Genomic DNA, 56,182 nt, shown 5'->3' on the forward strand with positions numbered 1-56,182 from the left:
CGACTTAGAACGGTCCCGATTAACAATTGTTAGCGTTATCAATGGGCTAACGGTAAAGCTGCCACGTCGAGCGCCCAAAGTACTTTATTGATCCGCCCGCCCCATTTGCCTAGGGTTTACCAGGGGATATCCGGTGTGTTTAGCGAATTACGCAACACCCTGCGAACGTCTCCATGCTGGAATGCTGACTCGCTCCTCCCGGCGCGCCAGCACGGCGCCCGCGAAGAAATGATAGCGATCCCAATATTTCTCGCTCACGCTTGATGCAGTATCTCAGCGCTCAATAGACAACGCTGTCAACGATAGTTGAATCGCGTTGCGCTTGCAATCAAGGGTCTACCCGGCCCAAGGCCGGCAATTGGTGGAAACGCAACGATGGACGCCTTCGAAAGTGGCGATGTCGGCAAGCTGCAACCGCAGGGACGCCCCGTGTCCGCACCGTGAAAGAAACTGCTAGAGTGACATTTAGGTAACTTGGTTACCTCCCCTGCAGCAAAACACATCCGGACGACCCGCCATGCCCCCACGAGCCGCCCCTGCCCGCCTTGATGGCGACAAGAACGAACCGCTGGTCGCCGACATTCGGCTCCTCGGTCGCATCCTCGGCGACGTGATTCGCGAGCAGGAGGGTCGCGAGGCATTCGAACTGGTGGAACGCATCCGGCAGCTCTCGGTGGCCTACCGCCACAAGCATGACAAGGAAGCCGGCAAGCGCTTCGACAAGCTGCTCAAGAGCCTGTCCGGTGACCAGGCTGTCAGCGTCATCCGCGCGTTCAGCTATTTCTCGCACCTGGCCAACATCGCCGAGGACCGCCACCATGTGCGGCGCCGCGACGTGCATGAGCGCGCTGGCAGCCTGCAGCCGGGATCGCTGGCGTACTGCCTCGAACACCTGCATGAGGCCGGCGTGCGCCCCGCCGAGATCGGCGAAGTCCTGCAGCGCGGCTTCATCTCGCCCGTGTTGACGGCGCACCCGACCGAGGTGCAGCGCAAGAGCATCCTGGACGCCGAGCGCTCCGTCGCCGGCCTGCTGGAAGCGCGCGACCGCGCCGGCACCGAGCGCGAGCTGCGAGAGGTCGAGGCGCTGCTGCGCGCGCGCATCACACAGCTGTGGCAGACGCGCATGCTGCGCTACTCCAAGCTGACGGTGGCCGACGAGATCGAGAACGCGCTGTCCTACTATCACGCGACCTTCCTGCGCCAGATTCCCAAGCTCTACGCCGAGCTGGAAGAGCATCTGCCCGGCCAGAACCTGCCGAGCTTCCTGCGCATGGGGCACTGGATTGGGGGCGACCGCGATGGCAACCCCAACGTGGGCGCCGCCACACTGCGCCGCGCGATGCAGCGCCAGAGCGAAGTGGCGCTGCGGCACTACCTGACTGAGCTGCATGAGCTCGGCGCGGAGCTGTCCATCTCGCTGCGCCTGACCGGCGTGACGCCGGACATGCAGGCGCTCGCCGAGCGCAGCCCCGATCAGAACGTGCACCGGCTCGACGAGCCCTACCGCCGCGCGCTGACCGGTATGTACGCGCGCCTGGCGGCCACGCTGCAGCAGCTGACCGGCACAGAGGCGCTGCGCCATGCCGTCGCGCCGCAGAACCCCTACTTCTCGCCCGACGAACTGCTGGCCGACCTTCGCGTCATCGAGGCCTCGCTGAAGAGCCATCACGCCGAGGCGCTGATCGCGCCGCGGCTGAGCCCGCTGATCCGTGCCATCCAGGTCTTTGGCTTCCACCTTGCCACGCTGGACCTGCGCCAGAGCAGCGACCAGCATGAACTCGTCCTCGCGGAGCTGCTCGCTGCGGCGCGCATCGAGGCCGACTACTCGGCGCTGGACGAAGCCGCCAAGCGCGAGCTTCTGCTGAAGCTGCTGAACGACGCCCGGCCGCTGCGCGTCATCGGCGCCGCCTACAGCGACAAGACGCAAGGCGAGATCGCCACCTTCGAGGCCGCCCGCGAGGCGCTGGCCCGCTTCGGCCGCGAGGCGCTGCGCCACTACATCATCTCGCACACCGAGTCGGTATCCGACCTGCTGGAAGTGGCCCTGCTGCTGAAGGAAACGGGCCTGCTGCGCGGCGTGCTGAACGAACAGGCAGTCAGCGACCTCATCATCGTCCCGCTGTTCGAGACCATCGGCGACCTGCGCGTCGCGCCGACCATCATGCGCGAGTTCTACGCGCTGCCGGGCGTGCGCGGCCTGGTGGACCGCAGCGGCGCCGAGCAGGACATCATGCTCGGCTACTCGGACAGCAACAAGGACGGCGGCATGTTCACGTCGTCCTGGGAGCTCTACCGCGCGGAAATCGCCCTCGTCGAACTGTTCGACGAACTGCGCCAGACTGGCCCGCTGACGCTGCGGCTGTTCCACGGCCGCGGCGGAACAGTCGGCCGCGGCGGCGGCCCGAGCTACCAGGCCATCCTCGCGCAGCCGCCCGGCACCGTGAACGGGCAGATCCGCCTCACCGAACAAGGCGAGGTCATCGCGTCCAAGTACGCCCACCCCGAGATCGGCCGGCGCAACCTGGAGACGCTGGTCGCGGCCACACTGGAGGCCACGCTGCTGCATCCCACGCAGAGCGCGCCCAAGAGCTTCCTCCAGGCCGCCCAGGCGCTGTCCGACGCCAGCTTCGCGGCCTACCGTCAGCTCGTCTACGGCACGCCCGGCTTTGCCGACTACTTCTTCGCGTCGACGCCCATCCGCGAGATCGCCGAGCTCAACATCGGCTCGCGCCCGGCCTCGCGAAAGGCCACGCGCGCCATCGAGGATCTGCGCGCCATCCCGTGGAGTTTCTCCTGGGGCCAGGCCCGCATCGCCCTGCCCGGCTGGTGCGGCTTCGGCTCGGGCGTGGAGGCCTTCCTGGGCGAGGAGCCCACACAGCGTGCCAAGAACCTGGCCTTGCTCAAGCGCATGCTCAAGGGCTGGCCGTTCTTCCGCGCGCTGCTGTCCAACCTGGACATGGTGCTGGCCAAGAGCGACCTGGCGCTGGCCGAGCGCTATGTCGAGCTCGTCGAGGACAAGAAGCTCGGCAAGCGCATCTTCGCGGCCATCAAGGCCGAGTTCGAGCGCACGCAGACAGCCCTCAACCTGATCACCGGCGACAACAAGCGCCTGGCGGCCAACCCGTCGCTGGCGCGCTCCATCGAGCACCGCTTCCCGTACATCGACCCGCTCAACCACCTGCAGGTCGAGCTGATGCGGCGCTACCGCCACATCGCCAAGGACGACCCTGCGATGGAACGTGTGCAACGCGGCATCCACCTGTCGATCAACGGCATCGCCGCCGGCCTGCGCAACACCGGCTGAGCCGGCTGCGCAGCGCCGGCCGTAGCACCGGGTTGCCCACGGTGCCCCGCGGCCGGTCCTCAGGCTAGAGTCGTCGCATGGGCTTCAAGTGGCGCTTCGAATACAGCCTGCTGTTGCTCCTGTTGCTCAGCGCGGCCGCCATCCGCTTCTCCGACGACCTGCTGCAGCGGGTGCGCGTCATCGAGCCCGAGGGGGCCTTCGTCACCGAGTCCACGTCGGATCGCGTGCACAACAGCGGCAACACCGAGACGCGGCGCGCGCCCGGCCGCGGCTACGACCTGAGGTGCCGGCTGCGCGAGGGTTTCGGCTATCCCTACTGCGGCATCGTCGTCCGCTTCGACCCCCAGCGCGTGCACGGCATCGACCTCAGCGGCATGCGCCGCCTGCGACTGTGGCTGGACTACGAGGGCCCAGCGCAGACGGTCAAGATCCACCTGCGCAACGCCAGCCCGCACTACGGGCTGCCGCAGCAGGAGCAGGAGTCGGCCAAGTACAACCATGTCGAGATCACGACCGACTCGCTGCGCCACGGCATGGTCGAGCTGGACCTGCGTGACTTCGTCGTCGCCAACTGGTGGATGCAGCAGTTCCGCATGCCGCCCCAGTTCAGCCGGCCGGAGTTCGACAACATCATCTCGCTGGAAGTCATCACCGGCACCGATGCGCCAATCGGTGACTACCGGCTGGTGCTGCACCGAGTTGAATACGACGTGCAATACCTGTCCACGGAGCGCTGGTACCTCGCCATCATGAGCATGTGGCTCGTGCTAGCGCTGCTGTACCTGCTGCAGCGCATGGTCCGGCTGAAGGCCGACGTGAGCCAGCAGCGCCAGCGTTCGCAGGAGTTGTACGAGATCAACCGAGTGCTCGACGCCCGCAGTAAGCAGCTCGTGCAGATGGCCACCACCGATGCGCTGACAGGCGCATTCAATCGCAAGGGCCTGGAGGACCTGCTGCAGCAAGCCCTCGCCGATTGGCACGGCCATCGGCATCCACTGGGCCTGGTGCTCATCGACCTAGACCATTTCAAGGCCGTCAACGACATCCACGGCCATCAGGCGGGCGACCACGTGCTCGCGGGCCTGGCCGAGCTCGTGCGGCAGCACGTACGCGGGCAGGACGCACTGGGCCGCTGGGGCGGCGAGGAATTCCTGCTCGTCTGCCGCGACACCGGCCTTGTGCAGGCGACGGCGATCGCCGAGAAACTGCGCGCCCTCATCGCGGGGCACGAGTTCCACGGCGGCCTGCATATCACGGCCAGCTTCGGCGTCGCGGCGCTGGACAGCGAGCGCCCGTTGGACCAGGTCTTCGCGGCGGCCGATGGGGCGCTCTACCGCGCCAAGGCGGAGGGACGCAATAGCGTCGTCGCCGAGAGCGTCGCGGCATCCCCAACAAGCCGGTGAATCTTCCCGGCATTGCCGGGCTCCCCAGGCATGCAGTGCGGCCATCATTCGCGCCGCCCCCCAAGCACCGCCCGAAGCGCAATCCGCCGGCCGGTGCCCTTCGCCCCCTGGAGACCCGATGCCCCACGCACGCCCCGCCACGCCCGTCGTCTGCCTGCACTCCAGCGCCGCCAGCAGCAGGCAATGGCGCCGCCTCGCAGCCGAAAGCGACCCGGCCTGGCAGTGGCACATGCCGGACTTCTTCGGCCACGGCAGCCGCCCCGGCTGGCCGGAGCTGATGCCCAGCCGGCTCAGCGTCGAGGCCAACGGCGTGCTGGCCGGCCTGCCCTTCAACGACACGCAACCCTTCCACCTCGTGGGCCACAGCTACGGCGGCGCCGTGGCCATGCAGATCGCGCTGCAGCAGCCGCGCCGTGTGCTGTCGCTGACGCTGTACGAGCCCGTAGCCTTCGGCACGCTGCCGACGCTCGGGCCGGGCGAGCCGGCCTGGGAAGAGATCTGCGACGTGGCCAAGGCACTGGGCACGGTGCTGGACGCCGGCGACGCCGCAGGTGCGGCGCGCGGCTTCTGTGCCTACTGGCACGGCCACGATGTCTGGCCACAGCTTGACGAGCCGCAGCGCCAGCGCATCACCGCCGCGATGCCCACCGTGCGCCGGCATTTCGATGCGCTGTTCGTCGCCCGCTGGAGCGACAGCCTGCTGGCCCTGCTGAACATGCCCGTGCAGCTGCTGTGCGGCACGGCCACGCGGGCCAGCGCGCGCCGCGTGGTCCAGGCCCTTGCCGCCCGGCTGCCCAACGGCCGTCTGCACTGGGTGGACGGCGCGGCGCACCTGGCACCGATGACGGAACCGGAGCGCATCAACCGCCTCATCCTGGCCCACCTGCAGCAAGCCCAGCCGGCGCCGGTGGCCTGAGCGTTCTCGTACTTTCAGCGCGTCACAGCGGAGGCCTCCGGTGCCGCAGCGTCCAGCACCGGACGGCCACCCTGAGCCCGCCAGGCGGACGATAAAGCCTGGTCGTCCGCCCGCTGCGCGGCCATCTCGGCCCGTGCGGCGCCCCACTCGCCCAGCCTGGCCCGGTCACGCACCAGCGCGCGCCACGCCATGCTCGCGGCACAGGGTGATACACGCTCGAGGCGCTCCGCCTCACGCAGGAAGGCAGCCTGTGTCCAGCCCAGGGTCGCCTCGTAGACGCGGGCCCGCGCCTGCCACCGAGCCAGGACTGCGGTGTCCGCGGCGGACAGGCGGCGTGCGAGGCTCAGCGCCAGGCCGTGCTCGATGACGGTGTCACCCAGCCACAGCAGCTCGGCCACGGCCTCGCACCGCCGCCTCGTCGCTGCATCGGTCAACCCGTCCGCACAGGCTTGGGTCAGCGGCGCATAGCCTGCGATGGGCCAGACGGACGCGACCCCGATCAACAGCGTCACTTCGGCGTCATGCGCCAGCCCCGGCGTCTCGGTTTGCGGCAGCTCCAGCAGCAGCTGCGTGAACTCGCGTTCGTACATGCGGCTGAACCGGCCTTCGGCGGCCATGCGCTCCAGCGCGTAGGGCACCAGCGAGCGGCGCTCCGGGCCCTTCGACTCGCGCAACAGCATCAGCCAGGCCTGCAGATTGGCGGGCTCCAGCCGCGACCATTGCGACACCTGGATGTTGGTGCACTGCCCAGGCGGGCAGGGCCGCAGCAGCGCTAGCACCGTCACCATCGGATCGCTGCTGGAGCGCGCCAGCGCCTGCAGACGGGCACTGGCCCCCGTGGCGTCCGCGTCGTCCATGCCGCCCAGATAGTCCGCCACGGCAAGCGAGCGCGGGTCGCCGCGCCGCCGCAGCGCCGCCACCCAGCGGCGCCGTGCGCCGTCCTCGGCTTCCCTCTGCACCTGCGCACCAACCGTCTCGTTCGCCGCTTCGATGGCCTCGATGCCGATGCCCCCGGTGCGGGCCTCGAAGCCCGCCATCACCGCATCCCTTTGACGCTGCTGCTCGGCCAGGCCGAAGCCGCACCAGTCGGCTTTCATGCGCTGCTTCAGCGCTTCGCGCGCCCGGGCTTCTTCCGCGTCGGCCGAGGCGGCCGGCTGCGGTGCGTCCGGTGCGGAACGCACCGCGACCAGCGCCGCTGAAGCCGATGCCGCTGACGCCGCCGATGCCGCCACACCAGCCAGCGGTACCGCCGGCGCAGCCGGCCGATTCAGCCGCCCGACGCCGAAGCCCACAGCCGCCACCAGCACGAGCAGCGGCAGCACGAAGAGCCAGCGGCGCTGCACGCCCCGACCCTCAGCGGTTCTGGCCAGCGAGCGCCTCCCGCACGGCCGCCACCTGCCGCCGCGACACGGCCAGCCATTCGTCCACATGCACGATGCGCACGGCCCAGCCATCCCCAGCCTCCGCGATGTCGGTCGCATCGGCATCGCCGAAGATCGTCGGCGCATGCCGCTCCAGCTCACGCACGGCCCAACGGGCCACGAGGGCATTGCGGTGGATGCGCAGGAAGCGCTCGCCCAGCCGCTGCTCAAGCTCGGACAGCGCCCCGTCCATGACATGGCTCTCGCTGGCCGTTCGCAGCGTCACGTATTTCAGCTCAGCGCGGAAGTACAGCACCTCCGACACCGGCACGCGCCGGAGCCGCCCGCGGTCGGTCAGCGTGATGAAGTCGGCATCCGGCGCCACCGGCGCGTCGGGGGGCAGCAGCGCAGTGGCCGCGGCGCGATGCGTGAGCCGCTGGGCCACGCGGGCCAGCGCCGCTTGCAGCCGCTCGCGACGGACCGGCTTGGTCAGGTAGTCGACGGCGTCCAGCTCGAAGGCGCGCAAGGCATGCATCGCGTGCGCCGTCACGAAGACGATTAGCGGCACGCCGTGGCCCGCGGCAGCGCGGCCGGCGAGGCTCTCGGCGAGCTGCAGGCCGTCGGCGCCAGGCATCTGCACATCCAGCAGCACGAGGTCACAGCCATGCTCGCGCAGCCAGGCGGCGGCCTGCGACCCGGTCGCCGCCTCGGCAACCACCTCGCACCTCGGCTCGTGGATGGCATCGACCAGCCCGCGCAGGCGCAGCCGGGCCAGGGGTTCGTCGTCAACGATGAAGACGCGGAGAGCGGTCATAGCGGCAGGATGATGCGCAGGTTGAATCGGGTGTCCGTGGCGTCGATGTCGAAGCGTGCCGCCACGTCGTGCATCAGGTGCAGGCGCTGGCGAACATTGCGCAGCGCCAGCCCGTGACCCGGTGTGCAAGCCGGCGCACCGACGCTGTTGCTGATGCGGATCTCCACCTCGGCTCCGCGGCGCTGCGTCGTCACGCTGAGATCGCCGCCGTCGTCGTTGGGTTCCACGCCATGACGCACGGCGTTCTCCACCAGCGGCTGCAACAGCAGCGGCGGCAGCCGCGCCCGGCCGGCCGCCGGGTCGAGCTGCCAGGTGACCCGCAACCGCGGCCCGAAGCGGATCTCCTCGATGGCGAGATAGCGCTTCGCCAGCTCCACCTCCTCGGCCAGCGTCACCGACGCGCTGGAGTCGGCCAGTGCGACGCGGAACAGCTCGGCCAGGTCCTCCAGCACACCCTCGGCGCGGGCCGGGTCGATCTGCACCAGCGCGATGGCACTGTTGAGTGTGTTGAACAGGAAGTGCGGGCGGATGCGCGACTGCAGTTCGACGAGCTGGGCCAGCGCGTCGGCCGGCTGGCGGATGCGCGCGCGGTGCTTGAGCCAGGCCAGCAGCACGGCCGCGCCGCTGGCGCCGCTGGCCGCCACGCTGGCGCGTCGCCACCAGGCGGCGGGCTCGTCACTCGTCAGGTTGAGCAACGCGAAGCCCAGCAGCGCCGCGACCGCACCCAGGCCCATCAACGCGGCCCACTGGGCCGGCTCGGGCAAGCGCGGCCACAGCCGCTTGCCGGCGCACACCGCCAGCAGCCATGACAGCGCCGAGCACATCGTCACCACCGTGCCATTGGCCATAAGCAGGCCCCATTGCATGGCATCCCGGGCCACCAGCGCCGTGCCCAGCGCTAGCAAGCCCTGCACGCCCAGCACGGTGCGCAGCACCAGGCCCACGTGGCAGACATCGAAGGCGCTGGTCGGCTCCAGCGGGCCCGGCGACACCCCCGGCAGCTCCGACGGAGCGGCCTCTCGCGCGCTCGCGGCGGCGGGCGACGTGGCCGACCACTCGCCGGGATGCTGGGAGACGGACTGGGGCATGGCGTGAGGCTCGTTCAGACGATGGCGCTGGCCGTTGCCGCGAGGCAGACGACCGCGTTCGATAATGGCGGGCTGCGCGCGATTGTGCGCGCCGATTTCCGCCGCGCCCGCCATCGCCATGTCAGACAACCAACTCGCCAACAAGTCCCAAGCCTGGTCCGCCCTGTTCTCCGAGCCGATGAGCGACCTCGTCAAGCGCTACACGGCCAGCGTGGGCTTCGACCAGCGCCTGTGGCGGGCCGACATTACCGGCAGCCTGGCGCATGCCGAGATGCTGGCCGCGCAAGGCATCCTGAGCGCGGAAGATCACGCCGCCATCCAGCGCGGCCTGAACGAGATCGCCGCCGAAATCGAGGCCGGCCAGTTCGAGTGGAAGCTGGACCTGGAGGACGTGCACCTCAACATCGAGGCCCGGCTGACGGAGCGCGTGGGCATCGCCGGCAAGCGCTTGCACACGGGCCGCAGCCGTAACGACCAGGTAGCCACCGACGTGAGGCTGTGGCTGCGCGGCGAGATCGACGAGATCGGCGGGCTCCTGAAGGCGCTGCAGTCGGTGCTCGTCGAAAAAGCCGCCGAGCATGCCGACGTCATCCTGCCGGGCTTCACGCACCTGCAGGTCGCGCAGCCGGTCAGCTTCGGCCACCACCTGCTGGCCTACGTCGAGATGTTTGCCCGCGATGCCGAGCGGCTGCTGGACGCGCGCAAGCGTGTCAACCGCCTGCCGCTGGGCGCCGCCGCGCTGGCCGGCACCAGCTACCCGCTGGACCGCGAGCGCGTCGCGAAGACGCTAGGCATGGAGGGCGTGTGCCAGAACAGCCTGGACGCGGTCAGCGACCGCGACTTCGCGATCGAGTTCAGTGCCGCCGCGTCGCTAGTCATGCTGCACATCTCGCGGCTGTCCGAAGAACTGATCCTGTGGATGAGCCAGAACTTCGGCTTCATCGCGCTGCCCGATGCGTTCTGCACCGGCTCGTCGATCATGCCGCAGAAGAAGAACCCCGACGTGCCCGAGCTGGCTCGCGGCAAGACGGGCCGTGTCGTGGGGCATCTCGTCGGCCTCGTCACGCTGATGAAGGGCCAGCCGCTGGCCTACAACAAGGACAACCAGGAAGACAAGGAACCGCTGTTCGACACGGTCGACACGCTGAAGGACACGCTGCGCATCTTTGCCGACATGCTGGCCGGCCTGACCGTCAAGCCCGAGGCCATGCGCGCCGCCGCGCTGAAGGGTCATGCGACGGCCACCGACCTGGCCGACTACCTCGTCAAGAAGGGCCTGCCCTTCCGCGACGCGCACGAAGTCGTCGCCCATGCGGTGAAGACCGCGACGCAGCAGGGTGTGGACCTGGCCGCGCTGACGCTGGACCAGCTGAAGGCCTTCGACGCCCGCGTCGAGGCGGACGTGTTCGACGTGCTGTCTCTGGAAGGCTCGCTGAACGCCCGCAACGTGCTGGGCGGCACGGCGCCGGCGCAGGTGCGCGCCCAGGTGGCCCGCCACCGCGCACGGCTGGCTTGAGCTGGCTCAACGACATCTACCCACCGGCTGCCTAGCATTCGTCAGATGAACACCCTTGCCTGGACCGACAACCTCGTCCTGAACCTGCCGCAGCTGGACACGACGCACCAGGAGTTCGTCGAGCTGCTGAACGCCTTCGGCGACGCGCTGGACACCGGCGCCGACGCCCTGCCCACCTACCAAGCGCTGCTGACGCACACCGAGGCACACTTCGCGATGGAAGAGGACTGGATGGCGCGCTGCGGTTTCGAGCCGCAGAACTGCCACGCCAGCCAGCATGCGATGGTGCTCAACGTCATGCGTGAAGCCCTGCGATATGCCAACGAGCTGAACGACCGCGAGCCGCTGCGCATCCTGCGCACGGAGCTGGCCGGCTGGTTTCCGCAGCATGCCGAGATGATGGACGCGGCGCTGGTCTGGACGATGGAGCAGCGCGGCTTCGACCCGGTGACTGGGGAGTGTGGAGAGGTCGTCGCCGCCGAGTCGGCCGGCGCGGGCTGCGGCTCCAGCAGCTGCGGCCACTGAGCGCGCACGCGTCGCGCCGATAAAACAGGGGCCGCCTTCAGCGGCCCTTTTTGCTGGCTACTTCTTCAGGTACTCGAAGAACGCCTCAGAGTTGGACTCGCGGCCGAGGAAGTCCTTGACCAGCTCAGGCGCGGGCTTCTGCGCGCCCTGCCCCAGCACGGTGTCGCGATAGCGCTTGCCGACGACCGGGTCGAGCTTGTCAGCCGCAAAGGCCGTGCGCAGGTCCATGGCCACGACGAGGCTCCACAGATAGCCGTAGTAGCCGGCCGCGTAGCCGTCTCCAGCAATGTGCGCGAAGCCGGCCGGGAACATCGTGCCCGGCACATAGCCCAGCGGCGTGGCGCCTTCCATCTTTGCCCACAGTGCCAGCGGGTCGGGTCGGGCCTGCTGGTAGAGCGCCAGGTCGAAGCTCGCGTACAGGTGCTGGCGGCCGAACTGCATGCCCTTGCCGTAATGCTTGGCCGCGGTGGCCTGGGCCACCATGTCGTCGGGCACCGGCTTGCACGTCGGGCAGACATCCTGCATCAGCTTCAGCACGTTCTTGTCGTAGACCCAGTCCTCCAGCATCTGGGACGGCGCCTCGACGAAGTCATGCACGACCGTCGTGCCCGCCACGCTGACATAACGCGTTCTGGAGAGGTCGGCATGCACCGAATGGCCCAGCTCGTGCAGCAGCGTCTCCACCTCGTCCAACGTCAGGCCGTTGCGGTCGAAGTTGACGACCAGCGCAGCCGCCGGCGTGCGGTTGATACGCGTCGCGCTGCCCCGCAGCGGCCAGACCGCCGCATGGTTGTACTTGCCCTCGCGCGGGTAGAGGTCGACATAGAGCTGCGCGATGGGCTTGCCGGTGGCGACGTCGCTGACGACGTAGGTCTGGGCCTCGGGGTGCCACAGCTTGTTCTCGACGCGCTGGTACTTCACGCCCATCATCTTCTCGATGACGTGCAGCGCGAACTCCAGGCTCGCCTGCGGCGGGAAGTAAGGCCGGAAGGCGTTCTGGTCGACGGCGTACTTCTGCAGCTTGACGCGCTCGGCGTAGAAGCTGGTGTCCCAACGCTGCACGGTCGTCTGTTCCAGCGGCGTACCCACATGGCGGGCCTTGTCGGCGCGCAGCTCCCGCAGCTCGGCCTTCTCGCGCTCGTTGACGGCGCCCGTCACGGAGTCGAGGAAGCGCGTAGCCGTCGCCGCGTTCTTCGCCATACGGCGGCGCAGGTTGAAGTCGGCGAAGCTGTCGAAGCCGAACAGCTGCGCGTAGTCGCGGCGCAGCGTGGCCATCTCGCGCAGGATGTCGATGTTGGCCATGCCGCCCTGGTCGGTCTTGGCGCGCCACATGCGCTCGCGCGCCGACTCGCTCTCGGCCAGACGCATGACGGGCACATAGGTCGGGTAATCGACCCCCAGCAGCCGTCGACCCTGGTCGTCGAGCGGAGCCTTCTCCCAGATGGCCGCGGGCACGCCCTTCAGCTCGGCCTCGGCGAACGGCACGCGGATGTTCGCGTCGCGGATGTTCTTGCTGAACTGCTGGCCCAGCTCGGTCAGCTTGTCGAGGATCTGCTTGGCGCGCTCGCGCTTGTCCTTGGGCAGCGCCACGCCGCTGTCCTCGAACTGGCCCGAGGCCAGGCGCACGAACTCGGCGTCGATGCCGTCCTGCCGGGGCGCCTTCTGCAGCGCGCGGTACAGCGTCTCGTTCTGGCCCAGCGTGGAGCCGAAGTCGGCCCAGCGCAGCGAGCAGGCCTGCGCCGCGTCGCGGATGGCCTTGTCCGGGTGGACCTGCAGAACGAAGTCGTTGGGGTTCTGGTGGTCTTCGAGGTAGACGGCCAAGTCGTCCAACGCCGCCAGCCAGCCGGCGTCGACCTTGCGCTTTTCCAGCGTCTGCACCAGGCGCTTGGCGCCCTTGAGGCCCGCGTCGCACCGCGTCTTGACGTCGGCGACCGATGCATAGGTCGGGAAGTTCGGGGCCGGCAGCTGGGGTTGGGGCTGCGCGGCAGCGGCAGCGGTCACGGCCAGCGCCGCCAGGGTCATGAGCAGGGGCTTCATCGGGTCTCCTTGTGGGAACCCGGCATTCTGGCGCGGGCGCCGCATCCAGCCATTCGGCATGGGCCGCCCCGCGATCAGCCGCGCAGCAGCGTCGTCACCTGGGCCAGCGCGCCGGGGTCGTCCAGCGTCGTGAGGTCGCCCGGATCGCGGCCCTCGGCCACCGCCTGCAGCGCGCGGCGCAGCAGCTTGCCCGAGCGCGTCTTGGGCAGCACGCTGACGAACAGCACGCGCGACGGCCGTGCGACTGCGCCCAGCTGTTCGTCCACCCGCTTCATGACCTGTGCTTCCAGCGCACGGGCCGCCTCCGGCGTGGCCGGCATCTCGCGCGGCACGGCGAATGCCAGTGCCACCTGGCCCTTGAGCTGGTCGGCCACGCCAACCACGGCCACCTCGGCCACCGCCGCATGGCCGGAGATGCACTCCTCGATCTCGCGCGTGCCCAGCCGGTGGCCAGCCACGTTGATGACGTCGTCGGTGCGGCCGAGGATGAAGGTGTAGCCGTCGGCGTCGCGCATCCCCCAGTCGAAGGTTGAATAGACCTGCCGGCCCGGCACGCTGCTCCAGTAGGTGCTGACGAACCGCGCATCGTCGCCCCACACGGTCTGCAGCGCGCCCGGCGGCAGCGGATGCTCGATGACCAGCACGCCCTTCTGGTTCGGCGCGGTCAGCTCCTCGCCGGTGCTCTCGTCCAGAAGCTTGACGCCGTAGCCGTACATCGGCATGCCGGGCGAGCCGAAGCGCGTCGAGACCGGCGCGACGCCGGGGATGTGGTTGGCCACCGTCAGCAGCGGCCAGCCGGTCTCGGTCTGCCAGTAGTTGTCGACGATGGGCACGCCCAGGGCCTCGGCGATCCAGCGCGCGGTCGGCTCGTCCAGTGGCTCGCCGGCCAGGAACAGCGCACGCAGCGACGACAGATCATGGCGCTTGAGCAGCGAGGCGTCGTGCTTCTTCAGCACGCGCACTGCCGTCGGCGCGCTGAACATGACGGTGACCCCGTACTTCTCGACCAGGCTCCACCAGATTCCGGCGTCCGGGTTGATCGGCAGACCCTCGTACATCAGCGTGGCCATGCCGGCGATCAGCGGGCCGTAGATGATGTAGCTGTGGCCCACGACCCAGCCGATGTCGCTGGTGGAGAAGTACGTCTCGCCGGGCTTGCCGCCGAAGATGTAGTCCATGCTCGTGGCCAGCGCCACCGCGTATCCGCCCACGTCGCGCTGCACGCCCTTGGGTTTGCCGGTGGTGCCACTGGTGTAGAGCGTGTAGCTGATGCTGTTGGACTCCAGCCAGGCCACCGGCACGCGCTGGCCGTGGTGGGCCGTGCGCAGCGCGCCATAGTCCAGGTCGCGCCCCGCGACCGGCGTGAAGGCCGCCAGCCCGCGGTCCACCATCAGCACGCGGGCCGGCTTGTGGGCAGCCAGCGTGATCGCCTCGTCCAGCAACGGCTTGTAAGCCACCACCTTGCCGCCCCGGCTGCCAGCGTCCGCGCTGATGATGAGCTTGGGCGCCGCGTCGTCGATGCGGCTGGCCAGGCTCACCGACGCGAAACCACCGAAGACGACCGAATGGATGGCCCCGATGCGTGCACAGGCCAGCATCGCAAACGCGGCCTCGGGGATCATCGGCATGTAGATCAGCACGCGGTCGCCCTGCCCCACGCCCTGCGCGACGAGGATGGCCGCCAACGTCTCGACCTCGGCCTGCAGCTCGGCAAAGCTGTAGACGCGCTCTTGCCCCACCTCGGTCGACACCCAGATCAGCGCCGGGTCATCCGGCCGTTTCGCCGCATGGCGGTCCACCGCGTTGTGGCACAGATTGGTCGTGCCGCCGACGAACCAGCGCGCGAACGGCGGACGGCTCACGTCGCAGACCTGCTGCGGCGGCGTCTGCCAATCGATGCGCCGGGCCTGCTCGGCCCAGAAGGCGTCACGTTCGGCCAGCGAGCGGGCATGGAAGTCGGCGTAAGAAATGAGCGTCATGCGATCAGTTTGAGCCGCACGCACTGACGACAATCTGACCTGCCGCAAGGCTGTTGCGTGAGTAATTTCAGGGTTTCCACCGATCTTCCCCTTGGCGGCGCCGGGGTTTGCCCTGAAAATTACAAGCTTTACGTCCTTGCGAATTGACGGTATCGGGGTGCCCCCCTAACCTCCGCGCCGCTGTCCCACCTCTGCTACTTCGCCTCACGGCCTCTCTGCTCCGCTCCCTTGTTCCTGCTGATGTCTCTGGTCTCCGTCTCCTTGCTGAATCGCCTCGCCGCCGCCGGCCTCCTGGCCCTCGGGTGCGCTGCGCATGCGCAAGGCGTGGCGCAGGCGGCCACCACGCCGCCGCCCGGCACGATGACCGGCGCCTACGGTCAGAGCCTTCAACAGCAGCAACAACAGCAGCAAGCCCAGGCCGACAACAGGGCAGCACCTGCCGCCAAGCCGGCCAATGCCGGAGATGCGGTCAGCCGCTTCCTCAGCGACCGCGGGCTGATCGCCACTGCGGAAACGGGCGGGTCATCTCGCCTGCTCGACAGCGTGCGCGATACCGCATCGGACCTCGTGCTGTCGGCGATGAATTTCCTTGGCGTCCGCTACACGCGCGGCGGCAATTCGGTGGAAAACGGCTTCGACTGCAGCGGCTTCACGCGCCACATCTTCGAGATGAGCGTGGGACTGATCCTGCCGCGCCGTGCCGACGAGCAGGCCCGGATGGGCAGCCTGCTGCCAATCCGCAAGGATGACCTCAAGCCCGGCGACCTCGTGTTCTTCAACACGATGCGCGCCACCTTCAGCCACGTGGGCATCTACGTCGGTGAGGGCAAGTTCATCCACGCCCCCCGCACCGGCAGCGCCGTGCGCGTGGAGGACATGCGCGACGCCTACTGGGCCAAGCGCTTCACCGGTGCCCGCCGGGCCGACCTGAAGGCCGCGGCCGACGCGCCGGTCACGCGCTGACCTCCCACGCAGGGAAGCTCCACTAAGTCGGCTGCCCCGACGGCGTTCGCGACTCCCCGCTCGCCTTCAATCACTGGCCCGCTTCGCCACCAGCGTCAGGATCTCGTAGCTCGCGCACAGCTCGCCGCGCTGATTGGTCACTGCCACATCCCAGCCGATGACGCCCTGCAGCGGCTGGCCGTCGCGCGGCGGCCGGTCGATCTTGCGCTTGGCAGTCAGGCGCGCCTGGATCGTGTCGCCGATCGCAACCGGCGTGACGAAACGCAAGTTCTCCAGACCGTAATTGGCCAGCACCGGCCCCGGCGCCGGGCTCACGAACAGGCCCGCCGCTGCCGACAGCACAAAGTAGCCATGCGCGATGCGCTGGCCGAATGCCGACTCGCGCGCCGCAACCTCGTCGAAGTGCATGTAGAAGTAGTCGCCCGACAGCCCGCCGAACGCGACGATGTCGGCCTCCCCCACCGTGCGCCGGTGCGTCAGCAGGCTCATGCCGACCTCGACATCCTCGAAATGCCGTCGGAAGGGATGGACCTCGCTCTCCGTCACGGCGCCGCCGCGCTGGTACTCGCCGGTCACGGCGGATAGCATCGTCGGAGAACCCTGCACCGCGCAACGCTGGAGATAGTGCTTAACGGCGCGCAGGCCGCCCAACTCCTCGCCGCCGCCCGCGCGACCGGGGCCGCCATGCTTGAGCCGCGGCAGCGGCGAGCCGTGGCCCGTGCTCTCCAGCGCCGCCTCGCGGTCCAGCACCAGCATGCGCCCATGCCACGCAGCAAACGTCGGCACGGCGCGGGCCGCGAGTGCCGGCGTTTTTGTGCACAGCGTGCCCACGAGGCTGCCGCGGCCGAGCGTCGCCAGGTGCAACGCCTCGTCGAAGTCGTCGTAAGGCATCAGCGTCGTGACGGGGCCGAAGGCCTCGACGTGATGCGCATCGCTGGTCGCCGGTTCGCGCGCCAGCAGCAGCGTCGGCGCGAAGAACGCGCCATCGGCAACGCCTTCACCGCGCGGCGCAAAGCCATCGCGCTCGCCGAGCAGCACTTCGCAGCGCTCGGCCAGTTGCGCCACGCGCTGGGCCACGTCGGCCTGCTGCGCCTTGCTGGCCAGCGCGCCCATGCGCACGCCGTCCACCGCGGGGTCGCCGACGACGACCTTGGCCAGCCGTGCCTTCAGTGCCCCAGCCACCGCATCGGTCAGGTGGCGCGGCACCAGCGTGCGGCGGATGGCGGTGCACTTCTGGCCCGCCTTGGCCGTCATCTCGCGCGCCACTTCCTTGATGAAGAGCTCGAACTCCGGGTCTTCCGGCGTCACGTCGGGCGCCAGGATGGCGCAGTTGAGGCTGTCCGCCTCGGCATTGAACGGGATGCTCCGGCGCAGCAGGTTGGTGTGAGCCTTCAGCGTGAGCGCCGTGTCGGCGCTGCCGGTGAAGGTCACGACGTCGGGCTCTTGCAGCCGGTCCAGCAGGTCGCCCGTGCCGCCGATGACGAGCTGCAGCGCACCGTCCGGCACCAGGCCCGATTCGACGATGAGCCGCACGCAAGCCTCGGCGACATAGCTCGTCGCCGTGGCCGGCTTGACCAAGCAGGGCATGCCGGCCAGGAAGCTGGGCGCGAACTTCTCCAGCATGCCCCAGATCGGAAAGTTGAACGCGTTGATGTGCACCGCCACGCCGCGCCGTGGTACCAGCACGTGGCTGCCGATGAAATGGTTGTCGGCGCCGAGCCGCATCGGCGGCCCTTCGTGCAGCACGTTGCTGCTGGGCAGGTCCTTGCCACCGATGGAGGCATAGGCGAACAGCGTGCCGATGCCACCCTCCACGTCGATCCACGAGTCCGCCCGCGTCGCGCCACTGTGGGCGCTGACGGCATACAGCCGCTCTTTGTGTTCGAGCAGATACGCGGCCAGTGCCTTCAGCGCGCGGGCGCGATCCTGGAAGTGCGTGCGCAGCAGCGCCGGCAACGCGGTGCCCCGAGCATGGGCCAGGCTCTCGCCGAAGTCGATGGTCTCCTCGTGCGTGTGCGCGACGACGCGACCGTTGATCGCGCTGGCCAGCGGCCGGGCCGCTCGTGCGCCGACCCAGCGGCCGGCGATGTAGCTCTGCAGAATGTTCACGCGCGCGCCTCCCGGGGCGTGACGGCGCCGAGGCCGCCGAAGAAGAGATCGCTGACCAGGGCCGCCAGCTCGTCGTGCGACAGCTCGCCGTCCGGCCGCAGCCAGGTGAAGGTCCAGTTGATCATGCCGAACAGCAGCATGGTCAGCGGCTTGTCCAGGCGGGCATCGCGCAGCTCGGGGCGCACCGCCGCCAGCGCCGCGGCGAAGGCCGCGACGACGCGACGCTCGACATCCAGCACACGCTCGCGCTCGGCCTCGTCGAGGAAGCGGATCTCGCTGGTCAGCACACGGTGCTGGTCCTGCGCATCGGCATAGGCGCGGGTGAAGCGCTCGATGAGGGCCCGCAGCTGCGGCTCGGGCGGCAGCTGCTCGGCCTTGACGGCCTCGACCAGCGCCAGCAGCGCATGCACATGGCCGTCGCAGATGCGCGCCAACAGCGCCTGCTTGTCCTGGAAGTAGTGGTACAGCGTCGGCTTGGCGACGCCGCAGGCCTCGGCGACCTGGTTCATCGATGTGGCGGGGAAGCCTTGCTGCGCAAACAGGCGCGCGGCGGCGGACAGGATGTCGTCGCGCTGAGCATCAAAAGTGGGAGCGCGGGGGCGGGCCATCGGCGGTCAACGCTCGTCGAAGGAAATGACCACCCGCTCGGTCAGCGGATGGGCCTGGCAGCTGAGGACGAAGCCGGCGGCGACTTCATCGGCATCCAGCGCGAAGTTTCTATCCATGCGCACGCGCCCCTCCACCAGCTTGCAGCGACAGGTGGAACACACGCCGCTCGTGCAGGAGAACGGCAGTTCCAATCCCTGGCGGGTGGCTGCATGCAGCAGGCTGGGGTCGCTGGCGTGAACCTCGATGTCGCGCGCAATACCGTCGCGCAGCACGGTCACGCGCGCAGCCGCTGCATCGCCCGGCTGCACGTCATGGGGTGCCGGCTGGCCCGACAGCATCGACGGCGTGCCGAAGCGCTCGATGTGGATTCGATCAGCCGACAGGCCATGGCCCCGCAATGCGGCCTCGGCCTGGTCGTTCATCTCGAAAGGGCCGCAGACGAAGGCCTCATCCACACCCGCCGCCGGCACTGGCCCGGCCAGGAAGGCGCTGAGCTTGCCGGCGTCCAGCCGCCCGCTGTGCAGCGGCGCGTCGACCGCCTCGCGGCTGAACACCAGGTGCAGCGACAGCCGGGCCATGAAGCGGTTCTTCAGGTCTTCCAGCGCCTCCTTGAACATCGTCGTGGCGATGCGGCGGTTGGCGTAGATCAGCGTGGCGCGTGACTCCGGCTCGCGCGCCAGCAGCGCCGTCAGCAGCGCCACGATGGGCGTGATGCCCGACCCGCCGGCGATGAACAGCACATGGCGCCCGCCGCCGCGCGGCGGAGGCAGCACGAAGCGGCCCTGCGGTGGATAGGACTCGACGACATCGCCCACGCGCAGCCGCTCGTGCACCCAGGTCGAGAACGCACCGCCCTCGACGCGACGCACGCCGATGCGCATCTCGCGGTCCGAGCAGATCGAGTAGCTGCGGCGCAGCTCCCGCTCGGCCACTGTCGCGCGCAAGGTCAGGTACTGGCCCGGCTCGAAGCCGAAGCCTTCGGGCGGCGCCGCGAAGCCGACGACGACGGCGTCCTCGGTGTCGCGCTCGATGGAGGTCACGCGCAGGGGATGGAAGTGCAGGGCCACGTCAGAAAGGCTTGAAATATTCGAAAGGTTCGCCGCAGTCGATGCAGCGCCAGGTGGACTTGCAGGCCGTCGAGCCGAAGCGGGACAGCTGTTGCGTCGCACCGCTGTCGCAGCGCGGGCAGCGCAGCCGGGGCACAACGCGAATCGACTGCTCGGCGCGGCATTGCGGCGGCACGATGCCGTAGTGCTGCAGCTTGACCCGGCCTGCCGCGCTGATCCAGTCGGTGCTCCAGGCCGGCACGCGTTGCAATGTGATGGTCACGGCGCCAAACCCGGCCAGCGCGGCACGCACATCGTCCGCGATCAGCTCGGTGGCCGGGCAGCCCGAGTAGGTCGGCGTCAGCACGACCTCCAGGCCCGCGTCGGTGGCACGCAAGTCGCGCACGATGCCCAGGTCCATCAGCGTCACGGCCGGGATCTCTGGGTCGGGCACCTGGGACAGGCGCTCGCGGGCGGCGACCAGATCCATCACCAGACGCCGCCCGGATACGCACGCTGCAGATGCTGCATGGTCGCCAGCAGGTGGCCCATGTGCTCGCTGTGCACGCCGTCGATGCCGCCCGGCTGCATCGCGCTGTCGCGAGGCAGCGCCAGCGTGGACTCGGCCATCAGCGTGGCCCAGCGGGCGCGCCAGTCCGCTTCCAGCTCGCTCCATGCTGGGCCGAAGCCCTCCACGCCTTGTGCGGCGAACAGTTCGTTGAAGTACGGCCACAGCACGGCCAGCGCGGCCCGCATGCGCGCCCGGGATGCGTCCGTGCCGTCGCCCAGCCGCACGACCCAGTCGCTGCTGTGCTGACGGTGGTAGCGCACCTCCTTCAGCGACTTGGCGGCAATGCCGGCCAGCTCCGCGTCGCCGCTCGTCTGGAGTCGCTCGTACAGCAGTTCCAGCCAGATCGCGACGGCCGCGTTGCGCAGCGTCGTCAGCGCGAAGTCACGCCCGCCGCCGCCACCACCATCGTCGCTGGAGCTGGCTGCGGCGTTGGGCAGTTCGACGAGGATGATGTTGCGGTAGTCGCGCTCCTCGCGCAGGAAGGCGAGCTGGTCTTCATCGCGGCCGGCACCTTCGAGCTGGCCGGCATAGGTCAGCAGCGCACGGGCCTGGCCCAGCAGGTCCAGCGCGATGTTGGACAGAGCGAGGTCTTCCTCCAGCACTGGCGCGTGGCCGCACCACTCCGACAGCCGCTGGCTGTGGATGAGGCAGGTGTCCGCCAGGCGCAGCAAGTATTGGGTCTTGACGTCCATGGCCATCACATGTGGTTCAGTTCGTCAGGCAGTTCGTAGAACGTCGGATGGCGGTAGACCTTGTCGTCGGCCGGCTCGAACAGGCTGCCCTTGTCGCTCGGGTCGCTCGCGACGATCTGCGCAGAAAGCACGACCCAGATGCTGGTGCCCTCCTGACGCCTTGTATAGACATCCCGCGCCATCTGGATGGCCATCGCCGCATCGACCGCGTGCAGGCTGCCGCAGTGCTTGTGGTCGAGGCCCGCCCTGCTGCGGACGAATACCTCCCACAGCGGCCATTCGTTCTTGGTGTCGCTCATCATGCTGCATCCTGCTTGCTGGCCTGCTTGCGTGCGTGGGCCAGTGCCGCGTCGCGCACCCAGGCGCCGTCATCCCAGGCCTTGTTCCGTGCGGCCAGGCGCTCGCGGTTACAGGGCCCCTCGCCGCCCACGACGCGCCAGAACTCCGCCCAGTCGATGACGCCGAAGTCGTAGCTCTGTCGCACCTCGTTCCACTTCAGGTCGGGGTCGGGCACGGTCACGCCGAGGATCTCGGCCTGCGGGATCGTCGCGTCGACGAACTTCTGGCGCAGCTGGTCGTTGGTGACGCGCTTGATGCCCCAGCGGATGCTCTGTTCGGAGTTGGGCGAGTCCTTGTCGGCCGGGCCGAACATCATCAGCGACGGCCACCACCAGCGGTTCACGGCGTCCTGGACCATGGCCTTCTGCTGGGCGGTGCCCTTGGTCATCATCGTCAGCAGGCTCTCGTAGCCCTGGCGCTGGTGGAAGCTCTCCTCGCGGCAGACGCGGATCATGGCCCGCGCATACGGTGCGTACGAGCAGCGGCACAACGGCACCTGGTTCATGATGGCCGCGCCGTCCACCAGCCAGCCGATGACGCCGATGTCGGCCCAGGTCAGCGCGGGGTAGTTGAAGATGGAGCTGTACTTGGCCTTGCCGGACAGCAGCGCGGCGGTCATCTCGTCGCGGCTGGTGCCCAGCGTCTCGGCGGCAGCGTAGAGATAGAGGCCGTGGCCGCCCTCGTCCTGCACCTTGGCGAGCAGGATGGCCTTGCGCTTGAGGGTCGGGGCTCGGGTGATCCAGTTGCCCTCGGGCAACATGCCGACGATCTCGCTGTGCGCATGCTGGCTGATCTGCCGCACCAGCGTCTTGCGGTAATGATCGGGCATCCAGTCCTTGGCCTCGATGAAGTCACCCGCATCGATGCGGGCCTCGAAGGCGGCCTCGCGCGCCAGCGTCTCGGCGCTCTTGACGGGCTGGGGTTTCCCGCCAGCCTCGCGTGCCATCACGTCCATCGCCTGCGTGTACATCGGGGCTCCTTGTGGGCTGTGCGGTCAGCGGTCGGTGAATGTCGGCGCACGCCGCCCGAGGAAGGCAGCGGTGCCTTCCAGGTAGTCGTGCGCAAAGCCGAGCTGGCGCTGCAACGCCACCTCGCGCCGCAGTGCCGGCTCCAAATCCAGCCCCATCGCCTCGTCCATGGCGCGGCGGGTCTGAGCCAGCGCCCGCGTGGGCAGCGCGGCCAGCCGCTGCGCCAGCGCCAGCGCGGCGTCAGGCAGCTCGGCATCCGGCACGACGCGGGCGATCAGGCCCAGCCGCTGGGCCTCCGGTGCGGGCAGCTTGTCGCCCAGCAGCGCCAGCTCCAGCGCCTTCGCGCGACCGACGAGACGCGGCAACAGCCAGGTGCCGCCACAGTCCGGCACGAGGCCGATGCGCGAGAACGCCTGCAGGAAGATCGCGCCCTCGGCGGCGATGACCAGGTCGCACCCAATCGCCAGGTTGGCGCCCGCACCGGCCGCAACGCCCTGCACTGCCGCCACGACGGGCACGGGCATGGCCCGCAGACACAGCACCAACGGAACATAGTGCTGCTCCAGCATGCGGCCCAGGTCCTTCGGCGCATCGCCGCCCGGCGCGACGAGCGGGTCGGCCAGATCCTGGCCGACGCTGAAGGCGCGCCCGGCGGCGGCGAGCACCACGCAGCATACCGAGGCGTCCTCCGCGGCCCGCTCCAGCGAATAGCGGAGTTCGTCCAACATCGCCGCAGTGAAGGCATTCAGCGCGTCAGGGCGGTTCAGCCTCAGTACACGCACGCTGGCGTGCTGCTCGATGGCAATCAAGGTTGGGGGCATGAATTTCTCTACCGACCGGTCGGTAAATAGTAAGAGCCCTGGCGTCCACGTTCAAGCTTCCCCCACGTAAACCCTAGCGAGCTCTCGCGGCGGCAACAGGCCTCAAATGACGACCTCTTCCGCCAACGCGGCCACTTGGGCAGGGCTTGGCGGCGCAAAGCCCGCCGCCGTGCAGGCGGCGGCGCCGGCGGCGAGTGCGCAGCGCAGATGCTGCGAGGCCGGCGCCGCGGGCTGGCGCATCAGGCTGTCGAGCAGCCCCGCCAGTGCCGCGTCACCCGCGCCGATGGTGTCGACCACCGCCACGGCGGGCGGCTTGCCGCTGCATTCCTCGGCGCCATGGAACAGCGTGGCCCCCTCGGCGCCGCGGGTCAGTAGCAGCCAGGCATTCGGGTTCCAGGCGGCGATCTGCGCGAGGCCCGAGCGGTGGTCGGTCACGCGGAACAGGCCGCGCAGGTCTTCGTCCGACACCTTGATGACGTCGGCAAGCCGGCACATCTGCTCCAGCGTGTCGTCATAGCTGGAGTCCATCGACGGCGCGCGGAAGTTGGGGTCGTAGCTGATCAGGCGGCCCTCGTCCTTCAGCGCCTGCGCCAGCGCGCGCAGCCGGCCCGCCAGAGGCTCGCGAACGAGACTGAGGCTGCCGAAATGCGCCCAGCGCAGCGACCGCGTCCAGCCCATCGGCAGGCCCTCGGGGCGGAAATGCAGGTCGGCGCTGTCCTGGCCGATAAAGAAGTACTGCGGCGGGTCGAGCTCATGCACGATGGCCAGCAGCGGCGGGCGCGGCAGCTGCTGGATGAAGCGCATGTCCAGGTTGTGGTCCTGGCTGCGCTGCCAGATGTCGGCGCCGAACGGGTCGCGGCTGACCGCCCCGCCAAAGGCGCTCAGCTGACCGAGCGTGGACATGGCGACGGCCACGTTCCACGGCGAGCCGCCGCAGCTGCTGCGCCACTCATGCGGCCCGGTACGCACGAGGTCGGTCAGCGCTTCGCCGAACGCAATGAAATGCGGCAGATCGGGGTGAAGGATTCGCGTCATCCCCACCGATTCAAGCGCGACGCCGCCATCGCCGCAAGTGCCGGGGGGCCATTCGCGCACTGACACAATGGCACCATGCACGCCCGCGTGATCCCCCTGCACGACGCCCGAGACGCGGGCCCGGCCGCACGGCCAATGGCCGTCGAGCCTGGCATGCCGCTGGCCGACGCACTGAGCCGACCGCTGCGCGACCTGCGCATCTCGGTGACGGACCGTTGCAATTTCCGCTGCGGCTACTGCATGCCCAAGCAGGTCTTCGACCAGCACCACGAGTTCCTGCCCCACGCCGAGCTGCTGAGCTTCGAGGAGATCACACGGCTGGCTCGCGTCTTCGTGAGCCTGGGCGTCGAGAAGTTACGTATCACCGGCGGCGAGCCCACGCTGCGCCGCGGGCTCGAATCGCTGATCGCGATGCTCGCTGTCCTGCGCACGCCTGAGGGCCGCCCGCTGGACCTCACGCTGACGACCAACGGCTCTACGCTCGTCAAGAAGGCCGCAGCACTCAAGGCGGCAGGCCTGAACCGCCTGACAGTCAGCCTCGACGGGCTCGACGATGCGGTGTTCCAGCGCATGAACGATGTGGGCTTTCCAGTGGCCAGCGTGCTGGACGGCATCCGCGCCGCGCAGGCTGCCGGCCTGGGTCCGATCAAGGTCAACATGGTCGTGCAGCGCGGCGTCAACGACAGTCAGATCCTGCCGATGGCGCAGCACTTCCGTGGCTCCGGCGTTGTACTGCGCTTCATCGAGTACATGGACGTGGGCGCCACCAATGGCTGGCGCATGGACCAGGTGCTGCCCAGCGCCGACGTGCAGCGCCGCATTGCGCAGGCGTTCCCGCTGGTGCCGCTGTCACCCAGCGCACCGGGCGAGACAGCCGAGCGCTGGGCCTATGCGGACGGCGGCGGTGAGGTGGGGTTCATCTCCAGCGTCACGCAGGCCTTCTGCGGCGAATGCAACCGCGCGCGGCTGTCGACCGAAGGGCGGCTCTACACCTGCCTGTTCGCGCACCGCGGGCACGACCTGCGCGCGTTGCTGCGGGGCGCCTCGCCGTCGAGCGATGAGCAGCTGGCCGACGCCGTCGCGGGCGTGTGGGCGGGCCGCAGCGACCGCTACTCGCAGCTGCGAGGCCAGCGGCAGGCAACGCCCGACGGTGAACGCCGCGTCGAGATGCACTACATCGGCGGCTGATGAACGGCTGGTTCACGCGGTCCCTGCAGAAGCGCGCCGCGCTGGCCGTGGCCGCATCGCTGGCCCTGCCCTGGCTGGCAGGCGAGTTCGCCAAGGGCTTCTACCAGCCCGGTCTCGCCGATGACGCCGTCCGCCGCCAGATGCTCATCGACTTCATCGTCATCGGCGCCAGCCTGTTCGCGCTGACGATGGTGGCGACCTGGCTCATCGGCTGCTGGATCACCGCCGTGATGAAGGGGCCGCGCCGCGACGCCGACGCCTTCCCGGGTGCTCCCGGCGAGCCGCCGCCGTGAGCACTGCCGCGACCGAGATCACCGGCCTCGTGCTGGCTGGCGGCCTGGCGCGCCGCATGGGCGGCGTCGACAAGGGCCTGCAGCCCTGGCGGGGCCGGCCACTGGCGGCCCAGGTGCTCGACGCACTGCGCCCGCAGGTCGAGCGTCTGTTGATCAGCGCCAACCGACATCTGGAGGCGTACGCCGCCTTCGGCGCGCCGGTACTGACCGACCCGCCGGACCTCGAGTTCGCCGGGCCGCTGGCCGGCATGCTGGCCGGGCTGAACGCGTTGCCGCCCGACGCCTGGCTGCTCACCGCGCCCTGCGACAGTCCTCACCTGCCCGCCGACCTCGGCCTTCGCCTGCTGGACGCGGCCCGCCCCCACGGCCTGGCTTTCGCGCAGGCCGACCGCGAGCATCCGACGCACGCGCTGCTTCACGCCCGCCTGCGCGAGCCGCTGGCCGCCTACCTGCGGGGCGGCGGCCGCGCGGTGCTGGGCTGGATGCGCACGCAGGCGCACGGCGTCGCCCGATTCGCCGACGAAGCCGCCTTCGCGAACTTCAACCATCTGGAGGACCTGCGTGGCTGAACTCATCATCCGCTCCATGCAGGAGCCCGACCTGATGGGCTACAAGGCGCTGCGTGACGCCATGCTGGCGGGCCATCCCGAGGCCTTCACATCCGACGCCGAGACCGAGTGCCAGCGCGACCTCGCCAGCTACCGCAGCCGGCTGGCGGGCGGCTCCCAGGGCGGCACGCTATTCACGCTGCTGGCGCTGGACGACGGTCGAATCGTCGGCGCACTGACCTGCGAGCGCGAGGCGCGCAGCAAGGTCCAGCACATCGCGCATCTGGTGGGCATGATGGTGGCCGACACGCACCGCGGCCGCGGCATCGGCCGCGCGCTGCTGCAGGCCGCTGTGCGCCAGTTGCGCGCCACGCACGGGCTGGCCCAGCTGACGCTCAGCGTGACGGCCAGCAACCGCGCCGCGGTGGGTCTGTACGAAAGCGCCGGCTTCGTCCGCTACGGCCGGCTCGCCGACGCGATCCGGCTGCCTGACGGCCGGCGCCTCGACAAAGACTTGATGGCCTTAAGGCTGGACTAGCTCGAACTGCACGACCAGCTCGTCCTGCACCGCCAGCAGGCCGCCCAGCACGGTGAACGGCTGGATGCCGAAGTCGCTCTGGCGGATGACGACCTGGCCGCGCGCGCGGCGCCCGTCCACATCGGCCACGAAGCTCTGCCGGCGGGTCACGCCATGCAGCGTGATCTCGGCCTCCACCGCCCGCCGTGCGCCCTCGCCCACCTGGTGCACGGTGCGGACGACGACCTCCGGATGCGAGGCCGACTCCAGGGCCTTCAACAGGTTGGCGCGCGTGCCAGCGCGGGCCTCGTCATCCACCGCACTGGTGAACCCCTCCCCCAGCGCGGCCCGCAGCGCCGGCGGATCGACGGCCAGCGCATCCAGCCGGAAGCGCAGCACCGGGCCGGCGGCGGGCCAGTCCACGTGGAGATCGCCAGCGCGCAGCACATGGTTGTGACCCAGCCGCGCTGCAGTGCCCCCGCGGAACACCAGCACGCGCAATTCGCTGGCCAGCGCCTCGGCCGAGGCGGCGGGAGGGATCGCCTCGGGCGCAGTTCCGCAACCTCCGAGGGCGGCTGCGGCAATGTAAAGGGCCGGCAACAGCAGGCGGCGGCGTAGGGGTTGCGTGCTCAACTGGCGTTTTCGCGAGGATCTTGTGACACGAAGCGCGACGTTGCCGCGCCAGGCTGGTCTAGCATAGCCCCCATCTCCGCCAGGGAGCCCCGCATGACCAGCTTGTTCCGCCCCGCCCTCGACCTGATGGCGCAATACGCCGCCTACCACCGCGACCGCCGCAACATCACGACGCATTTCATCGGCATTCCGCTGATCGTCTTTGCGATCAGCGTGCTGCTGGCGCGCGCCGAGTTCTCGGTCGGCGAGACGCCGATGAACGCCGCCATCATCGCCTGGGCCCTGTCGGCGCTGTGGTACGTCACGCGGGGCAACCTCGTGCTGGGCGTCGCGACGGCGCTGACCAACGGCCTGCTGACCGCGCTGGCGATGACCGCCGCGCAGGGCACGACCGCCGGCTGGCTCACCGTGGGCCTCGTCAGCTTCATCATCGGCTGGATGTTCCAGTTCGTCGGACACTACTACGAGGGTCGCAAGCCGGCCTTCGTGGACGATCTCGTCGGCCTGCTGGTGGGTCCGATGTTTGTCGTTGGCGAGGCGATGTTCACGCTGGGCTGGGGCCGGCCGCTGCTGGCCGAGATCGAACGCCGCGTCGGCCCGACGCACCTGCGTGACCTGGCCCATCCGTAAGCGGGGCCACACCCCTCGAAAAACCGAAGCGACCTTCAGCCTGGAACTGCCTCCGGGCGGCCGGGCCGCCCCGGGAGAATGTGCGGTTCACCAAGGACCGCCATGCTCGACCTGCTGACCAACCCGCAGACCTGGATCGCCCTCGCCACGCTGACCGCGTTGGAACTGGTGCTGGGCATCGACAACATCATCTTCATCAGCATCCTGGTGGACAAGCTGCCCAAGGCGCGCCAGGAGCTGGCACGGCGACTAGGCCTGTTCATGGCGATGTTCATGCGCATCGGGCTGCTGCTGATGCTGGCCTGGATCGTCGGCATGGTCGAACCGCTGTTCACCGTGTTCGGCAAGGACATCTCCGGCCGCGACCTTATCCTCATCGGCGGCGGCCTCTTCCTGATCTGGAAGAGTACCGGCGAGATCCACGGCTCGCTCGAAGGCGAGGACGAGACGCAAGAAGGCTCGGGAAGCAAGGCTAAGGCGGCGCTGGCCGCGGTCATCCTGCAGATCATGGTCGTGGACCTGGTCTTCTCGCTGGACTCCATCATCACGGCCGTCGGCATGGTGGACGACGTGCGCATCATGATTGCAGCGGTCGTCTGCTCGGTGGGGCTGATGATGCTGTTCGCCGGCCCCATCGGCCGCTTCGTCTCCGAGCATCCGACGATCAAGATGCTGGCGCTGAGTTTCCTCGTCGTCGTGGGCGTCGTTCTGGTGGCCGAGGGCTTCGGCCACCATGTGCCCAAGGGCTACATCTACTTCGCAATGGCGTTCTCGCTGGTCGTGGAGATGATGAACATCAAGATGCGGCGCAAGTCGAGCAGCGCCGTCAGGTTGCGTCACCAAATCCCCGGGCAGGAGTGAGGGCCGCTCGCCACAATCGTGACGCCGGCCCCTGCCGGCGCATTGTTGAGGCTCACCCAATGGCACGTCCGCTCGCCGTCATGATCTCCGCGCTGATGCTCGGCGCCGCCTTCTCCGCCAACGCCGGCCCGCTGAAGGAACGCCTTCTCGAGCGCATGCAGCAGCGGGCTGCCAGCGCGCCGGAGGGTGGTACCGACGAGGACGGCGAGCTGGCCGACATGGGCGGCACGGCGCGCAGCGATGCGATGAGCTGCGCAGACTGGTCGCAGCGCGTGAATCGGCTGCAGCAGCGCCTGGCCGGCCGCCACAGCGGGCCGACGCCCGATCTGAAGGATGTCGCCTACGGCCCGCGCCCGCTGCAGACGCTGGACATCTACCGCGCGCAGGGCGGCGGCGGCCGGGCGCCGGTGGTGCTGATGGTGCACGGCGGCGGCTGGTGCGTCGGCGACAAGGCAGCCGGCGGCGTGGTGCAGAACAAGGTGGAACGCTGGACGCCGCGCGGCCTCATCGTCGTGTCAGCCAACTACCCAATGGTGTCCGACGGTGACAACGCGCTCGCGCAAGCCCACCACATTGCGCGGGCGCTGGCCTTCGTGCAAGCTCACGCGGTCGAGTGGGGCGGCGATGGCAGCCGCGTCGTGCTGATGGGGCATTCCGCCGGTGCCCACCTGGTGTCGCTCGTCAACGCTAGCTCGGCGATCCGTGCGGCCGAAGGGGCGCGGCCAGCGCTCGGCACGGTGTCCCTGGATGCCGGTGCGGTGGATGTGGTGACGCAGATGCCCCAGGTCTATCCCTTCCTCAAGACGCGCTACCGCGAAGCATTCGGCACGACCGAGGCCGAATGGATCCCGGCATCGCCCTTCCATCAGCTAACCGCAGGCGCTTCGCCGTGGCTCGGCGTGTGCTCGACGCAGCGCAAGGACGACCCCTGCGCGCAGGCTCGCGCCTATGTCGACAAGAGCCGCAGCCTGGGCATTCCTGCCGACGTGCTGCCGCAGCCGAAGAACCACGGCGCCATCAACAAGACGCTGGGCGAACCTGGTGCCTACACCGACGCGGTCGAACGCTTCATGGCCGGCCTGGACGGACAGCTGGCCGGGCTGCTGCGCGCGCCCCGATGAGCGAGGAGGTGCAGGCGACGTGATCACGCGGCCCCTGACACCGTTCGTCGCGTTCGACGGCATCCCGTTCACGCTCGGCGTCGAGGCGCTGATCGCGGAGCACGGCCTGCCCCACCGCTGCGCGCGCAATGACGTGGCACTCAACGAATACGACTACGGCCACAGCGTGTTCCGCTTCCAGGACGGCGGGCGGCTGGAGGAGATCACCAAGCGGACACCGGTGCTGCTGCTGGATTCGGTCGCCGTTCCCTTCGCGACGCTCGGCGCTTTCGTGAGGGCACAGGATGCAGACGCCTTCGAGCGCGCGGGCTTCATCGTCAGCCCACGCTATGGCGTGGCCTTCGTGCCGGACGAGCCCGACTGGGTCACGGCGCTGGCGCAGCATTGCATCCCGACATGGCGGGCGCTGTGATCCGCCTGGCCTGTGCGTTGCTGCTCGCGGCGGCAGGCCCGGCCATGGGCCAGCTCCTGCGGCTGGACCACATCCCGACCGCCGTCCTCGACCTCGACCAGGCAGTCGCCGACTTCCGCGGGCTGGGCTTCTCGATCAAGCCGGGGCGGGTCCATGGCAACGGCCTGCGCAATGCGCACATCAAGTTCGACAACGGTGCCGGCCTCGAATTGATCCACGTCGCGGAAGCCCGTGATGCGCTGACCGCGCACTACGCCGAATTCCAGCGCCAGGGCGAAGGGCCCGCTTACCTGGCGCTGCACGCCGACGACGAGTCGCGCGTGGCGGCCGCGCTGCAGGCGGCCGGCATCGCGCACCGGCGCGACGCCGACGGCCTGACGCTCGGCGACCCACGGCTGGCCTGGATCTTTTTCACCGCCGACAACCGCTCGCCGACGGACCGCCCAGAGCATTTCGCCCACGCCAACGGCACGTTCGCGACGCGCGAGGTCTGGGTGGCGCTGGATGGAGCGGAGGCCGCTCTGCTCGCGCAATTGCTGACGGCAGTCGGCGCCACGTCGCATGTCGAGCAACGCCGCACGCCGTTCGAGACCTCGGCGCACGTGTTCGAACTCGCGAACCGCGGCCGTATCGTCATCGTGCCTGGCCGTCACCGGCGGGTGGCAGGCCACGCCATCGTTGCGGTGCTGCTGGCCAGCCGTGCCGGGCCGGCCCGCTGGGTGCCGCCCAGCCTGGCCCACGGCGCCTGGCTGGGCTGGCAACCCTGATCAGGTGGCCCAGATGCGCGGGTCGCTGCCAGGCAGCGCCCACAGCCGCTCTCGCCACAGCGCCCGCACCCGCCGCAGCGCCAGCGTGACAGCCTCCACCTCGTCGCCGATGACGCGCGCCAGCAGTACGGCGCCGCCCAGCCGGGCCAGGTGCGTGATGCCGGCGTGCGGCACACCGTCCAGCAGCGCACGGCCATCCGTCAACAGCGCCTCGGCATCAGCGAGCGGCGCGGTCTGCGCGTAGGCCAGCGTCCCCATCACGCGATGGCCGGCGAGGCCGCAAGGGCCGTCGAGCAGCGCCGCATCGGCCGCGTCCAGCCAGCCCCGGTCCAGCCATTGGCCGGTGATCTCCAGATGCTGCAGCAGCCGGCCGCTATCGAAGGGCTGGCCGGCGGCGGGCAGGCCCAGACCCAGCACCTCGGTGGCGAACAGGCTGGCGCCGTGCGCGAGGCTGAGCCTGACCTCGTTGCGCGCAAGACAGGCCGGATAGGCCAGCGTCTCCTGCGGCAGCCATTCGAGCCGCGCGCCTTCGCCGACCGTCCCCTGCACGACCTGGGCGGCTTCGCCAAGAAATCGAGGCTCCCGGGGCTGCTCAACGCCCTGCCCTTCCCCCGGGGGGAGTCCACCAGCTTGGGCCGGCCCGGCGCTGGTGGTGCAGCGGTAGAAGCGCGTCGCCGCGGGTGTGGTCACGAGCAGGTGGGCACCAGCCTGCACGTCGAGATGGATGTCGAGCCGGTCGCCGCCCACCAGGCCACCAGGCGGATGGACGAGCACCGCATGCGCGATGCGCTCACCCTCTGGGTAGAGTGTCTTCAGCAGCCGCAGCGGGCCGTCATGCCGCGCGTGGACACGGGTCGCACCACCGCCGTCCCGCACCGCCGTCAGCGCCAGCCGGGCCGGCCAGCCCTTAGCCAACGAGCAGGCCCTTCTTCTCGATGAAGCTCACCACCTCGACCAGGCCCTCGCGAGTTTTGAGGTTGGTCATGACCCACGGCTTGGTCGGTCGCATGCGGGCCGTGTCGCTGCGCATGATGTCGAGGTCGGCGCCCACGTGCGGCGCGAGGTCGGTCTTGTTGATGACGAACAGGTCGCTCTTCGTGATGCCGGGGCCGCCCTTGCGCGGGATCTTCTCCCCCGCGGCCACGTCGATGACGTAGATGGTCAGGTCGCTCAGCTCGGGGCTGAAGGTGGCGGCCAGGTTGTCGCCACCGCTTTCGACGAAGATGATGTCGGCATCCGGGAACTTCTCCAGCATGCGGTCCACCGCCTCGAGGTTGATGGAGCAGTCCTCGCGGATGGCCGTGTGCGGGCAGCCGCCGGTCTCCACTCCCATGATGCGCTCGGGTTCCAGCGCGCCGGCCACCGTCAGCAGCCGTTGGTCTTCCTTCGTGTAGATGTCGTTGGTGACAACGACGAGATCCCATTTGTCGCGCATCGTTTTGCAGAGCATCTCGACGAGCGTCGTCTTGCCCGAGCCCACCGGGCCACCGACGCCCACACGCAGGGGCGGAAGTTTCTTCGTGCGGTTGGGGATGGCGTGCAGCGGAGCGTTCATGAACGGAAGAGTCGTGAGTATTGGGTTTCGTGGCGGGCGCCATGGACGCCCAGCAACGGCGCAAAGGCCATCGGCTCCGGCGCCGCCAGCGCGATGGCCACGGCCTGCGGAATGGCGTGCACGAGGCGTGCCAGCAGCCGCTGGCCGGCGCTCTGGCCCAGCGGCACGCAGCGCACGGCCGCCTGCATAAGGTTCTCGGCCCAGCCGAAGGCGATGGCCTGTAGGGCAGACTCCAGCGCCGCGCCGCGCGATGCGGCAGCCGCGCCCATGACGACCGACCAGGTCGGCGCAGGCTTGAGCTGCTGCAGCAACGGCAGCACAGCTGCGTCGGGCATCAGCCCCTGCATCCACACGAGCAGGCTGCGGCCCATCTGCTGGGCCTGCTGCAGGCTTTCGCTGGTCTCGCGGGTCTGCAGCGTCCAGGCGTTCAGGTCGGCGAGGCGCTGGCCGTCCAGCGCCAGCGTGGCGGCGTGCGCCGCGGCGGCGACGGGCAGCTCGGCGCGGGCCTGCACCAGCTGTAGCTGGTTCAGCAGCCAGTCGCCGGCACTGCTCTCGTCGTGCACGAGGCCGGCGTCAACGGCCGCTTCCAATCCCTCGGAGTAGCTGAAGCCGCCCACCGGCAACGCCGGCGAGGCGAGCCAGAGCAACTGCAGCAGCGCGGGCTCAGTGCTTGTGGTCATGCCCGTGCTGCGAGTGGCCATGGCCGTGTCCATGGTCGTCGTGCGCGTGGTCATGGCCGCAACCGGGGCCGTGCACATGCGGCAGCTCCGCCGCCTTCACGGGGATGGCCAGCGGCTTGCGCGTCGGCGCTGGCTCATGGGAATGGCCGTGGTCATGCGCATGGTTGTGGTCGTCATGCGCATGTGCCCCATGCCCGTGGTGATGATGCCCATGCCCGGCGCCCTCGCCATAGGCCCCGCCCTCCGGCTCAAAGGCGGCCCGCGCCTCGGTCACGATCAGATGCTGGCGTCGCAGCATGTCGGCCAGCACGGCGTCGGGCTCGAATTGCAGCAGCATGGGCTGCAGTTCCAGCGGCACATGGCGGTTGCCGAGGTGGTAGGCCGCGCGTAACAGGTCGAACGGCGAGCCATGCTCGGTGCAGTGGCGCACCTGCAGCACCGGCTGGGCGGCGGCGATGACGCGCAGCAGCGTGCCGTCCTCGGCCACCAGCACATCGCCGCCGCGCAGCGTGGTGCCGCGCGGCAGCACGACGCCGATCTCACGGCCGGCGGAATCGGTGGCTGAGAAGCGGCTCTTGCTGCGGGTGTCCCAGTCCAGTTCCAGGACGGAAGCGCGCTTGACGAGCACAGCGGCCAGGCCGGCGCCGCCGGCAATGCGTTTGGTGGCGTGAATCATGCCCGCCAGTGTGCCCGAGGTCGCCACGCCGGCTTGAGGCGCGGCGGGCGAACGCTTAGTATTACGTTAGTTATAACAAGGCGATCCACCATGAGCGCACTCAAACTCACCCAGATCGGCAATTCCGTCGGCGTCATCCTGCCCAAGGAGGTGCTGGCGCGGCTCAAGGTGGAGAAGGGGGATGTGCTCTACCTCTCCGAAGCCGTCAACGGAGTGCTGCTGACGCCTTACAGCCCCGAGTTCGAAGAGCAGATGGACGCGGCGCGCGACATCATGAAGAAGCGCCGCGCCGTGCTGCACGAGCTGGCCAAATGAGCCGCCCGCCGCGCCACTGGCGCTGGCTGAACTGCGAGGTGCTGCAGGCCGTGCATCTGGAGCAGTTGGCCGAACACGGCGGCGCTGCGGGCACCCGCGACCCGGGGCTCTTCGAGTCGGCGCTGGCGCGCCCGCAGAACCTCGCCGTCTATGAAGACCCGGACGTGTTCGACCTTGCCGCGGCCTATGCCGTGGGTTTGGCCAAGAACCATCCTTTCATCGACGGCAACAAGCGCACCGCCTACGTCGCGATGGAATTGTTCCTCGTGCTGAACGGCACCGAACTGACGGCCGACGACGCCAGCGCCACGCTGACCATGCTCGCCGTCGCCGCCGGCGACGTCGACGAACCCACGCTCGCGCAGTGGCTGCGCGAGCACACCGCGCCTCGCTGAGCGCCTGCCTCGCTCAGCTGGCCTGCGCCGCACGCAGCGTCGCCAGCTCCTCGCGCAGCGCGGCGTTCTCCGCCTCCAGCACGGCCACACGCTGCTGCAGCGACGCCACGCTGACCTCGGCCTGCGGCGCACCATCAGCCGCCGCAGGTGCCTCCACCGCCGCCTCGGGTGGCGGCGCCCGGCGGCGCGACTCGCGCACGCGCTTGGCAGCCTGCTTGAGCTGCTCGGCGCCGGCCACCGCCGCGGCGGCCTGTTCCTCGGCTGGCAAGGTCGCGACGGCCGCTGCCGCATTGATCGACACGACACCCGCCTTCACGGCCGCCACCAGCTCCGGCGCGCCCTGCTTCTGGATCTTCTCGATCAGCACCACCTGGCTGCTGCTCAGCCGAGCCGCCCTGGCCAGCGCCTCGCGGGTCTCCAGCGCCTCCTGCGGCGGCACGAACGCCGCAGCCGGCTCGACGGCCTCGGCCGGGCTCGCCACAGGGGCGGACTCCGCCGCCCCCGATTCCACCGCCACGCGCCGCGTGCGGCGCTCGGCGACGATCTCGCGCTTGCGCAGCGCCAGCACGCCACGCTGGAAGTCCGACAGGCTGCGCCGGCCCAGGTGCTGGTCGATCATCCACAAGTGCACGTCCTCCAGCGACTGGAAGCGCGGGTTCTGCACCGTCTGGAACGGCAGCCCATGCTTGCGACAGATGCCGTAGCGGTTGTGGCCGTCCACCAGCACATTGCCCCAAAGCACCAGCGCGTCGCGACAGCCCTCGGCGAGGATGCTGCGCTCCAGGGCGTCATGCTCCTCGGGCGTCAACGGTTCGATATAGGCCTTGAGTTCTTCGTTGACGACGATGTCCATGGGAGCCAGGTGGGGCACAAGCGCAAAAGGGGGCGGATTCTAGAGATGCGTCGGCTACCGCCGGCCTGACGCCAAGTGTTGATGGAGGTCAGAGCGGACCACCGCACCGCTGCCTAGAGTGAGCTCAACCCCACTCAACGCGGCCTGCGCCGCGACCTCCCATGCTCGACCCCAAGAATGCCGACGTCTGGCTCGTCGGCGGCGGCATCGCCTCCATGGCTGCGGCCAGTTTCCTGATCCGCGACGCCGGCATGCCCGGCGCACGCATCCACATCCTCGAAGAGCTGGGCATCGCCGGCGGCTGCCTGGACGGCAGCGCATCGCCCACCCAGCCCGGCTACGTCACGCGCGGCGGGCGCATGTTGTGCGAGGAGGTCTACCAGTGCCTGTGGAATTTGCTGGAGACCGTCCCGTCACTGGAGAAGCCCGGGCTGTCGGTGCGGCAGGAGATCGTCGCCTTCAACGAGCAGGTCAGCACCGAGGCGCATGCGCGGCTCATCGGCGCCGGCGCGCGCATCCTCGATGCCAAGCACTACGGCCTGAACGGCCGTGACCGCGCCGAGCTCACACGACTGCTGGCCACGCCGGAGCACCTGCTGGGCGCGCGGCGCATCGACGAGCTGTTCTCCGATCACTTCTTCCAGAGCAACTTCTGGCAGATGTGGCGCACGACCTTCGCGTTCCAGAACTGGCACAGCGCCATCGAGTTGCGGCGCTACTTCCTGCGCTTCCTGCAGGAGTTCCCGCGCATGCACACGCTGGCCGGCGTGCGCCGAACACCCTACAACCAGTACGACTCCATCGCCGTGCCGCTGCAGCGCTGGCTGATGGCGCAAGGCGTGGACGTGCGCTTCGGCCATCGCGTGACGGACATCGACTTCGACCAACGCGACCCGGAACGCCGCCGCGCCACCCGCCTGCATGTGCAGACTCGGCAAGGCGGCCAGACCATTACGCTGGCCGATGGCGACGCCTGCTTCGTGACGCTGGGCTCCATCGCGGCCGACGCCACCTACGGCAGCAACAGCGAGGCGCCAGAGCTCATCCGCGACCGCCGCGACGGCGGTTGGTCGCTGTGGGAAACGCTGGCGCTGAAGGCCGACGACTTCGGCCGGCCGCACACCTTCTTCAACGTGGACGACAACAAGTGGGAGTCGTTCACGCTGACGATGAACGGCCGCACACTGCTGGACCGCCTCATCGCCTTCAGCGGCAACGAGCCCGGCACCGGGGCGCTGATGACCTTCGTGGACTCCAACTGGCTGATGTCCCTCGTCGTGCCCTACCAGCCGCACTTCCCCGGCATGCCTCCCAACACCTACACCGCCTGGGGCTATGGCCTGTTCATCGACGCGCCGGGCAACCATGTCGCCAAGCCCATGGCCCAGTGCAGCGGACGTGAGCTCCTCGACGAGCTGCTGCAGCACCTCGGCTTCACAGACATCCGTGACGAAGCGCTGGCCAGCACCGACGTGACGCCCGTCATGCTGCCATATGGCTCGGCGATGTTCGCGCCGCGCAAGCCGGCCGACCGTCCGCAGGTGCTGCCGGCGGGCGCGGCCAACTTCGCCTTCCTGGGCCAGCACGTGGAACTGCCGGACGACACCGTCTACACCGTCGAGTACTCGGTGCACTGTGCCATGCACGCGGTCTACCGGCTGTTCGGCATAGGCAAGCCCATCCCGCCGATCTACCAGGGCCTGCACGACCCGCATGTCGGCCTGGAGGCGCTGGCGGCGGCGTTCAGCTGAAGGCGCCGGTGCGCTACTCGATCAGTTCGATCGCCCAGGCGAACGACGGCTTCGCGACGCGCTCGTGCGCGACGCTGAAGTCGCGGCGGTCGATCACAATCCCTTCGTAGCCACGCCCCCTGTAGCGCGCCTCGAGCGCCGTCACGTCAGCCACGTTGCCCGGTGCACTGGCGCTGCTCAGCACCAGATGCACGGGCAGGCGGCTGCTTGCGGTGAAGCGGACCTCCTCATCCTGGATGTTTCTGGCGGTCAACGCCCAGAAGGAACCGTCGAACAGCAGGTAGTTGGTGAAGAACGGCATCGCCACGTCTTCGGTGCTCAGCATCAGCGCGCCCAGCAGCGCGCCATAGGACGTGCCGGCGAAGGTGCGCGTCGCCGTCGTCCGGTAGCGGGCCTCGACCAGCGGCGCCAGCTCCTGCTTCAGGAAGCGGCCATAGGCCGGCGCACCGTCGACGGTGTAGTCGATGGCCCGGCGGTCGGGCTCGGTGCCGCCCTGCTCGATGGCGACGAGGATCATCGGCTTGCGGCGCTGGTCCAGCATCCGCGAGAACGAGCCGAAGTTCCACTGCCCGTCGGTCGCATAGATGACGGGGTAGCGCGTGCCTGGCGTCGCGTAGCCCGCCGGCAGGTAGACGTGATACGGATACGTGACGCCGGTGATGCGCGACGCGATCGACCGGTCGCGTTCCACGGTGCCTGCATACACGTAGCCGGCCACGGCGGCGACCGGCGGTGGATCGCCCGAACGTCCCTGGGCGGCGCAGGCGGTTGTCGCGCCGCCGAGCCCGAGCAGCAGTATCAGGCGGCACGCCATTGCGCCTTCCCTCACCTGACGATCCCGCGCTGCCGCAGCTCCGCAATCTGCTCGTCGCTCAGCCCCACTTCCTTCAGCACCGCGTCCGAGTCCTGCCCGAGCGCCGGTGCATTGCGGCGGTGTCCGCCGGGCGTGGCAGACAACTTGGGGCAGATGCCCGGCACGTCGATGACGCGGCCATCGTTCAGCCGCACCTGCTGCAGCATGCCGCGGGCACGGTAATGCGGGTCGGCCGCGATGTCGGCCACCGTGTAGATGCGGCCCGCTGGCACCGAGGCGCTGTCCAGCGCCTGCAGCACGTCCGCCACCGGCCGCTGGGCCGCCCAGGCGCCGATGGCAGCGTCGATCTCGGCCACGCGCGCGACACGGCCGGCGTTGTCGGCCAGCGCGGGGTCGCTGCCGAGGTCGTCGCGCTGGATGAGCGTCATCAGCCGTCGGAAGATGCTGTCGCCGTTGCCGGCGATCAGCGCGTAGCCGCCATCGGCGCAGCGGTAGGCGTTGGTCGGCGCGATGCCGGGCATCGCGCTGCCTGCCGGCTCGCGCACGACGCCGAAGGCGCTGTACTCCGGCAGCAGGCTCTCCATGCAATTGAAGACCGCCTCGTACAGCGCCACGTCGATGACCTGGCCCTGGCCCGTCGCATGCCGGTGCTGCAGCGCGAGCAGGATTCCGATGACGCCATGCAGCGCCGCCAGCGTGTCGCCGATGCTGACGCCCACGCGCACCGGCACGCGGCCCGGCTCGGCCGTCAGGTGGCGCAGCCCGCCCATCGCCTCGGCCACGACGCCGAAGCCCGGCCGATCACGGTAGGGGCCGGTCTGCCCGTAGCCGCTGACGCGCAGCATGATGAGCCGCGGGTTGGCCGCCAGCAGCGCGTCCGGGCCCAGCCCCCAGCCCTCCATCGCACCGGGACGGAAGTTCTCGATCAGCACGTCGGCCTCGACCGCCAGCCGGCGCACGACGTCCTGGCCCTCGGGCGTGCGCAGGTCCAGCGCCAGCGAGCGCTTGTTGCGCGACTGCACCTGCCACCACACCGATGTGCCGTCCAGCAGCAGCCGCCACTGGCGCAGCGGATCGCCTGCGCCGGGCGGCTCGATCTTGATGACCTCGGCGCCGAAATCGGCCAGCGTCTTGGCCGCGAACGGGCCGGCAATCAGTTGGCCCAGCTCGATGACCTTCAGGCCGGCGAGCGCCGAGGGCAGTGGAGTGGGGGCGGCAGTCATGGCGCCAGTGTCCGCCCGATGGCGCGGCAGGTCCCTGCGGATCTGGCGCGAACGGCCTTGGCCGCTGGCGAAGCCGGCCTCAACGCGGCCAGGCGCGCCACACCCGCACCGCCGCGACGACGACCGCTGCATTCAGCACGATGGCGACGGCCCCGTGACCCGGCGGCGTCGCCACCATGAAGTTGAACGCCGTGTGCCACACCGCGACGACGAGCACGCTATCCGTCGCCAGGAACAGCCAGCCCAGCAGAAGCGAACCCGCCACCAGCCCGCCGGCCCAGCCCAGCAGCATGGGGCCCACCATCGCAGCCATGCCGGCATGCAGCCAGAACAGCGGCAGGTGCCACAGCGCCCAGACGCCCGCGACGATGAGCGCCGCACGCCGCGGCCCCTGCGACGCGGCCAGGCGCCGCAGCAGGAAGCCGCGCCAGCCCAGCTCCTCCCCGAAGCCGTTGAGCAGCAACGCCACCAGCACGACAGCCGGCCACGACCCGTCGGCCGGCAGGCCCGGGTAGGCCTTGAACTGCGCCCAGGCCGGCAGTTGCCCGGTGACCAGCGCCCGCGCGGCGAACACCGCCGCCCCCGCGATCAAAGGCGACAGCGCCAACACCAGCGTGCGCCCCGGCGGCGAAGGCCAGCGCCGGCAGCGCTGCCACAGCGCTCGCCAGCCCGCCTCCCCTTCGGCGCAGGCCGTGACGAGCAGGGCCGCCACCGCGGGCCCCGCCAGCCCTGGCAGGTGCGTGGCATCCGAGCCGGGCGCGACCCGCCAGCCCAATGCCAGCAGCGCGAGCCAGTAGTTCCACGACAGCGCGCCCGCCAGCAGCACATAGGCCCGCAGCGGGTGCCGCCTTATCCACGCTGCGAATAGAACGTGCGGTGCGCCCATGCGGCAGATGCTAGCGGCGCACCTGCGTGGCAGCGCGGCCGGGCGCGTCGTCACGCTTTCGTCACACCGCACTCGCACACTCGCGCCTTTTTTCGCCCCTGCCGGCCTCGCCCGGCCCCCCCGTTCCCTGCCTCCGACCGCCCATGCTCGCGCCCACGTCCCCCCGCACCCGCTCCCTGTCCGCGCCCCAGCCGCGCCTTCTCGTCCTGCTGCTCGCCTCGGCCCTCGGCTTGGCCGCCTGCGGCAGCGACGACGGCTATGACGACAGCATCACCGCTGTCCCCGCCGAGCCCGCCGGCGCCGGCAGCGCCGACACCGCTCCGCTGCCCAGCGCCGTCGCGTATGTCGACACCGGCGCCACGAACCAGCGCAACAACCCCTGCCAGGTCACACTGGAGACCAACGCCGGTGTGCGCGTGCTGCAGGGTTTCCTGGACGTGTGGACGCCCAGCAGCGCCAAGGTCGACGCTGGCGTGACGCTGGCCGCCGCCAACGGCTGTGCGGCCGTGACGCCTGCCGCCTGGACCGGCCTCCCCGGTGACGCGACCGACGGTGTCGTCAAGAACGCCACCGTCCACGCGGCGAACATCGACTACGTCAAGAAGGCCACACAGGCCCGCACGCCGGCGCAGGCGCTGGCCGCCTACCTGGACGACCGCCGCCAGAAGGGCTACAGCGTCAGCGACGGCATGGGTCCGCTGACCAGCGTCTGGCGCACTGGCACCGGCCAGACGACCACCATCACCAGCGTCGACGCCAACCAGCCCGTGAACCCGGTCGTCAACGACGGCGGCAACAACACTGGCGTCGGCTCGCCTACCAATACGCAACTGGGCTTGGCGGTCGACTTCATCAACAACATCGCCGATGGTTCCACCGAGCCGCCCAAGCGCTTCTACAAGTACGCCCGCCCCTGGCGCTGGAGCACCGACGTGAAGGTCGTGCCGGCGCTGGAATCGGCCAAGAGCAGCACGCCCGCGACGGACGGCGGCTTCCCGAGCGGCCACACTGCCGAGGCCTGGCGCGACACGCTGGCCATGGCCTACCTCGTGCCGCAGCGCTACCAGGAACTCGTCGCCCGCGCGATGGAGATGAGCGAGAACCGCATCCTGGCCGGCATGCACTCGCCGCTGGACGTCATGGGCGGCCGCGTGCACGCCACCGCCGTCGTGGCCTACAGCCTCAGCAGCGCCAGCTACTACACGCCGACCGTCAAGGCGGCTGCCGTCACCCAGGCGCAGAACTACCTGATCAGCCAGGCCGGCGTGGCCGATGCCGTCTCGCTGAACGGTTATGCCCACACCGCCAGGACGACCGACACCGGCGCGGCCGACTACGACCGCTTCGCCGACAACGCCGCCTGGCGCAAGACCTACCTGCAGCGCCTGACCTACGGCATGCCGCAGATCGGCACCGCCGGCCAGCCGGCCAGCGTGCCCAAGGGCGCCGAAGTGCTGCTGGAAACCCGCCTGCCCTACCTGAGCGCCGACCAGCGCCGCGTCGTGCTGAAGACCACCGCGCTGGACTCCGGCTATCCGCTGGGCAACGATGGCGAAGGCTGGGGCCGGCTGAACCTGTTCGCTGCGGCCGATGGCTTTGGCGCCTTCAACGGCGACGTCAGCGTGACGATGGACGCCACGCTGGGCGGCTTCAACGCCCGCGACAACTGGCGCAACGACATCGGCGGCAAGGGCCGGCTGACCAAGCTGGGCAGCGGCATGCTGCGCCTGGCCGGTGCCAACACCTTCAGCGGCGGCACGGTGCTGGCCGCCGGCACGCTTGGCGCCGACAGCAACACCGCCTTCGGCACGGGTGACGTGTTCGTCAAGGGTGGCACGCTGGACGTCGCCAGCCCCGGCGCGCTGGTCGTGGCCGGTGGCTACACACAGACCGCCGGCAGCCTGAGCCTGACGCTCGGCAGCGGCGATCGCGGCCTGCTCAAGGTGGGCGGCGTGGCAACGATCGCCGGCGGCGACCTGAAGCTCACTTTCGACGGCGTCACGCCCAAGGTGGGCGACAGCTTCACGGTGATCAAGGCCGTGCAGCGCAAGGGCCGTTTCGCCAGCGTCACCGTGGCCGGTTACAGCAAGGTGACCGTCACCTATACGCCCGACGGCCTGCAGGTGCGCATCGATGGCGTCTGACCGTCACGAAGGGTGATCCCGCCGGACGCTGCGGGCCGCCAGGCGGCCTCGCAGAATCCGGCGCATGACACGCCTGTCCCGCGCCCTCCTGGCCCTACTGGCCTTGCTGTTGTCGCCCGGCTGGGCGTTGGACCTGCGGGACGGCGATGTCGTGCTGTACCGCCATGCGCTCGCCCCGGGCAACGGCGACCCGCCGGGCTTTCAGCTCGGCGACTGCAGCACACAGCGCAACCTCAGCGACGCAGGCCGTGATCAGGCACTGCGCCTCGGCGACGCGCTGAGGCAGCAGCTGGGCTCGCTGCGCGTGACGGGCGTCTGGGCCTCGCCCTGGTGCCGCACGCTGGACACCGCACGGCTGGCCTTCCCGGACGTCGACGTGCAGCCGCAGACCGCGTTCGCGTCGTTCTACGCGCAGTCCGACCGCGAGGCGGCCAGCCTGGCCGAGGCGCGCTCGCTGTTGAGCGGCTGGCGCGGCCCCGGTGTGCTCGTCGTCGTCACGCACCAGGTCAACATCACCGGGCTGAGCGGCATCTTCCCGGCTTCGGGTGAAGGCATCGCGATGCGCTGGATATGCGGCGATCCGGTGGTGCTGGGCCGCGTGCTGGCCGACACAGCGGAAAACTGATAGCGACACCTCCTTCCGAGAAGCCTTGTGAGGCGACGGGCTTCCACCAATGGAACTGTCCAGGCCGCGGCAGAGAATTTCCTCACGTTAACGCTACCAGCCCCGACATGAGCCGATGCGCCCACCGCGCGCGCCGAGCTGTCGGGATGGAGGGCGGCCCCACCGGCCTGCGCCGGTCCGGCCGGACTCCCGGAGTTCGAGCACCGCTGTCACGCGGCCCACGGGCAGCGGGCAGGCGCGTACCGAATCGACCCGGCGCCACGGTCCGGTAAGGCCTTGCTTCTTGCGACGGGCCGGCGGGCGCGACGCCGTGTCGCCCCTGCCGGCATTGCCGGATCGCCATGAAGCACTAGGAGACACCGACGTGAACCGCCAAGCCTTACACCCCTGGGCCAGCCGAGCCCTGGCAGCCCTAAGCCTCGCACTGGCTGCCTCAGCAGGCGCACAGACCGTGACCCTCAACCCCAACACCACCTACCAGACCGTGCGCGGCTTCGGCGGCATGAACGGCGCCGGCTGGATCGCCGACCTGACGGCGGCCCAGGTCAACACCGCATTCGGCACTGGCACGGGCCAGGTGGGCCTGTCCATCATGCGCATGCGCATCGACCCTGACAGCGCCAAGTGGGCCACGCAGCTGCCCACGGCGCAACTGGCCAAGGCCAAGGGTGTGACGCTGTTCGCCTCGCCCTGGACGCCACCTGCGGCCTGGAAGTCCAACAACAGCCTCATCAACGGCGGCACGCTACTGTCCTCCCGCTATGGGGACTACGCCGGCCACCTGCTGTCCTTCGCCAACTACATGAGCTCGGGCAACGCCGGGCTGTACGCCATCTCCATCCAGAACGAGCCCGATTGGGCGCCGGCCTATGAAAGCTGCCAGTGGACGGGTGCGCAGTTCGTGAGCTTCCTGCAAGGCCAGGGGTCGCGGTTCGGCAGCCTGAAGGTCATAGCGCCGGAATCGCTGGGGTTCAACAAGTCGCTGTCCGACCCGATGCTCAACGACGCCACGGCCGTCCAGCATGTCGACATCATCGGCGGCCATCTGTACGGCACCACGCCCAGCGACTACCCGCTGGCCCGCAGCAAGGGCAAGGAGCTGTGGATGACCGAGCACTACACCGACAACACCGATGCCAACAACTGGACAGCAGCGCTGCCGGTGGCGCAGGAACTGCACCGCAGCATGGTGTCCAACTACAGCGCTTATGTGTGGTGGTACATCCGGCGCTCCTACGGCCTGCTGACCGAGGACGGCGCCATCAGCAAGCGCGGCCTGGTGATGTCGCAGTACGCGAAATACGTGCGCCCCGGCGACGTGCGCATCGCCGCCACCGAGAAGCCGTACAGCGACGTGTACGTCACCGCCTACAAGAACTCGGCCGGCAAGATCGTCGTGGTGGCCGTCAACACCGGCAGCTCGCAGCGCCAACTGGTGCTGACGCTCCAGGCCGGCTCGGCCACGTCGTTCGCGAAGACGCGCACGACGGCGACCAACAGCAACGAGTACGCCGGCACCTATGCCGTCAGCGGCGGCAAGGCAACGGCCTACATCGACCCGAGCAGCGTCAACACCTTCGTGAGCCAGTAGCCCGCGCGGGCTGGCGCCAGCGGCTCAGCGCCGCAGCAGCGTCAGCCCGATCAGGCGCGACACGACCGCCGCGAGGTACATGACGCCGACGAACATCTCCAGGTTGGCCACGCCTCGTGCGACGGGGCGCAGCGGGATGATGTCGCCAATGCCGGTGCTCGACAGCAGCGCGAAGCTGAGGAACATCAGCTCCGTCCAACTGCGCGGCTGCTCGGGGTTCACGGCCGCCGAGAAGCTGCCCGGCTGCAGCGCCTGCAAGACGACGAATGTGTAGGTGAAGGCCCAGGCCAGCAGCGTGAAGGTGGCCCCGGCGGCGAACAGCTCGTCGGTTGTCGCCCGCATGTCTTCCATCATGTAGGCGACGAGGCTGCTGGCCGCGTAGAAGTAGAACAGCGCCTCCAGCGCTGCCGACCACGGCAAAAGCCACGGCATGCCGAAGGCGGCCTGCAGCGCCAGCAGCACGATGGCCGGCAGCGCCAGGCACACGCTGACCCAGGTCAGCCCTGGCGTGCGCCGCACCATGCGTGTGGTGACGACGAGCACCGCCACGCCGAAGGCACTGAGCGTCAGCCGGCCGGCCGGCGTGCCGTCCAGCAACGGATACAGCAGCAAGCCGGCGAGCTGCACCAGCAGCAGGATGGCCGACGGGTGCCGGCGCGTCAGCGCGAGATAGCGGAGGTGGCGGGCGGGCATGCCGGCATTGTGTGCATCAGCCGCCCGCGTCCGCCCTCCATCACTTGGCGGCGAGCAGCGCTTCCATCTCGTCCATGATGGCATCCATGCGCTTGACGACGGCCTGATAAGGCGCCGGCGTCGCCATGTCCAGGCCGGCGTTCTTCAGCGCCTGGTACGGCGCCACCGAGCCGCCGCCGGACAGCAGCTTCAGGTAGTTCTCGCGCGCGCCGGGCTTGCCTGCCCCGATGTCCTCGGCGAAGTGCAGCGCCGCGGTGATCGACGTGGCGTACTGGTACACGTAGAACGGCCGGTAGAAGTGCGGGATGAAGGCCCATTCCTGGCAGTACTGCGGGTCGATCTTCATGACGCCCGCGGCGTCGCCGTGGTAGTCCTTCAGCAGCTTGCAGTAGATGTCGGTCAGGCGCTTGCCGTTGAGCGCCTCGCCCTTTTGCGCGGCATCGTGCGCGTTCAGTTCGAACTCGCCGAACATGGCCTGGCGGAAGAACGTGCCGCGCAGCCGCTCCAGCGCATAGCCGAGCTGGAACAGCTTCTCGTCCCTGCTGACCGCCTGGCCCTGCATGTACTGGCTCAGCAGCACCTCGTTGGCCGTGGACGCGATCTCGGCCAGGAACAGCGCGTAGCCGGCCGTCTCGTACGGCTGGGTGCGGTTGGCCAGCGCCGTGTGCATGCCGTGGCCCCACTCGTGCGCGAAGGTGCTGACCGACTCGAAGTCGCCCTGGTGGTTCAGAAACACGAACGGCGGCACGCCATAGACGCCGTCCTGGTAGGCGCCGCCGCTCTTGGCCGGGCCGGGGAGCGCGTGCATCGTGTTGGCCTTCAGCGTCGTCCGCAGCAGGTTCTGGTAGTCCTCGCCCAGCGGCGCGGTGGCCGCCAGCGTCAGCGCCGCCGCGTCGTCGAGGCTGTATTCCTTCTTCTGCGTGACGAGGGCCGGGTAGATGTCGTAGTAGTGCAGGTCCGGCAGGCCCAGCATCTTCTGGCGAAGCTTGAAGTAGCGGTGCAGCGTGGGCAGGCCCTTGTGCACCTCGGCCACCAGCGTGCGGTAGACGGCCTCGGGGATCTCGTTGCCGTCCAGGCTCATGGCGACGGCGCTCGGGTAGTGCCGCAGCTTGGCCATCGTCGTGTCGTCCTGCACGACGTTGCCCAGCGTCACACCGTAGGTGTTCTCGTATTGGCCGATGGCGCCGAAGAACGCGTCGAACACCTGCTTGCGCACGGCGCGGTCCGGGTGCTGGCGCAGCAGCGCGTACTTGGTGCCGTCCACCCGTTCGGCCTTGCCGTCCACCGTGATCTGAGGCCACTGCGTGTCGACGTTGAAGAGCAGCGTGCGCACGTCGCCGGTGGCGCTGCGCACCGGTGCCAGCGCAGCGACGGCGGCCTCGGTGTCGGCGCTCAGCGTGTGGCGCGCTTGGCGCAGGCTGTTGCGCAGGTGCTCGGCATGCTTCTTCAGGCCGGGGTCGGCCTTCATGAAGGCGGCGATCTTCGCCTCGCCCAGCGACTGGATTTCCGGGTCCAGCCACGCGACCGCGCTGCTGTACTCGCCGCCCAGTTGCGACGCCAGGTTGCTGCGCTCCTGGTAGGCCGGGTTCCGGTTGTCGGTGGACTGCTGCATGCTGGCGTACACGTGCAGACGGTCAAAGCGCAGGTTGGCCTCGCTAATGGCGTCCAGCGCCGTGCGCAGGCTCTTGGCGCTCCTGCCCAGCGTGCCCTTCAGCGCGGCGAGCTTCGGCAGGTCAGCCAGCAAGGCCTTGCGGGCGGCATCCCAGTCGTTGTCGTTGGCATACAGCAGGCCGAGGTTCCAGGTCGTGGGCAACGGCTCGGCATGCAGGGCCGAGCCGCCGAGGGCGAGACCAAGACACAGGACGAGGGCACGGGGAAAAGGCAGACGCTTCATGGCAGGCGAAGTCGAAATGTCAAAACCGCGGAGTGTCGCCCGAGCCCGGTGGCCTGACCGAAGTGACACCGGGTAAACCCCAGGCCGCGGCCTCGAACGACGCGGGTGCGCTCAGAACTGCAGGAAGCTGAAGCCGGCGCCCACGCTGGTCTGGCGGAAGTTGTAGTCCGTCAGCGTCTCGCCATAGCCGCGGAACACCTGCACGTACCAGCGCAGGCCGTTGGGCTGGTCGCTGAACACCGGGTAAGTCCACTCGAACTGCAGCGCGCCGTACTTCGCGCTCTTCAGCGTCGTGCGGTAGATCAGCTGGGCGGTGTGCTTGTCATGCACCCAGTTCACCTGGAACTCACCCCGACCACGGTAGCCGACGAGATCGGGGTTGTTGTCCGTCTCCGCCGACTCACCGAGCCGCTTCAGGAAGCGTGCGACGACCGACCAATCGCCTCGCTCAAAGCCCGCCGCCGCGTTCACGCGGTTCCAGCTGCGCGACAGCGGATCGGACTGGCCGTTGGACTGGTGGGCCAGCCCCAGCTGCACGTACCGCCATTGCCAGCCCAGCGGCAGCCGCCGCCAGGACTCGGGCGTCGGCACGACGAACATCAGCTCGGGCTCGTAGTCGCTGTTGCGGAAGGGCTTGGAATCCTTGCCGTTCCAGATCTGCCAGGTCGCCTGCTGCGTGAACGCCGCCCACACGTCCGCGCCCGGCAACAGCACGTCCTGGAACAGCTTGGTGCGCAGCGACAGCTGGAACTTGGCCTCCTCGCGCTTGTAGTTGGGCAGCGCGACTGGCTCCTGGCTGGGCGACTGCGGCGACCGGTTGATGCGGCTGGTGACGTGCAGTGGCAGCACATAGTTCGCGCGGTAGCCAACGAAGTTGAAGACGCCGCGCTTGTCCTGCGCATCCAGTTCCCAGTAGCGGGACAGCAGGCTGGCCGACCCGGCGGCCGGCGTGGCCTCGGCCGGCGGCGCATCCTTGGGAGCGAGCTTCGCGGTCGACGGGGCCGGCGCGCCGCCCACCGGGTTCTCGGCATAGGCCGGCGGCACGTCAGGCGCCGGGGCGCGGCCCATCGCGCGGTCGTAGCAGGCGAGCCGGTCCGTTGGCGCACCGATCTCGGCGCATTTCTCCAGCGCCGCCGGGTCCGCCGGCGGCTGGGCCAGCCCGGCCGTCGCCAGCGCGGCCGTCAACAGCCCGGCCACACCGGGCCGCCAAAGGTGTCGAGCTCGCGGCACGCGCATTCATTCCTCCCATCGTTCGTCAGTCGACCGCGGCCGCCGTTGGCCGCGATACCGCCCGCGAGTCTAGGAAGCCGCACGCCGCCAGCCTGCCGGCGCGCAGGAGAAGCGCGTGTAGGCGGCGGAGAAGGGAGGTCTCAAGCACGCGTGTGGCGACGCCATGCAACGCCCACGCACAGCAGGCCGCCGGTGATCAGCATCGAACGGCTGCCGGGCTCCGGCACCGCCAGTACGCTCATCGACCCGGCCTGCAGAGCTTGGAAGCCGCCCAGTTGCCAGGTGTCTTCGAACAGGCCAATGCCACCGCCGAGCGGTGCGGAGACGTGGGCCGACAGCACGGGGCCGAAACCCGCGCTCATTGACCCGCCGCCCACGGTGCCCAGACCGAACACGTTGATGCTCGGGATCTCGAGCCCCGCACTCGCTTGCAACGCGCTGAGGTCCAGCGCCGCGTCGCCGCTCAGCCGGGTGACATTCGTGAGGTTGGCCACTTTCAGGAAGACGGTCGGCGTGATGACCAGCTCACCGGCCACGTCCGGCATCGTGAGGCTGATGTCGTCACCCAGCCGGGCCGTTAATTCTTGCCCGCCGGACAGCAGGTAGCGAACCCAGGGCTCGGCTTCGAACGTAAAGCTCTGGTCCAGGCTCAAACCGAGCCCGGTGGACAGATCGATCGTCTTGTAGCCGACGGCCAGCGATCCGAGTTGCACGCTGCCGTTCAGCGGAATGCCCAGCGCGGCGCTGACGATCTGCGACAGGTTCACGTTGGCCGCGAGGAAGCGGTCACTGCCGGATGCCCGCAGCACGCTGCCTTGAAGGCCGCCCTGGGTCTGGATCAGCGGCATGTGCGCGCTGCCGCCATACGGCAGCGATTCCGCCAGTGCGCCTTCCACGCTGCCGCCCAGCTCATTGGACGACAGCCCGACGAGACGTGAACGCGATGCCCCGCCGCCCAACGGCACCGTGCCGGAATAGCAGCCCCCCAGGCAGGCCGTGCCGCCGACCGCCGCGCTGAACGACGTGTCCAGGCTCAACTCCACAGCACCGCTGGGTGAGCGCGTCTTCAGCTGGGCATCGGGCGACAGCGTGTAGGCCGAGCTCAGTGTGATCTGCTGACCGGGGCGAGCCTTGTCCGGCAGCGTGAAGCTGGCCTGGATGGGATAGTCCACGGCGATCCGGCCATTGTCGAAATTGCTGCGGAAGTACAGCCCGGCCTGCCCCGCGGTATGACCGCCGAGATCCATGCCCCAGGTGCCAAGATCCCAGCCCTCGGAGATCACGTATTCGCCGCCGCCGATGCAGCCACCAAAAGCGCAAATGCGCGGCCAGCTGCCCTTCACGCCATCGCCATGCGGATGCGCGAAGCCCGAACTGGCGCCACCGCTGAGGTCCCAGCTCGTTCCGAGCAGCCGCATCTCCACATCGAAACCGTTGCTGCCGCCCGAGCCCCACATGCCCTGGCCCTGCGTCGCAAAGGCGAGGTTGTTGGTGTAGCTCGCAGCTGGGGTGTTGCTGCTGATAGCCTGGAGGCTGGCGGTCAGGATGAGCACGCGCAAAGTCTTCATGGACGGACTCCGAGGTGGCAGTTGACAGTGCGGACCATCGTCGTGAGCAGCCCGCCCTGAGTCACCCACAGTTCTGACGGCTGCGCCGTCGACATCACCTCGATCGGGCCACCGATGCGTGCCCCACCCACTTCAGCCATTCCATTGCCGGCAACGTAGGCCCGTGGCGACCGCCCACCGCAGGCTCGCCGCGGAAACCGACCTCAGCCCCCCTCGCCCTCCCGCCGCAACGTCGCCACATAGGCCAGACGCGCCGGCACACGGATGTCGACGCGCGTGCCACGCGGCACCTCGCTGGCGACCGTCAGCCGGGCGCCGATGTGCCGGGCCCGCTCCCGCATGCCGGGCAGGCCCCAGTGGCCGGGTCGGCCGTCGCCTGACAGCCACTGGGCCGGAATACCCGCGCCGTCGTCACGCACGCTCAGCACCAGCTCCGTGGCGCCGTAGGCCAGCTCCACCTCGATGCGGCTCGCGCGCGCATGGGCGAAGGCGTTGCGCACGGCCTCCTGCGCGATGCAGCCCAGCTGGTCGCTGACCGTGCGGTCCAGCGGCTGCGGCTCGCCGGCGCTGGCCACATGGAACACCACGCCGTCCTGCGCGAGCGCGTCGCCCACGGCCTGCAGGCTGGCCAGCAGATCGGTGCCCGCCACCTCGGTCGTGCGCAGGTCCAGCACGCGGGCACGGGCCTCGACGGCCACCTCATCGGCGCGGTCCAGCAGCAACTCGATGCGCAGCCGCGCCGGGTCGCTGGCCGGCATGCCGCTGGCCACGCCCTGGATGTTCACGATCAGCCCCTGCGTGCTCTGCAGCAGCGTGTCGTGCAACTCGCGCGCGATGCGCTCGCGCTCCAGGTGCCGGGCCTCCAACTGGCGCTGCATGCCGCGCGCCAGCGCCTGCATGCGCAACCGGTAGACCGCCACGCCCAGGCCGAGCATCGTCAGCCCGCAGGCCCATGCAAAGGCCGGCGTCTGCCAGAAGTGCGGCACGATGCGGAAGGGCAGCACGGCCTCGTCGCTACTCCACACGCCGTCGCTATTGGCCGCGATGACGCGGAAACGGTAGTCCCCCGGGCCCAGGTTGGCATAGCTGGCCTCACGGCGCGTGTCGGCGTCCTGCCAGTCGGTGTCCACGCCATCGAGCCGGTAGCGGAAGCGCGCACGCTCGGCCGCGGCCAGCGTCAGTGCCGAGTAGCGGATGACGGCGTTGCGCGTGCCCGGCGGCAGTTCCAGGTCAGTGCCGGGCCGGTAGGCGTGGTCTCCCGCGCGCAGGCCCAGTATGTCCACGCCGATCATGCGCTCGCTGCGCGTGGCCAGCGCCGGGTCCAGCCACGCCACGCCGCCATTGGTGGCGGCCCACAGTCGTTGCTGCACGTCCAGCAGCAGCGTGGGCACGGACGGCGCCTGCAGCGCGATGCCCGGCAGGCCGTCGCGCCAGTCCAGCAGACGGTAGTTGGGCCGCGCCTCGCCATCGGCCGGCAGCGCGGCCAGGTCGCGCGCCTGCACCTGCACCAGGCCGCGTCCGCCGTTGAGCCACAGGTCGCCCGCCGGTGTCTCGACGATGCCGGTCACATGCGCGAAGACGTCCTCATGCTCGGCCGCCAGCCGCACGAAGCGCCGGCCGTCGAAGCGCGCAAAGCCCGCCTCGCCGCCGATGTAGACCTGCCCGCTCGCGCCGGCATGCAGGGCCGTTGTGCGGCCGACCCTCGGCCCGGCCGCTGCTGCATAGCGCCGCACGCTGTCGCCGTCGAAGCGCAGCAGCGTGTCGTCGTAGCCGAACCAGGCCACGCCATCCGGCCCCGCGGTGATCGCCGTCGGCAGTGCGCCGTCCGGCTCTAAACGGGGTTCGCGGCGCGCACCGTCCGGCCCAAGGTGCAGCACACCCGCGCCCTGCGCCGCCAGCCAAGCCCCGCCGCGCTCGTCGGGCGCCAGCGCCAGCACCGCGTAGTTGCGCCGCTCGGCATAAAGCCAGACCCGTTCACGACGGCCATCGCGCTCGCGCCAGATGGCGTCCACATCGGCCAGCCACAGCGTGCCCGTGCGGTCCCGCACCGCCGCGTGAAAGCGCCCTGCCATCGGCATCGGCCTGGGGTCGCCCGGCGGAGTCCAAGCCAGCGCGTGCCGGCCGCTGAGCGCCAGCACACCATCGCCCAACGCGGCCACCGCAAAACCCTCGGGCTCGCCGGTGTCCAACGCCTTCAGCCGCTGCAGCCGCTGCAGCCGGAAGCTGCTGAGGCCGTGGTTGCTGCCCACCCACACCTCGCCATCCAGCCCCTGCACCAGCGGCACGACGACGTTCGTCGGCAGCCCGTCGTCGTGGGCAAAGGTCTCCATGTCGGCCACGCGAAGCGGCTGGCCCGTGGCCACGCGGGCGGCGTCACGCAGCCGGTGCACGCCGACCCCGGCCTCGGTCAGCCACAGGCTGCCGTCATCAGCGAACAGCAGCTGCTTGCCGCGCAGCACCGGCGCGGCGGCGTCCGTCGCGGCGCCGGCGTCCTGTGGCGCAGCCGTGCCCGCGGGATAGTCCGGCAGCGCCCGCGTGCCACGACGCCCCTCGGACAACCACACCCGCCCGGCGCGGTCCTGTGCCAGCACGGCCGCGCGTGAGATGACCTCGCCCGTGTCGTGAAACCGGGCGTCGCCCGGCGCCCGCCAGTAGAGCCGGCTCGTGCCCGCCACCCACAGCACGCCGCGACGGTCGGTGAAGACATAGTCGGCTCCCACGTCCTGGAATCCGAGCTCGGCGCCGACGCGCTGCCAGCGCTGCCCGTCGAAGCGCGCCAGCCCGTCGCCGGCCGCCGCCCACAGTGCGCCATCGCCCCAGCGGGCGAAGCGCAGCACGCGCCCGCCCGGCAGGCCCTGCGCCTCGCCGAACGGCGTGGCCCACCCGTCCCGCAACCGTACGGCACCACCGGCGAACAGGCCCAGCCAGATGTCGCCGTCGGGCTCAAGGTGCAATGCATTGATGTTGTTGGACGCCAGGCGCTGCCCGTCCCGCAGCGGGTAGCGCTCGAAGCGCACGCCGTCGAACCGGTACAGCCCTAGGCCCGTGCCGAGCCACATCGCCCCGGACGGCGCCAGCGCCAGCGTCCAGATGTCGGCCGGCGCGCCCTGGTCCACCATCCAGCGCGCATGGGCGAATTCCGAGAGCGGCCGGGCCGCCTCGCCGGCGGCGGCGAGTGGCAACAGCAGGGACAGCGTCAGTGCGGCGAGTCGGCGGGCGAAACGGTCGATGAAGGACATCACCGATTTTGTGGCGCGTTCGCAGCGCGCGAGCGCGTGCAGGAACAAGACCTCAGCGCCGAGCCCCCGGGAACAGGGACGGGCCGGAGCGCGAAACGACACGACGCCCCACAGCTGCCCCGCGGGCGGTCACCACGCGTCCATCGTGCAAGATTCGCCTTTCTGCAATGTACGGAGTACGTTCTTGAACCTTCGCTCCATCACGCTGGCGGCCACCCTGTGCTGCACCGGCTTCGCCCACGCCGCCGCCATTCCCGAGTTCGTGCCCGATGTGGACGACAGCCGCTCGCCGTGTACCGACTTCAACGCCTGGGCCAACACCCGTTGGATCCAGGCCAACCCCATCCCCGCCGACAAGAGTCGCTGGGGCAGCCTTGACGAGTTGGCCGAGAAGAGCCTGACCGCGCAGCACGCCATCGTCGAGAACGCGAGGAAGAATGCCGACCGCGCCAAGCCCGGCTCCATCGATCAGAAGATCGGCTGGATCTATCGTGCCGCGATGGACGAGGCTGCCATCGAGCGCGCCGGCTACGAGCCGATCCGCAAGGACCTCGCCTCCATCGATGCGCTGACGACCCGGGCAGACATCGTCACCTGGCTGCAGCAGGCCCACGCCCGCGCCGAGGGCCGCGCGTTCGGCTTCGGCGTCGGCGCCGATTACAAGAACGCCAAGCGCCAGATCGCGTTTGCCCGTCAGGGCGGACTGGGCCTGCCCGGCCCCGAGTACTACAGCAAGGACGAGTACGCCAAGCTGCGCGCTGCCTACGTGGCCCATATCGCCAAGCTGTTCGAGCTGACCGGCACGCCGGCCGACGACGCTCAACCGCGGGCCAACTTGGTGATGGCGATGGAGACCCAGCTGGCCGCCGCGTCCTTTCTGCGAGTGGAGCTGCGCAAGCCCGAGAACCAGTACCACTTCGTCACCGTCGAGCAGGCCAACAAGCTCACCCCGCACTGGGACTGGGGCCAGTTCTTCAAGGTCATGGAGGTCGATGCCGGCATCCAGGCCGCCGGCGGCTTCTCGCTGTCGCAGCCCAAGTTCTTTGCCGCGCTCGACACCATGCTGGCGCAAGCGCCGGTGGCGCAATGGCAGGCCTACTTCGCCTTCCATGCCATCGACAGCGCGTCCCCCGCGCTGTCCAAGGCATTCCGGGACGAGAACTTCGCGTTCTACGGCAAGACGATCAACGGCACGCCCGAGCAGGAAGTCCTCTGGAAGCGCGCGCTGGGTGCCGTCAACGGCAGCATGGGTCAGGCCCTCGGCCAGCTCTACGTGAAGGAGCACTTCACGCCCGACGCAAAGGTGCGCGCGCAGCAACTGGTCGACAACGTGCGCAACGCGCTAAGAGCCCGCATCGAGAACCTCGACTGGATGAGCCCCGAGACCAAGACCAAGGCCGTCGCCAAGTGGCAAACCTTCCTGCCGAAGATCGGCTACCCCGACACCTGGCGCGACTGGAGCGGGCTGACCGTCACGCCCAGCAGTCACTACGCCAACCTGCGCGCCGCCCGCGCCTTCAACCAGCGCTACAACCTGGCCAAGATCGGCCAAGCCACCGACCGCTACGAGTGGAGCATGACGCCGCAGACCGTCAACGCCTACTACAGCCCCTCCACTAACACCATCAACTTCCCCGCCGCCATACTGCAGCCACCCTTCTTCTACGCCACCGGTGACGACGCCATCAACTACGGCGGCATCGGCGCCGTCATAGGCCACGAGGCCGGCCACGGTTTCGACGACCAGGGAAGCCAGTTCGACGGCGAGGGCAACAACGCCAACTGGTGGACGGCAGAGGACCGCCAGCGCTTCGAGGAACGCGCCAACAAGCTCGTGGTCCAGGCCGACGAGTATGCGCCGCTGCCCCAGTTCCCCGACAAGCACGCCAACGGCCGCCTGACGCTGGGCGAAAACATCGGCGACCTCGGCGGCCTCAACATGGCCTACGACGCGATGGTCAAGGCAACGGCCGGCCAGCCCGACCCCAAACTGGACGGCCTGAGCCGCGACCAGCGCTTCTTCATGAACTGGGCCAAGGTCTGGGCCGGCGCCATCCGCCCCGAGGCCCAGCTGGTGCGCCTGAACACCGATCCCCACGCGCCGGCCGGCTTCCGCACCAATGCCGCCCCGTCCAACATGCCGGCCTTCGCCAAGGCCTACGGCTGCAAGGCGGGCGACGCGATGGTGCGGCCCGAGGACAAGCGGGTCATCATCTGGTGACGAACACGGCGGCGTGCCGCCGCTGAATGACGACGGGTCTGCGATGCAGGCCCTTTTTGTTGGGTGCGCGTCGAGCGCAACCGCAGACTGGCGTCCTAGGAGCCCAGGAAGTAGCCCCCGTCCTTGCGTCCGAAGATCAGCACCATGCTGGACTTTTCGATCAAGCCGCCCGGCTGCGTGACGGGCTCGAACTCCAGCTCCACCCAGCCTTGATCCTGCATCCCGGTCTTCATGCCACGCTTCACGGCCCGGTCGTAGTTCGCCTGGTAGGCCGACAGCGGCAACAGCTTCGCGGAGCGCAGCGGCTGCTGGGCATTGCGGCGGAACTCCGCCTCGGCCGCGGGCCAATCTGATTCACGGCTCAGCACAACAAGTGAGCGATAGGCACGGGCATCCTTGCTGGCGAACGCCTGCTTGCTGCGCTCCAGCAATTCCTCCGGCGACTTGGCGGGCTGTGCGAACGCCAATGCGGCGGTCACGCTCAACAGGAGGGAGAGGCCGAACTGGCGCAGTGTCATGAAAACTCCTGATCGAGGGTTTCGTTATGAGACCGGGAAGTATCTCCGCGCCATGGGACAGCAACCCGAGCATCCCGGGCGCAGAAGCCCACATCGCGCTCCTAACCAACGGGCTGCGCGGGGCGCCTTTGTCGCTGCTGTTCCGCACACCTTACAGGCACACCCCCATCCAGGCGGTCTCCGTCAAGCTAGGGAGTAATGGCTGCCGCGCGTGGGCGACTGCAGCACGCGGGGGTCTCGCCCCT

The 56,182-nt window shown here is 69.5% G+C and carries 51 protein-coding genes; 22 read left to right on the top strand and 29 right to left on the bottom strand.

The features are described 5' to 3' along the window. Window positions 1-517: 517 nt before the first annotated feature. The 3 genes from ppc to LXT13_RS08275 all read left to right on the top strand — a co-directional run bounded on the left by ppc (window position 518) and on the right by LXT13_RS08275 (window position 5,623). Entirely contained in the window at window positions 518-3,304 is a 2,787-nt protein-coding gene (ppc, locus tag LXT13_RS08265) for a phosphoenolpyruvate carboxylase (protein ID WP_233371366.1), read from the top strand. 77 nt (window positions 3,305-3,381) lie between these two features. After that, window positions 3,382-4,707: a GGDEF domain-containing protein gene (locus LXT13_RS08270; RefSeq protein WP_233371367.1), complete on the top strand. Its 1,326-nt coding sequence runs from the start codon at window positions 3,382-3,384 to the stop codon at window positions 4,705-4,707. A gap of 118 nt (window positions 4,708-4,825) precedes the next feature. Continuing rightward, window positions 4,826-5,623, top strand: coding sequence for an alpha/beta fold hydrolase (locus LXT13_RS08275; RefSeq protein ID WP_233371368.1), 798 nt, complete (start codon window positions 4,826-4,828; stop codon window positions 5,621-5,623). Window positions 5,624-5,637: 14 nt separating this feature from the next. On the opposite strand, the gene LXT13_RS08280 is transcribed toward LXT13_RS08275, so the two are convergent. From LXT13_RS08280 to LXT13_RS08290, 3 genes are read right to left on the bottom strand one after another with little or no spacing between them, the layout of a single operon-like run. Then, on the bottom strand, window positions 5,638-6,966 hold the full coding sequence (locus LXT13_RS08280; protein ID WP_233371369.1) for a hypothetical protein: 1,329 nt from the start codon (window positions 6,964-6,966) through the stop codon (window positions 5,638-5,640). 10 nt (window positions 6,967-6,976) lie between these two features. Further along, window positions 6,977-7,798: a LytR/AlgR family response regulator transcription factor gene (locus tag LXT13_RS08285; RefSeq protein ID WP_233371370.1), complete on the bottom strand. Its 822-nt coding sequence runs from the start codon at window positions 7,796-7,798 to the stop codon at window positions 6,977-6,979. Then, window positions 7,795-8,886, bottom strand: a complete 1,092-nt coding sequence (locus LXT13_RS08290) for a sensor histidine kinase (RefSeq protein ID WP_233371371.1) — start codon at window positions 8,884-8,886, stop codon at window positions 7,795-7,797. The genes LXT13_RS08285 and LXT13_RS08290 overlap by 4 nt, the downstream gene beginning before the upstream one ends. 118 nt (window positions 8,887-9,004) lie before the next feature. Here LXT13_RS08290 and argH point away from each other — a divergent pair, with 118 nt between their 5' ends. Both argH and LXT13_RS08300 read left to right on the top strand, forming a co-directional pair. Continuing rightward, window positions 9,005-10,402, top strand: coding sequence for an argininosuccinate lyase (argH, locus tag LXT13_RS08295; protein WP_233371372.1), 1,398 nt, complete (start codon window positions 9,005-9,007; stop codon window positions 10,400-10,402). Window positions 10,403-10,447: 45 nt separating this feature from the next. Further along, window positions 10,448-10,927 (top strand): hemerythrin domain-containing protein, encoded by a 480-nt coding sequence (locus LXT13_RS08300; RefSeq protein ID WP_233371373.1) that lies wholly within the window; start codon window positions 10,448-10,450, stop codon window positions 10,925-10,927. 57 nt (window positions 10,928-10,984) lie between these two features. Here LXT13_RS08300 and LXT13_RS08305 read toward each other — a convergent pair whose 3' ends face one another. After that, complete coding sequence (locus tag LXT13_RS08305; protein WP_233371375.1) at window positions 10,985-12,964, bottom strand: M3 family metallopeptidase; 1,980 nt, start codon at window positions 12,962-12,964, stop codon at window positions 10,985-10,987. Between the two features lie 74 nt (window positions 12,965-13,038). Then, entirely contained in the window at window positions 13,039-14,967 is a 1,929-nt protein-coding gene (locus tag LXT13_RS08310; RefSeq protein WP_349254826.1) for a propionate--CoA ligase, read from the bottom strand. Window positions 14,968-15,183: 216 nt separating this feature from the next. Between LXT13_RS08310 and LXT13_RS08315 the strand changes: the two genes are divergently transcribed. Further along, window positions 15,184-15,906, top strand: coding sequence for a C40 family peptidase (locus tag LXT13_RS08315; protein WP_233371377.1), 723 nt, complete (start codon window positions 15,184-15,186; stop codon window positions 15,904-15,906). Window positions 15,907-15,972: 66 nt separating this feature from the next. On the opposite strand, the gene paaZ is transcribed toward LXT13_RS08315, so the two are convergent. From paaZ to LXT13_RS08360, 9 genes are all read right to left on the bottom strand, one after another. Then, window positions 15,973-18,015: a phenylacetic acid degradation bifunctional protein PaaZ gene (gene paaZ / locus LXT13_RS08320; RefSeq protein WP_233371378.1), complete on the bottom strand. Its 2,043-nt coding sequence runs from the start codon at window positions 18,013-18,015 to the stop codon at window positions 15,973-15,975. After that, window positions 18,012-18,623 carry a TetR/AcrR family transcriptional regulator gene (locus LXT13_RS08325; protein WP_233371379.1) on the bottom strand — a complete coding sequence of 204 codons (612 nt, stop codon included), beginning with the start codon at window positions 18,621-18,623 and terminating at the stop codon, window positions 18,012-18,014. Before LXT13_RS08325 ends, paaZ begins: the two co-directional genes overlap by 4 nt. Before the next feature lie 6 nt (window positions 18,624-18,629). Next, window positions 18,630-19,691: a 2Fe-2S iron-sulfur cluster-binding protein gene (locus LXT13_RS08330; RefSeq protein WP_233371380.1), complete on the bottom strand. Its 1,062-nt coding sequence runs from the start codon at window positions 19,689-19,691 to the stop codon at window positions 18,630-18,632. Between the two features lies 1 nt (window position 19,692). Beyond that, on the bottom strand, window positions 19,693-20,160 hold the full coding sequence (gene paaD / locus LXT13_RS08335; protein ID WP_233371381.1) for a 1,2-phenylacetyl-CoA epoxidase subunit PaaD: 468 nt from the start codon (window positions 20,158-20,160) through the stop codon (window positions 19,693-19,695). Next, complete coding sequence (paaC, locus tag LXT13_RS08340; protein WP_233371382.1) at window positions 20,160-20,939, bottom strand: 1,2-phenylacetyl-CoA epoxidase subunit PaaC; 780 nt, start codon at window positions 20,937-20,939, stop codon at window positions 20,160-20,162. Before paaC ends, paaD begins: the two co-directional genes overlap by 1 nt. Beyond that, window positions 20,939-21,235: a 1,2-phenylacetyl-CoA epoxidase subunit PaaB gene (gene paaB / locus LXT13_RS08345; RefSeq protein WP_233371384.1), complete on the bottom strand. Its 297-nt coding sequence runs from the start codon at window positions 21,233-21,235 to the stop codon at window positions 20,939-20,941. Before paaB ends, paaC begins: the two co-directional genes overlap by 1 nt. Further along, the gene (paaA, locus tag LXT13_RS08350; protein WP_233371385.1) at window positions 21,232-22,242 is read right to left on the bottom strand and encodes a 1,2-phenylacetyl-CoA epoxidase subunit PaaA; all 1,011 of its coding nucleotides are present in this window, start codon (window positions 22,240-22,242) and stop codon (window positions 21,232-21,234) included. The genes paaB and paaA overlap by 4 nt, the downstream gene beginning before the upstream one ends. 24 nt (window positions 22,243-22,266) lie before the next feature. Beyond that, window positions 22,267-23,061 carry an enoyl-CoA hydratase-related protein gene (locus LXT13_RS08355; protein WP_233371387.1) on the bottom strand — a complete coding sequence of 265 codons (795 nt, stop codon included), beginning with the start codon at window positions 23,059-23,061 and terminating at the stop codon, window positions 22,267-22,269. 102 nt (window positions 23,062-23,163) lie between these two features. After that, on the bottom strand, window positions 23,164-24,096 hold the full coding sequence (locus LXT13_RS08360) for a carbohydrate kinase family protein (RefSeq protein WP_233371388.1): 933 nt from the start codon (window positions 24,094-24,096) through the stop codon (window positions 23,164-23,166). 75 nt (window positions 24,097-24,171) lie between these two features. Here LXT13_RS08360 and moaA point away from each other — a divergent pair, with 75 nt between their 5' ends. Genes moaA through LXT13_RS08380 form a run of 4 tightly spaced genes read left to right on the top strand, consistent with a single transcriptional unit; the run spans window position 24,172 to window position 26,663 of the window. After that, window positions 24,172-25,284 (top strand): GTP 3',8-cyclase MoaA, encoded by a 1,113-nt coding sequence (moaA, locus tag LXT13_RS08365; protein WP_304622805.1) that lies wholly within the window; start codon window positions 24,172-24,174, stop codon window positions 25,282-25,284. Next, window positions 25,284-25,577 (top strand): hypothetical protein, encoded by a 294-nt coding sequence (locus LXT13_RS08370; protein WP_233371389.1) that lies wholly within the window; start codon window positions 25,284-25,286, stop codon window positions 25,575-25,577. Before moaA ends, LXT13_RS08370 begins: the two co-directional genes overlap by 1 nt. Beyond that, complete coding sequence (gene mobA / locus LXT13_RS08375; RefSeq protein ID WP_233371390.1) at window positions 25,574-26,146, top strand: molybdenum cofactor guanylyltransferase MobA; 573 nt, start codon at window positions 25,574-25,576, stop codon at window positions 26,144-26,146. Before LXT13_RS08370 ends, mobA begins: the two co-directional genes overlap by 4 nt. Next, window positions 26,139-26,663 (top strand): GNAT family N-acetyltransferase, encoded by a 525-nt coding sequence (locus tag LXT13_RS08380; RefSeq protein ID WP_233371391.1) that lies wholly within the window; start codon window positions 26,139-26,141, stop codon window positions 26,661-26,663. The genes mobA and LXT13_RS08380 overlap by 8 nt, the downstream gene beginning before the upstream one ends. Here the strand turns inward: LXT13_RS08380 and LXT13_RS08385 are convergent. After that, the gene (locus LXT13_RS08385) at window positions 26,649-27,275 is read right to left on the bottom strand and encodes a YceI family protein (protein ID WP_233371392.1); all 627 of its coding nucleotides are present in this window, start codon (window positions 27,273-27,275) and stop codon (window positions 26,649-26,651) included. The two genes, LXT13_RS08380 and LXT13_RS08385, sit on opposite strands and share 15 nt — an antisense overlap. 93 nt (window positions 27,276-27,368) lie before the next feature. On the opposite strand from LXT13_RS08385, the gene LXT13_RS08390 reads away from it, so the two are divergent. The 5 genes from LXT13_RS08390 (at window position 27,369) to LXT13_RS08410 (ending at window position 31,066) form a co-directional block, all read left to right on the top strand. Then, window positions 27,369-27,905, top strand: coding sequence for an Mpo1 family 2-hydroxy fatty acid dioxygenase (locus tag LXT13_RS08390; RefSeq protein ID WP_233371393.1), 537 nt, complete (start codon window positions 27,369-27,371; stop codon window positions 27,903-27,905). Window positions 27,906-28,007: 102 nt separating this feature from the next. Next, complete coding sequence (locus LXT13_RS08395; protein WP_233371394.1) at window positions 28,008-28,766, top strand: TerC family protein; 759 nt, start codon at window positions 28,008-28,010, stop codon at window positions 28,764-28,766. 59 nt (window positions 28,767-28,825) lie between these two features. Beyond that, entirely contained in the window at window positions 28,826-29,887 is a 1,062-nt protein-coding gene (locus LXT13_RS08400; protein ID WP_233371395.1) for an alpha/beta hydrolase, read from the top strand. Window positions 29,888-29,906: 19 nt separating this feature from the next. After that, window positions 29,907-30,299: a hypothetical protein gene (locus LXT13_RS08405; protein WP_233371398.1), complete on the top strand. Its 393-nt coding sequence runs from the start codon at window positions 29,907-29,909 to the stop codon at window positions 30,297-30,299. Beyond that, complete coding sequence (locus LXT13_RS08410) at window positions 30,284-31,066, top strand: VOC family protein (protein ID WP_233371399.1); 783 nt, start codon at window positions 30,284-30,286, stop codon at window positions 31,064-31,066. Before LXT13_RS08405 ends, LXT13_RS08410 begins: the two co-directional genes overlap by 16 nt. Here the strand turns inward: LXT13_RS08410 and LXT13_RS08415 are convergent, their stop codons facing one another. The 4 genes from LXT13_RS08415 to ureE are packed head-to-tail and all read right to left on the bottom strand — an operon-like array spanning window position 31,067 to window position 33,977. Then, entirely contained in the window at window positions 31,067-31,981 is a 915-nt protein-coding gene (locus tag LXT13_RS08415; RefSeq protein ID WP_233371402.1) for an urease accessory protein UreD, read from the bottom strand. Further along, window positions 31,974-32,621 carry an urease accessory protein UreG gene (gene ureG, locus LXT13_RS08420; RefSeq protein ID WP_233371403.1) on the bottom strand — a complete coding sequence of 216 codons (648 nt, stop codon included), beginning with the start codon at window positions 32,619-32,621 and terminating at the stop codon, window positions 31,974-31,976. Before ureG ends, LXT13_RS08415 begins: the two co-directional genes overlap by 8 nt. Then, on the bottom strand, window positions 32,618-33,301 hold the full coding sequence (locus tag LXT13_RS08425; RefSeq protein ID WP_233371405.1) for an urease accessory protein UreF: 684 nt from the start codon (window positions 33,299-33,301) through the stop codon (window positions 32,618-32,620). Before LXT13_RS08425 ends, ureG begins: the two co-directional genes overlap by 4 nt. Continuing rightward, on the bottom strand, window positions 33,285-33,977 hold the full coding sequence (ureE, locus tag LXT13_RS08430) for an urease accessory protein UreE (protein WP_233371408.1): 693 nt from the start codon (window positions 33,975-33,977) through the stop codon (window positions 33,285-33,287). Before ureE ends, LXT13_RS08425 begins: the two co-directional genes overlap by 17 nt. Window positions 33,978-34,067: 90 nt before the next feature. On the opposite strand from ureE, the gene LXT13_RS08435 reads away from it, so the two are divergent. Together LXT13_RS08435 and LXT13_RS08440 are read left to right on the top strand one after the other, a co-directional pair. Next, the gene (locus tag LXT13_RS08435) at window positions 34,068-34,292 is read left to right on the top strand and encodes an AbrB/MazE/SpoVT family DNA-binding domain-containing protein (RefSeq protein WP_132576143.1); all 225 of its coding nucleotides are present in this window, start codon (window positions 34,068-34,070) and stop codon (window positions 34,290-34,292) included. Continuing rightward, window positions 34,289-34,687, top strand: coding sequence for a type II toxin-antitoxin system death-on-curing family toxin (locus LXT13_RS08440; protein WP_233371410.1), 399 nt, complete (start codon window positions 34,289-34,291; stop codon window positions 34,685-34,687). The genes LXT13_RS08435 and LXT13_RS08440 overlap by 4 nt, the downstream gene beginning before the upstream one ends. Before the next feature lie 13 nt (window positions 34,688-34,700). On the opposite strand, the gene LXT13_RS08445 is transcribed toward LXT13_RS08440, so the two are convergent. Further along, on the bottom strand, window positions 34,701-35,540 hold the full coding sequence (locus LXT13_RS08445) for a ParB N-terminal domain-containing protein (RefSeq protein ID WP_233371412.1): 840 nt from the start codon (window positions 35,538-35,540) through the stop codon (window positions 34,701-34,703). Between the two features lie 161 nt (window positions 35,541-35,701). Between LXT13_RS08445 and LXT13_RS08450 the strand changes: the two genes are divergently transcribed. Beyond that, window positions 35,702-37,291 (top strand): oleate hydratase, encoded by a 1,590-nt coding sequence (locus LXT13_RS08450; RefSeq protein WP_233371413.1) that lies wholly within the window; start codon window positions 35,702-35,704, stop codon window positions 37,289-37,291. 13 nt (window positions 37,292-37,304) lie between these two features. Here LXT13_RS08450 and LXT13_RS08455 read toward each other — a convergent pair whose 3' ends face one another. The 3 genes from LXT13_RS08455 to LXT13_RS08465 form a co-directional block, all read right to left on the bottom strand. Further along, a complete protein-coding gene (locus LXT13_RS08455) occupies window positions 37,305-38,105 on the bottom strand; it encodes an alpha/beta hydrolase (RefSeq protein WP_233371415.1) in 801 nt (266 codons plus the stop codon). Window positions 38,106-38,116: 11 nt separating this feature from the next. Continuing rightward, window positions 38,117-39,328 (bottom strand): CaiB/BaiF CoA transferase family protein, encoded by a 1,212-nt coding sequence (locus LXT13_RS08460; RefSeq protein ID WP_233371417.1) that lies wholly within the window; start codon window positions 39,326-39,328, stop codon window positions 38,117-38,119. 79 nt (window positions 39,329-39,407) lie between these two features. Then, window positions 39,408-40,214 carry a CPBP family intramembrane glutamic endopeptidase gene (locus LXT13_RS08465; RefSeq protein WP_233371418.1) on the bottom strand — a complete coding sequence of 269 codons (807 nt, stop codon included), beginning with the start codon at window positions 40,212-40,214 and terminating at the stop codon, window positions 39,408-39,410. A gap of 143 nt (window positions 40,215-40,357) precedes the next feature. Here LXT13_RS08465 and LXT13_RS08470 point away from each other — a divergent pair, with 143 nt between their 5' ends. From LXT13_RS08470 to LXT13_RS08480, 3 genes are all read left to right on the top strand, one after another. Beyond that, window positions 40,358-42,358, top strand: a complete 2,001-nt coding sequence (locus tag LXT13_RS08470; protein WP_233371420.1) for an acid phosphatase — start codon at window positions 40,358-40,360, stop codon at window positions 42,356-42,358. Between the two features lie 64 nt (window positions 42,359-42,422). Continuing rightward, window positions 42,423-42,983, top strand: a complete 561-nt coding sequence (locus LXT13_RS08475; RefSeq protein ID WP_233371421.1) for a histidine phosphatase family protein — start codon at window positions 42,423-42,425, stop codon at window positions 42,981-42,983. A 451-nt stretch (window positions 42,984-43,434) separates the two neighbouring features. Next, on the top strand, window positions 43,435-44,574 hold the full coding sequence (locus tag LXT13_RS08480) for a glycoside hydrolase family 30 beta sandwich domain-containing protein (protein WP_233371422.1): 1,140 nt from the start codon (window positions 43,435-43,437) through the stop codon (window positions 44,572-44,574). A 24-nt stretch (window positions 44,575-44,598) separates the two neighbouring features. Here the strand turns inward: LXT13_RS08480 and LXT13_RS08485 are convergent, their stop codons facing one another. The 5 genes from LXT13_RS08485 to LXT13_RS08505 all read right to left on the bottom strand — a co-directional run bounded on the left by LXT13_RS08485 (window position 44,599) and on the right by LXT13_RS08505 (window position 53,198). Continuing rightward, window positions 44,599-45,267, bottom strand: coding sequence for an ion channel (locus tag LXT13_RS08485; RefSeq protein ID WP_233371424.1), 669 nt, complete (start codon window positions 45,265-45,267; stop codon window positions 44,599-44,601). Window positions 45,268-45,307: 40 nt separating this feature from the next. Continuing rightward, window positions 45,308-47,161 (bottom strand): oligoendopeptidase F, encoded by a 1,854-nt coding sequence (pepF, locus tag LXT13_RS08490; protein ID WP_233371426.1) that lies wholly within the window; start codon window positions 47,159-47,161, stop codon window positions 45,308-45,310. A gap of 111 nt (window positions 47,162-47,272) precedes the next feature. Beyond that, a complete protein-coding gene (locus LXT13_RS08495) occupies window positions 47,273-48,358 on the bottom strand; it encodes a phospholipase A (RefSeq protein WP_233371427.1) in 1,086 nt (361 codons plus the stop codon). 173 nt (window positions 48,359-48,531) lie between these two features. Next, the gene (locus LXT13_RS08500; RefSeq protein ID WP_233371428.1) at window positions 48,532-49,959 is read right to left on the bottom strand and encodes a hypothetical protein; all 1,428 of its coding nucleotides are present in this window, start codon (window positions 49,957-49,959) and stop codon (window positions 48,532-48,534) included. A 203-nt stretch (window positions 49,960-50,162) separates the two neighbouring features. After that, the gene (locus tag LXT13_RS08505; RefSeq protein WP_233371430.1) at window positions 50,163-53,198 is read right to left on the bottom strand and encodes a sensor histidine kinase; all 3,036 of its coding nucleotides are present in this window, start codon (window positions 53,196-53,198) and stop codon (window positions 50,163-50,165) included. Window positions 53,199-53,382: 184 nt separating this feature from the next. Between LXT13_RS08505 and LXT13_RS08510 the strand changes: the two genes are divergently transcribed. Next, entirely contained in the window at window positions 53,383-55,419 is a 2,037-nt protein-coding gene (locus LXT13_RS08510; RefSeq protein WP_233371431.1) for a M13 family metallopeptidase, read from the top strand. A gap of 95 nt (window positions 55,420-55,514) precedes the next feature. Here the strand turns inward: LXT13_RS08510 and LXT13_RS08515 are convergent, their stop codons facing one another. Further along, on the bottom strand, window positions 55,515-55,937 hold the full coding sequence (locus LXT13_RS08515; protein ID WP_233371432.1) for a hypothetical protein: 423 nt from the start codon (window positions 55,935-55,937) through the stop codon (window positions 55,515-55,517). Window positions 55,938-56,182 lie beyond the last annotated feature (245 nt).

Origin of the sequence: Pelomonas cellulosilytica, from assembly GCF_021353265.1 — a bacterium.
Taxonomy (GTDB): domain Bacteria; phylum Pseudomonadota; class Gammaproteobacteria; order Burkholderiales; family Burkholderiaceae_C; genus Pelomonas; species Pelomonas cellulosilytica.

Coding starts and splice junctions, on each gene's coding strand:
- LXT13_RS08435 (WP_132576143.1), top strand. CDS start 34,068: ATGAGCGCACTCAAACTCACCCAGATCGGCAATTCCGTCGGCGTCATC.
- paaC (WP_233371382.1), bottom strand. CDS start 20,939: ATGGCCATGGACGTCAAGACCCAATACTTGCTGCGCCTGGCGGACACC.
- LXT13_RS08445 (WP_233371412.1), bottom strand. CDS start 35,540: ATGGACATCGTCGTCAACGAAGAACTCAAGGCCTATATCGAACCGTTG.
- LXT13_RS08315 (WP_233371377.1), top strand. CDS start 15,184: ATGTCTCTGGTCTCCGTCTCCTTGCTGAATCGCCTCGCCGCCGCCGGC.
- argH (WP_233371372.1), top strand. CDS start 9,005: ATGTCAGACAACCAACTCGCCAACAAGTCCCAAGCCTGGTCCGCCCTG.
- LXT13_RS08400 (WP_233371395.1), top strand. CDS start 28,826: ATGGCACGTCCGCTCGCCGTCATGATCTCCGCGCTGATGCTCGGCGCC.
- LXT13_RS08355 (WP_233371387.1), bottom strand. CDS start 23,061: ATGCCCCCAACCTTGATTGCCATCGAGCAGCACGCCAGCGTGCGTGTA.
- LXT13_RS08425 (WP_233371405.1), bottom strand. CDS start 33,301: ATGACCACAAGCACTGAGCCCGCGCTGCTGCAGTTGCTCTGGCTCGCC.
- LXT13_RS08270 (WP_233371367.1), top strand. CDS start 3,382: ATGGGCTTCAAGTGGCGCTTCGAATACAGCCTGCTGTTGCTCCTGTTG.
- LXT13_RS08450 (WP_233371413.1), top strand. CDS start 35,702: ATGCTCGACCCCAAGAATGCCGACGTCTGGCTCGTCGGCGGCGGCATC.
- LXT13_RS08440 (WP_233371410.1), top strand. CDS start 34,289: ATGAGCCGCCCGCCGCGCCACTGGCGCTGGCTGAACTGCGAGGTGCTG.
- ureG (WP_233371403.1), bottom strand. CDS start 32,621: ATGAACGCTCCGCTGCACGCCATCCCCAACCGCACGAAGAAACTTCCG.
- LXT13_RS08460 (WP_233371417.1), bottom strand. CDS start 39,328: ATGACTGCCGCCCCCACTCCACTGCCCTCGGCGCTCGCCGGCCTGAAG.
- paaA (WP_233371385.1), bottom strand. CDS start 22,242: ATGTACACGCAGGCGATGGACGTGATGGCACGCGAGGCTGGCGGGAAA.
- paaB (WP_233371384.1), bottom strand. CDS start 21,235: ATGATGAGCGACACCAAGAACGAATGGCCGCTGTGGGAGGTATTCGTC.
- LXT13_RS08370 (WP_233371389.1), top strand. CDS start 25,284: ATGAACGGCTGGTTCACGCGGTCCCTGCAGAAGCGCGCCGCGCTGGCC.
- moaA (WP_304622805.1), top strand. CDS start 24,172: ATGCACGCCCGCGTGATCCCCCTGCACGACGCCCGAGACGCGGGCCCG.
- LXT13_RS08285 (WP_233371370.1), bottom strand. CDS start 7,798: ATGACCGCTCTCCGCGTCTTCATCGTTGACGACGAACCCCTGGCCCGG.
- LXT13_RS08500 (WP_233371428.1), bottom strand. CDS start 49,959: ATGAAGACTTTGCGCGTGCTCATCCTGACCGCCAGCCTCCAGGCTATC.
- LXT13_RS08470 (WP_233371420.1), top strand. CDS start 40,358: ATGCTCGCGCCCACGTCCCCCCGCACCCGCTCCCTGTCCGCGCCCCAG.
- LXT13_RS08515 (WP_233371432.1), bottom strand. CDS start 55,937: ATGACACTGCGCCAGTTCGGCCTCTCCCTCCTGTTGAGCGTGACCGCC.
- LXT13_RS08300 (WP_233371373.1), top strand. CDS start 10,448: ATGAACACCCTTGCCTGGACCGACAACCTCGTCCTGAACCTGCCGCAG.
- LXT13_RS08410 (WP_233371399.1), top strand. CDS start 30,284: ATGGCGGGCGCTGTGATCCGCCTGGCCTGTGCGTTGCTGCTCGCGGCG.
- LXT13_RS08325 (WP_233371379.1), bottom strand. CDS start 18,623: ATGGCCCGCCCCCGCGCTCCCACTTTTGATGCTCAGCGCGACGACATC.
- LXT13_RS08275 (WP_233371368.1), top strand. CDS start 4,826: ATGCCCCACGCACGCCCCGCCACGCCCGTCGTCTGCCTGCACTCCAGC.
- ppc (WP_233371366.1), top strand. CDS start 518: ATGCCCCCACGAGCCGCCCCTGCCCGCCTTGATGGCGACAAGAACGAA.
- LXT13_RS08290 (WP_233371371.1), bottom strand. CDS start 8,886: ATGCCCCAGTCCGTCTCCCAGCATCCCGGCGAGTGGTCGGCCACGTCG.
- LXT13_RS08505 (WP_233371430.1), bottom strand. CDS start 53,198: ATGTCCTTCATCGACCGTTTCGCCCGCCGACTCGCCGCACTGACGCTG.
- pepF (WP_233371426.1), bottom strand. CDS start 47,161: ATGAAGCGTCTGCCTTTTCCCCGTGCCCTCGTCCTGTGTCTTGGTCTC.
- LXT13_RS08475 (WP_233371421.1), top strand. CDS start 42,423: ATGACACGCCTGTCCCGCGCCCTCCTGGCCCTACTGGCCTTGCTGTTG.
- LXT13_RS08465 (WP_233371418.1), bottom strand. CDS start 40,214: ATGGGCGCACCGCACGTTCTATTCGCAGCGTGGATAAGGCGGCACCCG.
- LXT13_RS08395 (WP_233371394.1), top strand. CDS start 28,008: ATGCTCGACCTGCTGACCAACCCGCAGACCTGGATCGCCCTCGCCACG.
- LXT13_RS08360 (WP_233371388.1), bottom strand. CDS start 24,096: ATGACGCGAATCCTTCACCCCGATCTGCCGCATTTCATTGCGTTCGGC.
- ureE (WP_233371408.1), bottom strand. CDS start 33,977: ATGATTCACGCCACCAAACGCATTGCCGGCGGCGCCGGCCTGGCCGCT.
- LXT13_RS08485 (WP_233371424.1), bottom strand. CDS start 45,267: ATGCCCGCCCGCCACCTCCGCTATCTCGCGCTGACGCGCCGGCACCCG.
- LXT13_RS08455 (WP_233371415.1), bottom strand. CDS start 38,105: ATGGCGTGCCGCCTGATACTGCTGCTCGGGCTCGGCGGCGCGACAACC.
- LXT13_RS08305 (WP_233371375.1), bottom strand. CDS start 12,964: ATGAAGCCCCTGCTCATGACCCTGGCGGCGCTGGCCGTGACCGCTGCC.
- paaD (WP_233371381.1), bottom strand. CDS start 20,160: ATGGATCTGGTCGCCGCCCGCGAGCGCCTGTCCCAGGTGCCCGACCCA.
- LXT13_RS08390 (WP_233371393.1), top strand. CDS start 27,369: ATGACCAGCTTGTTCCGCCCCGCCCTCGACCTGATGGCGCAATACGCC.